The sequence below is a fragment of the Brevibacterium permense genome (assembly GCF_025506275.1).
In the GTDB taxonomy this organism is placed as follows: Bacteria; Actinomycetota; Actinomycetes; order Actinomycetales; family Brevibacteriaceae; genus Brevibacterium; species Brevibacterium permense_A.
In genome coordinates this window covers 1-57,671 of sequence record NZ_QYCP01000084.1, presented here as the reverse complement: position 1 = coordinate 57,671, position 57,671 = coordinate 1, and the positions used below count along the sequence as shown (strand labels likewise).

General features: G+C 63.7%; 46 protein-coding genes (1 of these 46 running past the window's edge). 18 read left to right on the top strand and 28 right to left on the bottom strand.

The features are described from left to right. Together D3I60_RS08055 and D3I60_RS08050 are read right to left on the bottom strand one after the other, a co-directional pair. Window positions 1–192 carry the 5' end (the start) of a hypothetical protein gene (locus D3I60_RS08055; RefSeq protein ID WP_262775619.1) on the bottom strand. Its footprint begins 1,866 nt before the window's first position, so only the first 192 of its 2,058 coding nucleotides appear in the window; its start codon is at window positions 190–192; its stop codon lies off the left edge, out of view. Window positions 193–301: 109 nt separating this feature from the next. Beyond that, on the bottom strand, window positions 302–1,237 hold the full coding sequence (locus D3I60_RS08050; RefSeq protein ID WP_346659558.1) for a patatin-like phospholipase family protein: 936 nt from the start codon (window positions 1,235–1,237) through the stop codon (window positions 302–304). A 181-nt stretch (window positions 1,238–1,418) separates the two neighbouring features. Between D3I60_RS08050 and D3I60_RS08045 the strand changes: the two genes are divergently transcribed. From D3I60_RS08045 to D3I60_RS08025, 5 genes are all read left to right on the top strand, one after another. Beyond that, window positions 1,419–2,315, top strand: a complete 897-nt coding sequence (locus D3I60_RS08045; RefSeq protein WP_262775617.1) for a universal stress protein — start codon at window positions 1,419–1,421, stop codon at window positions 2,313–2,315. A gap of 12 nt (window positions 2,316–2,327) precedes the next feature. Further along, on the top strand, window positions 2,328–3,836 hold the full coding sequence (pdxR, locus tag D3I60_RS08040; protein ID WP_262775616.1) for a MocR-like pyridoxine biosynthesis transcription factor PdxR: 1,509 nt from the start codon (window positions 2,328–2,330) through the stop codon (window positions 3,834–3,836). 158 nt (window positions 3,837–3,994) lie between these two features. Continuing rightward, window positions 3,995–5,386, top strand: a complete 1,392-nt coding sequence (locus D3I60_RS08035) for an aspartate aminotransferase family protein (protein ID WP_262775614.1) — start codon at window positions 3,995–3,997, stop codon at window positions 5,384–5,386. 10 nt (window positions 5,387–5,396) lie between these two features. After that, on the top strand, window positions 5,397–6,509 hold the full coding sequence (locus D3I60_RS08030; RefSeq protein ID WP_262775612.1) for a phosphotransacetylase: 1,113 nt from the start codon (window positions 5,397–5,399) through the stop codon (window positions 6,507–6,509). 15 nt (window positions 6,510–6,524) lie between these two features. Continuing rightward, window positions 6,525–8,093, top strand: a complete 1,569-nt coding sequence (locus D3I60_RS08025; protein ID WP_262775610.1) for an APC family permease — start codon at window positions 6,525–6,527, stop codon at window positions 8,091–8,093. A 147-nt stretch (window positions 8,094–8,240) separates the two neighbouring features. Here D3I60_RS08025 and D3I60_RS08020 read toward each other — a convergent pair whose 3' ends face one another. The 3 genes from D3I60_RS08020 to D3I60_RS08010 all read right to left on the bottom strand — a co-directional run bounded on the left by D3I60_RS08020 (window position 8,241) and on the right by D3I60_RS08010 (window position 11,793). Further along, a complete protein-coding gene (locus D3I60_RS08020; RefSeq protein ID WP_262775608.1) occupies window positions 8,241–9,959 on the bottom strand; it encodes a cobaltochelatase CobT-related protein in 1,719 nt (572 codons plus the stop codon). Further along, window positions 9,959–10,909: an AAA family ATPase gene (locus tag D3I60_RS08015; protein ID WP_262775606.1), complete on the bottom strand. Its 951-nt coding sequence runs from the start codon at window positions 10,907–10,909 to the stop codon at window positions 9,959–9,961. The genes D3I60_RS08020 and D3I60_RS08015 overlap by 1 nt, the downstream gene beginning before the upstream one ends. 65 nt (window positions 10,910–10,974) lie before the next feature. Continuing rightward, window positions 10,975–11,793: an IclR family transcriptional regulator gene (locus D3I60_RS08010; protein WP_262775605.1), complete on the bottom strand. Its 819-nt coding sequence runs from the start codon at window positions 11,791–11,793 to the stop codon at window positions 10,975–10,977. Window positions 11,794–12,031: 238 nt separating this feature from the next. Between D3I60_RS08010 and xsc the strand changes: the two genes are divergently transcribed. From xsc to D3I60_RS07970, 8 genes are all read left to right on the top strand, one after another. Then, window positions 12,032–13,852, top strand: coding sequence for a sulfoacetaldehyde acetyltransferase (gene xsc, locus D3I60_RS08005; protein WP_262775604.1), 1,821 nt, complete (start codon window positions 12,032–12,034; stop codon window positions 13,850–13,852). 155 nt (window positions 13,853–14,007) lie between these two features. Continuing rightward, entirely contained in the window at window positions 14,008–15,657 is a 1,650-nt protein-coding gene (locus D3I60_RS08000; RefSeq protein WP_262775603.1) for an amidohydrolase, read from the top strand. A 3-nt stretch (window positions 15,658–15,660) separates the two neighbouring features. After that, entirely contained in the window at window positions 15,661–16,677 is a 1,017-nt protein-coding gene (locus D3I60_RS07995; protein ID WP_262775602.1) for a CobW family GTP-binding protein, read from the top strand. A 27-nt stretch (window positions 16,678–16,704) separates the two neighbouring features. Then, the gene (locus D3I60_RS07990; RefSeq protein ID WP_262775601.1) at window positions 16,705–18,354 is read left to right on the top strand and encodes an ABC transporter substrate-binding protein; all 1,650 of its coding nucleotides are present in this window, start codon (window positions 16,705–16,707) and stop codon (window positions 18,352–18,354) included. 50 nt (window positions 18,355–18,404) lie between these two features. Then, entirely contained in the window at window positions 18,405–19,397 is a 993-nt protein-coding gene (locus tag D3I60_RS07985) for an ABC transporter permease (protein WP_262775600.1), read from the top strand. After that, complete coding sequence (locus D3I60_RS07980; protein ID WP_262775599.1) at window positions 19,394–20,302, top strand: ABC transporter permease; 909 nt, start codon at window positions 19,394–19,396, stop codon at window positions 20,300–20,302. Before D3I60_RS07985 ends, D3I60_RS07980 begins: the two co-directional genes overlap by 4 nt. Then, entirely contained in the window at window positions 20,299–21,216 is a 918-nt protein-coding gene (locus tag D3I60_RS07975) for an ATP-binding cassette domain-containing protein (RefSeq protein ID WP_262775597.1), read from the top strand. Before D3I60_RS07980 ends, D3I60_RS07975 begins: the two co-directional genes overlap by 4 nt. Window positions 21,217–21,218: 2 nt before the next feature. Beyond that, window positions 21,219–22,115, top strand: coding sequence for an ABC transporter ATP-binding protein (locus D3I60_RS07970; RefSeq protein WP_262775596.1), 897 nt, complete (start codon window positions 21,219–21,221; stop codon window positions 22,113–22,115). A gap of 4 nt (window positions 22,116–22,119) precedes the next feature. Here the strand turns inward: D3I60_RS07970 and D3I60_RS07965 are convergent, their stop codons facing one another. The 10 genes from D3I60_RS07965 to D3I60_RS07920 form a co-directional block, all read right to left on the bottom strand. Continuing rightward, entirely contained in the window at window positions 22,120–22,887 is a 768-nt protein-coding gene (locus D3I60_RS07965; protein ID WP_262775595.1) for an SDR family NAD(P)-dependent oxidoreductase, read from the bottom strand. 69 nt (window positions 22,888–22,956) lie between these two features. Continuing rightward, window positions 22,957–23,589 carry a TetR/AcrR family transcriptional regulator gene (locus tag D3I60_RS07960; protein WP_262775594.1) on the bottom strand — a complete coding sequence of 211 codons (633 nt, stop codon included), beginning with the start codon at window positions 23,587–23,589 and terminating at the stop codon, window positions 22,957–22,959. A 131-nt stretch (window positions 23,590–23,720) separates the two neighbouring features. After that, window positions 23,721–24,899 (bottom strand): lipid-transfer protein, encoded by a 1,179-nt coding sequence (locus tag D3I60_RS07955; RefSeq protein WP_262775593.1) that lies wholly within the window; start codon window positions 24,897–24,899, stop codon window positions 23,721–23,723. Further along, window positions 24,899–25,309: a MaoC/PaaZ C-terminal domain-containing protein gene (locus D3I60_RS07950; RefSeq protein WP_262775591.1), complete on the bottom strand. Its 411-nt coding sequence runs from the start codon at window positions 25,307–25,309 to the stop codon at window positions 24,899–24,901. The genes D3I60_RS07955 and D3I60_RS07950 overlap by 1 nt, the downstream gene beginning before the upstream one ends. Continuing rightward, window positions 25,309–25,776 (bottom strand): Zn-ribbon domain-containing OB-fold protein, encoded by a 468-nt coding sequence (locus D3I60_RS07945; protein WP_262775590.1) that lies wholly within the window; start codon window positions 25,774–25,776, stop codon window positions 25,309–25,311. Before D3I60_RS07945 ends, D3I60_RS07950 begins: the two co-directional genes overlap by 1 nt. Before the next feature lies 1 nt (window position 25,777). Next, complete coding sequence (locus D3I60_RS07940; protein ID WP_262775589.1) at window positions 25,778–26,326, bottom strand: MaoC family dehydratase N-terminal domain-containing protein; 549 nt, start codon at window positions 26,324–26,326, stop codon at window positions 25,778–25,780. Further along, complete coding sequence (locus D3I60_RS07935) at window positions 26,323–28,026, bottom strand: AMP-binding protein (protein ID WP_262775588.1); 1,704 nt, start codon at window positions 28,024–28,026, stop codon at window positions 26,323–26,325. Before D3I60_RS07935 ends, D3I60_RS07940 begins: the two co-directional genes overlap by 4 nt. Before the next feature lie 2 nt (window positions 28,027–28,028). Beyond that, window positions 28,029–29,114 carry an acyl-CoA dehydrogenase family protein gene (locus tag D3I60_RS07930; protein WP_262775587.1) on the bottom strand — a complete coding sequence of 362 codons (1,086 nt, stop codon included), beginning with the start codon at window positions 29,112–29,114 and terminating at the stop codon, window positions 28,029–28,031. Then, window positions 29,111–30,286 carry an acyl-CoA dehydrogenase family protein gene (locus D3I60_RS07925; protein ID WP_262775586.1) on the bottom strand — a complete coding sequence of 392 codons (1,176 nt, stop codon included), beginning with the start codon at window positions 30,284–30,286 and terminating at the stop codon, window positions 29,111–29,113. Before D3I60_RS07925 ends, D3I60_RS07930 begins: the two co-directional genes overlap by 4 nt. A 132-nt stretch (window positions 30,287–30,418) precedes the next feature. Then, window positions 30,419–31,342: an SDR family NAD(P)-dependent oxidoreductase gene (locus D3I60_RS07920; protein WP_262775584.1), complete on the bottom strand. Its 924-nt coding sequence runs from the start codon at window positions 31,340–31,342 to the stop codon at window positions 30,419–30,421. Between the two features lie 121 nt (window positions 31,343–31,463). Here D3I60_RS07920 and D3I60_RS07915 point away from each other — a divergent pair, with 121 nt between their 5' ends. Both D3I60_RS07915 and D3I60_RS07910 read left to right on the top strand, forming a co-directional pair. Beyond that, a complete protein-coding gene (locus tag D3I60_RS07915; RefSeq protein WP_262775583.1) occupies window positions 31,464–33,653 on the top strand; it encodes an acyl-CoA dehydrogenase in 2,190 nt (729 codons plus the stop codon). A gap of 97 nt (window positions 33,654–33,750) precedes the next feature. After that, on the top strand, window positions 33,751–34,689 hold the full coding sequence (locus D3I60_RS07910) for a MaoC/PaaZ C-terminal domain-containing protein (protein WP_262775582.1): 939 nt from the start codon (window positions 33,751–33,753) through the stop codon (window positions 34,687–34,689). A gap of 195 nt (window positions 34,690–34,884) precedes the next feature. On the opposite strand, the gene D3I60_RS07905 is transcribed toward D3I60_RS07910, so the two are convergent. Continuing rightward, entirely contained in the window at window positions 34,885–36,045 is a 1,161-nt protein-coding gene (locus tag D3I60_RS07905) for a steroid 3-ketoacyl-CoA thiolase (RefSeq protein ID WP_262775581.1), read from the bottom strand. Between the two features lie 186 nt (window positions 36,046–36,231). Between D3I60_RS07905 and D3I60_RS07900 the strand changes: the two genes are divergently transcribed. Continuing rightward, on the top strand, window positions 36,232–36,975 hold the full coding sequence (locus D3I60_RS07900; protein WP_262775580.1) for an SDR family NAD(P)-dependent oxidoreductase: 744 nt from the start codon (window positions 36,232–36,234) through the stop codon (window positions 36,973–36,975). 97 nt (window positions 36,976–37,072) lie between these two features. On the opposite strand, the gene D3I60_RS07895 is transcribed toward D3I60_RS07900, so the two are convergent. Then, window positions 37,073–38,551 carry an MFS transporter gene (locus D3I60_RS07895; protein WP_262775579.1) on the bottom strand — a complete coding sequence of 493 codons (1,479 nt, stop codon included), beginning with the start codon at window positions 38,549–38,551 and terminating at the stop codon, window positions 37,073–37,075. A gap of 397 nt (window positions 38,552–38,948) precedes the next feature. Next, window positions 38,949–40,964: an ABC1 kinase family protein gene (locus D3I60_RS07890; RefSeq protein ID WP_262775578.1), complete on the bottom strand. Its 2,016-nt coding sequence runs from the start codon at window positions 40,962–40,964 to the stop codon at window positions 38,949–38,951. A 437-nt stretch (window positions 40,965–41,401) separates the two neighbouring features. Here D3I60_RS07890 and D3I60_RS07885 point away from each other — a divergent pair, with 437 nt between their 5' ends. Further along, window positions 41,402–42,469, top strand: coding sequence for a hypothetical protein (locus tag D3I60_RS07885; RefSeq protein ID WP_262775577.1), 1,068 nt, complete (start codon window positions 41,402–41,404; stop codon window positions 42,467–42,469). Window positions 42,470–42,678: 209 nt separating this feature from the next. On the opposite strand, the gene dctP is transcribed toward D3I60_RS07885, so the two are convergent. The 4 genes from dctP to D3I60_RS07865 all read right to left on the bottom strand — a co-directional run bounded on the left by dctP (window position 42,679) and on the right by D3I60_RS07865 (window position 47,217). Next, a complete protein-coding gene (gene dctP / locus D3I60_RS07880) occupies window positions 42,679–43,956 on the bottom strand; it encodes a TRAP transporter substrate-binding protein DctP (RefSeq protein ID WP_262775576.1) in 1,278 nt (425 codons plus the stop codon). Between the two features lie 140 nt (window positions 43,957–44,096). Then, a complete protein-coding gene (locus tag D3I60_RS07875; RefSeq protein ID WP_262775575.1) occupies window positions 44,097–45,689 on the bottom strand; it encodes a TRAP transporter large permease in 1,593 nt (530 codons plus the stop codon). Continuing rightward, window positions 45,686–46,180 (bottom strand): TRAP transporter small permease, encoded by a 495-nt coding sequence (locus tag D3I60_RS07870; protein ID WP_262775574.1) that lies wholly within the window; start codon window positions 46,178–46,180, stop codon window positions 45,686–45,688. Before D3I60_RS07870 ends, D3I60_RS07875 begins: the two co-directional genes overlap by 4 nt. Beyond that, window positions 46,180–47,217: a LysR family transcriptional regulator gene (locus tag D3I60_RS07865; RefSeq protein WP_262775573.1), complete on the bottom strand. Its 1,038-nt coding sequence runs from the start codon at window positions 47,215–47,217 to the stop codon at window positions 46,180–46,182. Before D3I60_RS07865 ends, D3I60_RS07870 begins: the two co-directional genes overlap by 1 nt. 121 nt (window positions 47,218–47,338) lie before the next feature. Between D3I60_RS07865 and D3I60_RS07860 the strand changes: the two genes are divergently transcribed. Next, window positions 47,339–48,052, top strand: a complete 714-nt coding sequence (locus tag D3I60_RS07860) for an aspartate/glutamate racemase family protein (protein ID WP_262775572.1) — start codon at window positions 47,339–47,341, stop codon at window positions 48,050–48,052. Window positions 48,053–48,069: 17 nt separating this feature from the next. On the opposite strand, the gene D3I60_RS07855 is transcribed toward D3I60_RS07860, so the two are convergent. The 6 genes from D3I60_RS07855 to pheS form a co-directional block, all read right to left on the bottom strand. Further along, entirely contained in the window at window positions 48,070–49,419 is a 1,350-nt protein-coding gene (locus tag D3I60_RS07855) for an MFS transporter (protein ID WP_262775571.1), read from the bottom strand. Between the two features lie 148 nt (window positions 49,420–49,567). After that, window positions 49,568–50,452: an aminotransferase class IV gene (locus D3I60_RS07850; protein WP_262775569.1), complete on the bottom strand. Its 885-nt coding sequence runs from the start codon at window positions 50,450–50,452 to the stop codon at window positions 49,568–49,570. Continuing rightward, the gene (pabB, locus tag D3I60_RS07845) at window positions 50,449–52,878 is read right to left on the bottom strand and encodes an aminodeoxychorismate synthase component I (protein ID WP_262775568.1); all 2,430 of its coding nucleotides are present in this window, start codon (window positions 52,876–52,878) and stop codon (window positions 50,449–50,451) included. Before pabB ends, D3I60_RS07850 begins: the two co-directional genes overlap by 4 nt. 1 nt (window position 52,879) lies before the next feature. Then, window positions 52,880–53,761, bottom strand: coding sequence for an SDR family NAD(P)-dependent oxidoreductase (locus D3I60_RS07840; protein WP_262775567.1), 882 nt, complete (start codon window positions 53,759–53,761; stop codon window positions 52,880–52,882). Window positions 53,762–53,940: 179 nt separating this feature from the next. Then, on the bottom strand, window positions 53,941–56,526 hold the full coding sequence (pheT, locus tag D3I60_RS07835; protein ID WP_262775566.1) for a phenylalanine--tRNA ligase subunit beta: 2,586 nt from the start codon (window positions 56,524–56,526) through the stop codon (window positions 53,941–53,943). Window position 56,527: 1 nt separating this feature from the next. Continuing rightward, on the bottom strand, window positions 56,528–57,571 hold the full coding sequence (pheS, locus tag D3I60_RS07830) for a phenylalanine--tRNA ligase subunit alpha (RefSeq protein WP_262775565.1): 1,044 nt from the start codon (window positions 57,569–57,571) through the stop codon (window positions 56,528–56,530). Between the last annotated feature and the right edge of the window lie 100 nt (window positions 57,572–57,671).

Sequence of the window (57,671 nt, the reverse complement as noted above, 5' to 3'; positions counted from 1 at the left end):
CTGAGCGTAGTCGGGCTCCGGGTCACCGAATGGGTTGTACCGGGAGAAGAAGGCGAAGGAAGCTCCGGCGATGAGCGCCACGACCGCGACTGCGGCAACGCCGAGCAGGACGGGGCTGGATTTCGATTTCTTCGCAGCACCCTGTTCGGGCGGGGGCAGCTGTGATTCACGAGAATATGGGTGGTCGCTCATACTCAGAGAATCTAGCAGGAGCCCGTGACGCAACTACGTTACATGTAGTGCAAGTCTGGAATATTGTCAGATCGCAATTGTCATCGACGATTTCAAGGAGCCCACGTCATCATCGACTCGATGACACTGCACTACCTGACATACCCACGAACTCCCGGATTTCAGGCAACTCCCGGCGCGATTGCGACAACCCCATCCGATGAGCGGCAGCCAGACGCGAGAGATCGCGGGTGCTGTTGTCGACCGGCATGCGTTCGGGAGCAAACACATGCGCTTTACCTTCTTCCTCGAGAGCAAAGATCTGTTCACGCGTCTCGTTGTACCGCTTCCACCGAGTCAACAAGGCATCGGCCAGCGTCGGATACTTTCGGAAGATGCCGCGATAGACCGCAGGGAATCGCTGCGGTGCCTTCCGGTACGACCGCTCCTGGGTAAGCACGATGACGAACTTCTCGAACCCCTCGCGTTGAGCCTGGCTCAACGCGATTCCACCGTCCGCCCCCATCGCACCGTCGACGTACACGTGCCCATCAAGGTGGACGGGCGGCATGAGGCCCGGCATCGTCGACGACGCACGCACACGGATCATCAGGTCATCGATGCGCGGAGTATCCTCCTTCGACCACACCACATCATCACCGGATTCCGCGTCGAAGCCGATGATCCGCATATCCCCCTTGCTCGCCTGGAACGCTTCCCAGTCGAAGGGCAACGCCTCGTTGGGCCCGCCTGCCCGCTGATAGATGTACTCCGCATTGAACATGCCCTGCCCGCGTGCAAAATAGCGCAGTCCCCCGAATTGCTCATCGGCAGCGAACTCCACGAAAGACCGGCGAGCGCGCCATGCATCCCCGGAAAGATAGTTCACGGTGTTCGAAGCGCCGGCACTGATTCCAGCGACCCAGTCAAAAGACAGACCGGCCTTGAGCAGAGTGACGACCATGGCGCTGGTCAGCGAGGCTCGCATGCCACCACCTTCGAAGATCAGAGCAGTGTCTTCGATCCGCGTGGTCTCAGCATTCGCCACCTGTCCAGCATTCGTCATAGTCGCCATCCTAACGAAAATCGACCAGCTGATTACTCATCGGTAATCGACGGCTCGGCTGAGAAGAATTCGACGCCGGGCGTCATCCGCTCAACCCGCGTTGTCCGCCCTCGTCCGACTGTCCTATAGTCAACACGGCGGCCTCACCCGCCACGGAACGATTCGAGTCGAAGGAGACTTCATGCGCTACGTCGTCGGCATCACCATGGACAGACGCGGACGTGACGCGGTCTCCCTCGCCCTCGCCCTGGCCCAGTCGACACTGTCGTCCCACCCCGTCGAACTCGACCTCGTCCATGTCCTCCGCGGATCCCCGCCGGAGCGGACAGCGTCGAAACCTGAACGGGAGTACCAGAAATTCTGCCTCGGCGAGGCCGAACAATGGCTGGCCAAAACGCACGACCTCGTTCCGAAGTCCATCCACTCGACGACCTCGGTCCATTTCGCCGATTCCATGGCAGCGGGCCTCATCGACGTCGCCACCACGCGTCCCTGCGATCTCATCGTCGTCGGTGCGGCCAGTCACGGCCCCCTCCGGCGCTTCACTGTCGGTTCCGTGGCCAATGCGCTCCTCCACGTCTCCCCCGTTCCGGTCGCTCTGGCCCCTTCCGGCTACCTGCCTCCCAGCCGCCTCACCCGCCTCACCTGTGCCCTCGGCACTCGTCCCGGCGCCGAAGTGGCTCTCAACGTCGCCGTCCAGTCCTCGGTCCGGCACGACGTGCCGTTGAGGTTGATCTCGCTCATCGGCCTCGACTCCCACACCGGAACCGAAGAGAGCGCCGAGGCGGCCCGTACACATGCGAAGAAACTGCTCCTGCGCGCCTCCCAGTCCGTCGACGACGCCACAGAGGTCATGGTCGATGTCGCCGAGGGCCGTTCCATCGAATCAGCCATCGACAAACTCACCTGGGATGACGGCGAAATCGTTCTCATCGGCTCCAGCCGGCTAGCCAGAAGCCGATCCATCTTCCTCGGCACGACCGCGAACAAGATGCTGCGCAGCCTCCCGGTCCCGATGGTCGTCGTCCCTCGCTACCCCGCGCCCGACATCGCTCCCGACAAAGACCTCTCCGTCTGAGCTGCGACACCCATGACCTCCCACGACCACAACATCGCACCCGCACACGACTCCCCCGCCCGATCACCGATCGAGATCACTCCGAATTCGAAAGAACCGCTCTATCGGCAGCTCCGCAAGGCGCTCGAGCACCAGATCCTCTCCGGTGCGTACAGCCCTGATGTGGCGCTCCCGTCATCACGAGACCTGGCAAATGAACTCGGGCTCTCACGCAATACCGTCAACGCTGCCGTCCAGGAGCTTGTCGCCACCGGACTCATCGAAGCCCGTCCGCGCAGCGGTCACTTCGTCAACAGCCGGCTGCTCGCCGAGCGCCGCCATGAGGAGGAGGGATCGGAACCTGCCGCCGGTTCCATCGATTGGGAGCAGAAGATCAGACCTGTCCGCGACATCCACCTGCCGGAGATCACGAAGACGAAGAACTGGCAGACCTACCCGTACCCATTCGTCGCCGGACAAGTGGACCCCGACGAGTTCCCCCGACTCGCCTGGGCCAAGGCGCTGCGCACCGCCATGGAACCCGTGCATCTTCAGTACTCTGTCCGCGACGCCATCGACGAAGATGATCCGCTGCTGGTCAAGTTGCTGTGCCAGCGCGTTCTGCCGAGCCGCGGAATCCATGTCGATGCCGAGAACGTCCTCATCACAGCGGGTTCCCAACAGGGGCTCGACCTCCTGGCACAGCTGCTCGTCGGCCCGGATACCACCGTCGGCGTCGAAGATCCCGGATACGTCGACGCCAAACATGCCTTCGCCCGCGTCGGCGGTCAGCTGTTCCCCTTGAAAGTCGACAATCGGGGCATGATCCCACCGTCCGACCGGCTTGACCTCGTCTACGTCACCCCCAGCCATCACAGCCCCACCAACGTCACGCTCGATTCGTCCCGTCGAACTCAGCTCCTGACCCACATGCGTGACACGGACTCACTCATCATCGAAGACGACTACGATTCGGAATTCCGCTACCGAGGCAAACCCACTCCCGCGCTCAAAGCCCTGCCGGGCTCCGAGCATGTGATATATCTGGGCTCATTCTCCAAATTCCTCGCCCCAGGCCTGCGACTGGGCTACATCGTTGCGGAACCCGAACTCATCAGACGCATGCGCCGACACCGGCGCTATTCCATCCGCCACGTCCCGGGACACACCCAACGCGCCATGGCGCTGCTCATCGAATCCGGCCAATACCACCGCACGATTTCGCGACGCCGCACCCAGCTGCGTAAGAAATGGGAGACGCTCGCTGCTGCGCTCGACGCACACCTTCCCTGGTCCGTTCCCTTCCCTGCCGGCGGGGTCAGTGTCTGGATCCAAGCGCCCGCGCATCTCGACGCGAGCATCCTCGCTGACGAATGCCAGCGTCGAGGCGTCGTGATCGAACGCGGCGATCCGTTCTTCCTCTCCCCCGATGCCCACCGCAACAACTTCCGACTCGGCTTCGCGGCCATCGACCTCGAATCCATCGAACCCGGTGTGCGGATCCTCGCCGAGGCGATCGACGCCGTCATCGGGGACCGCTGAACCGCCACTGACATCTGGCACCAAAGAAGTCATATCGGACTGGGTCTTCATTGGGAACCAGATAGTCGCGAGAGTGATGTCAGGCGCTCCAACGACGGAGTTGCCGGAGTCGGGACGCCTCGACGTACCGACCCAGACAGTTCGAATGGAGGGTTCGCGTGACGATCTCGGATTATGCAAATCGTGCCCAGCAGCATCTTTTTCCCCACTTCACCACCGGCAAAGTGTGGAATGACGACGATCTTCCGATCATCGTCGAAGGGCACGGAAGTTACCTCATCGACGAACGAGGCGACCGGTACCTCGACGGTCTGGCCGGCCTGTTCTGTGCGAACATCGGCCACGGGCGACAGGATATTCCCCGGGCCGCCTATGAGCAGATGAGCAAGCTCGCGTACTGGACGAACTGGGGTTCGGCCCATCCCGCAGCCGTGGATGCGGCGACCCGCATCGCCGGCCACGCCCCCGGCGACCTCGACACCGTCTTCTTCGTCAATTCGGGTTCCGAGGCCGTTGAGTCCGCCGTGAAGTTCGCACGCCAGTACCACCGTTCCCAGGGACAGCCCGAACGCACGAAGATCATCGCCCGGGACATGGCCTACCACGGCACCACCCTCGGCGCCCTCGCCGTCACGGGCATCCCCGCCTACAAGGAGCCTTTCGGCGAGCTCATGCCCGGAGTCTTCCACGTGCCGAACACGCTCGGCGAAGAGGTCCCTGCCGGGGGCACCGCCGCCGACCTGCCCTCGATCCAGGCCATCAGAGAACTCATCGAACGGGAAGGCGGAGACACCTTCGCCGCGCTCTTCGCGGAGCCCGTCCAGAACTCGCGCGGAGCACTCGTACCGCCGGAGGGCTACTGGCAGGAGCTGCGGAAGATCTGCGACGAACACGGAATCCTCCTCGTCGCCGACGAAGTGATCACCGGATTCGGTCGGCTGGGCGAATGGTTCGGTTCGATCAAATTCGACGTCGTGCCCGACCTCATCACCTTCGCCAAGGGTTCGACCTCGGGCTACATGCCCCTCGGCGGAGTCATCATCCGCAAGCCGCTTGCAGAGGCCCTTCTCGACTCGCCCGATGCCGGGACTTTCACCCACGGAGCCACCTGGGGTGGTCATCCGGTGGCCACCGCGGTCGCCACCGCCAACCTCATCGCGCTGGAAGAGGAGAATGTCCCCGGCAACGTCCGCAGCCTCGCACCCTACTTCCAGAACGGCCTCGATCGGATCACCGACTCCTATCGCTGCATCAAGGAATACCGTGGCACCGGGTTCTTCTACGCCATCGAGATGATGGCCGACCGAGACACCGGTGCCGAACTCACCCCCGATGCGTCGAAGAAGGTGCTCACCGAGGTCATCCCGAAGGCGATGAAGGAAGTCGGGCTCATCACCCGCCCCGACAACCGCGGTGCGACGATGCTCGTCCTCTCTCCGCCTCTCGTCGCCGACCAGGCCGTTCTCGATGATCTGCTCGACAAGGTCGACCACGTCATGGGATCTGTCGACAAGCACCTCGGCGTCTCCACGCTGTCGGCTGCGGTCTGAGGATCGACCGATGTTGAAGACGCCGGCAGCTCACGACCGCACTGCGGCCGAGACCACCGTCGAAGCCGAGCTCGAGTCCATCTCGATCGACTCGATGCTCCTCGATCGGGTGCTCGACCTGTGCGGAGAGGGACCACGGCCGAGGATCGTCCTCGCCGAGTCTCACGACGAACGCGTCCTTCGCGCTGCCGGCGCCCTCGCCGAGGCGGGCGTCCAACCCGTCCTGATCGGCGACGCCCATGAGGTTCGCCACCGTGCGAAGCGACTGGGCATCGCCGCCGCCGACGGATGGTCCGTCGAAGACCCGGCGAACCTCGCGGCCGGTCCAGCCGGCGAACGAATCCGATCCAGTGCGCAGAGGAAGCATCCTGAACTGGCCGCGCAATGGCTGACCGACCCTGTCTTCCTCGCCGCTGCAGCCGTCAAAGAAGGATTGGCTGAAGCCGCCGTCGCCGGCGCGGATCGGCCCACTGCCGATGTCATCCGGGCGGGATTGGCCGTCGTCGGTCTCGCTCCGGATGCGCCCCTGCTCAGCTCCTCGTTCCTCATGCGCCTGCGCGACGGACGTTACCTGGGATTCGGCGATTGCGCGGTCGTCCCGGTCCCCGATGACCATCAGCTCTCAGCGATCGCTGTCGCCACTGCACACACGTTCACAGCGATCACCGGCCTGGCGCCCTCCGTGGCGATGCTGTCGTTCTCAACAGCGGGATCGGCTCAGCACTCAGACATCGATCGGGTCAGAGCAGCGACCGAGCACATCCGCCGCAGCCACCCCGGCCTCGATGTCGACGGTGAACTCCAGTTCGACGCAGCCATCGTCGAATCCGTGGCGAAGTCGAAATGCCCCGAATCCGCGGTCGCCGGCCACGCGAATGTGCTCGTCTTCCCGAACCTCGCCGCGGGCAACATCGGATACAAGATCGCCGAACGCCTCGGCGGAGCACACGCCTACGGCCCGCTGCTCCAAGGACTCGCGGCCCCGATCAACGACCTCTCCCGCGGGGCGAGCGTTTCCGACATCATCAACGTCGGACTCATCACGTGCCTGCAGGCACTCACTCCTGCGGCGAGCGCCCAACAGCGAACCACATCCACTGCCCATACCTTCACAACGAAGTGACGAAAGTAAGGTGCCATGTCGAAGTCAATAGAGAACCCAACCGAGAACGTCGCCGCCGCGCCACCTGGAGCACACGGTGAACAGCCGGAGAGGATGGCCAAGACGCTCAAGCCCCGGTGGGTCTTCGCCATCGCTCTGGGATCTGCGGTCGGGTGGGGTGCGTTCATCCTTCCCACCGACTGGCTGGCGATGGGCGGCCCCTTAGGCACCCTCGTCGGCTTCGCCCTCGGCGCCGGCCTCATGCTCATCATCGCCGTCAGCTACGGGTTCCTCATCCGCACCTTCCCCGTATCCGGAGGTGAGCTCGCCTACGCACTCATCGGCTACGGACGCGTCCATGCCTTCTTCGCCGGCTGGTTCCTCACACTCGGCTATGTCTGCATCGTCGCACTCAACGCCTCCGCCCTGGCCCTGCTGTTCCGGAAGATCATGCCCTCGGTGATGGAGCAGGGGTATCTGTACACCGTCGCCGGCTGGGATGTCTATCTGCCGGAGATCGGCGTCTCGATCACTGCGCTCGTCGTCTTCGCCATCCTCAATATCCGCGGCACCGCACTGTCGGGTCGGGTCCAATACTGGGCCTGTGTGCTCATGATCATCGCAGTCTCTGCGATCATCATCTCCGTCATCGCGAGCCCAACGACCCATCTCTCGAATATGTCGCCGGCACTGCCCGATGGCGTCAGTCCGGTCGCCGCGATCATCGCCATCGTCGCCATCGCCCCGTGGGCATTCATCGGCTTCGACAATGTTCCCCAGGCCGCTGAGGAGTTCGACTTCTCTCCGGCCAAGGCGCTGCGCCTCATCGTGCTCGCCATCGTCACAGCTGCCGCCCTCTACATGGCGATGATCGTCTCGGTCTCCATGGCCGAACCGTGGCAGGCACTGGCAACTTCCGGTTCCGCCTGGGGAACGGCCGATGCCGTCACCGGCGTCATCGGCGGCTCGGGTCTGCTTCTGCTCGCCATCGCTATCACCATGGGTGTGAGCACCGGCCTCAACGGCTTCTACGTCTCGGCCAGTCGCGTGCTCATGGCCATGGGCCGAGCACAGATGATCCCGCCGATCTTCGCCCGCCTGCATGCGAAGCACAAGACCCCGCACATCGGGATCATCGCCGTCCTCATCGTCTGCCTCATCAGCCCTTGGTTCGGCAGGGCGGCTCTGACCTGGGTCGTCGACATGTCCTCGATCGGTGTGACCATCGCCTACCTCTACACCTGCCTGTGCGCCTTCCGGATCTTCCGTCCCACCCGTGAGGCTCAGGACCCAGAGGCTCTCCCGGGAATGTACTCGACGACGAAGAAGGTCCTGTCCGGTGTCGGAGCGATCATTGCGATCATCTTCATGCTGCTCCTGCTCATCCCGGGCTCGCCCGGAGCGCTGGGACCGCAGTCGCTCATCGCCCTGGCCGTCTGGATCGTCATCGGTGTCGTGTTCTTCCTCTCCCGCATCCGGCACAACAGGAAGCTCACCGACCTGCAGGTCGATCGTCTCGTCCTCGGCGACGAACGACCCGCCGTCACTCGGTTCAGCGAACGCGCTCAGCTGCGCCGCGAAGGAGGACTGGCCACGGACGGCTGAGACGATTCCGGGCTGGCCCGGACAGCACAGCGGTCGGCCCGCTGCCAGGACTCACCGGCAGCGGGCCGACTGCTGTCATCGGGTTCGACCGCCGAGGTGGGTGTCCAGATGAAGAACCTCGTTGTCCTCGTCCGGCTCGCGGTGGGCTCAGCGAGAGAGGACGGTGCGGAGTCCGTCGACGACCGACCGCACAGACTCCCGGTCGCCCAGGGACTCGGCGTCGAGTTCGACGCTTGCAGGGTAGATGAGGCCGGGGTCAGCGCCGATGCCGACGCCGAGCATCCCGATTCCACCGGTCCGTCGCAGGTCGGCCACCGTGGTCTCGAGATCTCGGGCCAGGTAGTCCTCATCGTTGGCTGCGGCTGTCGCAGAATCAGCCGGGAGCCCATCGCTGATGACGACCACGGCCGCCTTCGCCGCCTGCTGGCGGTACAGCCGGCCGACCGCCCAGCGCAGGGCCTCGGCATCAATGCCCTCCCGGAACAGTGAGGTCTTGAGCAGACCGCCGAGGTGATTGCGAGTCCGCCGCCACGAGGATGCCCCGGACTTGATCACGAGGTGATGGACTTCGTTGAGCCGTCCCGGCCGCTCGGGCGAGCCGGCCTTCTTCCACTCGCTTCGCACCCGTCCGCCGTTCCACGCGCTGGTGGTGAACCCGAGGATCTCCGTGGTCACATCCAACCGGTCGAGGGCGGTGACGAGCACGTCGAGGAGAGCACCGAGACCGAGCGCATGAGGTTTCATCGACCCCGAAAGGTCGAGCAGGAAGGTCACGGCGCAATCCGTCTCGGCACGCTGCGACCGTCCACGGAAGACGCGCGGATCGCCAGGAGAGGTGATCAACCGTGTCAGCCGGGACGGATCGAGGATCCCATCCTCGGAGTCGACGAGTTCATGAGCGTCCTTCGCCGCCTCGACGACACCGTGCAGACGGGAGACGACGGGCGCCAACGGCACCGACCGACGTGCCGTTTCCGCGGCGATGGCGGTTCGGCCGTTTCGCAGACTCTCCGTCCGGACCACCTCGGAGATGGTCGATTCCCGGTCGAATCGCGTCGTCCACACTCGGTAGCCGCGGGCGAGGTGGAGCTGCCCACCGGATTCCTCCGGGGCGGGAGCGAACAGGTCCTCGGCGATGTCGAAGACCAGCGGCAGGGTCGGTGCAGCGCGACGCTCGCGGGCTCCGGACCTCTTGCCTTCTCGCTCTTCGACGGCGGCGATCCGGCCGGCGATCGTGTGCGCCAGTTCGCGGGCCACCTCGGCGAAGGTCTGCTGATCGTGTCGGGCATTGCGCAGCGGGATGAAGAAGGGCCCGAGTTCGGATGAGAGTTCGAACCGGGATTCCTCGAGCAGGTCGGAGTCCTCCCGACCGATCGGCTCTCCGGTCAGGACCGACCGAGTGACGAGGATGACCGTGTACAGCAGCATGCCCAGGTGGGTCTCGTGCAGGCGGCTGCGCAGGTACTCGCTGCGCCAGTGCGCGTATCTCTGGGACAGGTTGGCTCGAACTCCTGCCTGCCGGGCCAAGGACTCGCACCGGAACTGTTCGAGGATCTCGACGATGAGGCGCTCTTCGCGGGTCTGCGGCAGCGCCTGACGATGAAGCTCGGGATCGCTCCACTTCCGGCGCATGGCCATGGCGTCTATGGCTCCGCGCAGAGAGCTCAGGTCGGATCGGGAGGGATCGGGGTAGAGATGGGGCGCGTTCATCGGCAGCAGACCGTTCGCATCGGCCGGCCGGTGCGCCCACAGGTCGACCCCGGCATCCTGACTCAATGCCCGGAACACGGCAGCCAGGCGGCGCTCGAGGACGATTTCCTCCCGGTCTGAGCGCTGAGTCGATGGCTGCGGGCCGTGCACGGTCATCAGCTTGCCCTCGCCGCTTGGTCGAGGTCGAGCTCACCGCCGAAGCAGCGCTGGTAGTACTCCGCGACGAGCGGATGTTCGGTGGCGTCGCAGCGGTTGAGGAACGAGAACCTGAAGGCCAATTCGACGTCGCCGAAGATCACCGAGTTCTCGGCCCAGGAGATGACCGTACGCGGGGACATGAGCGCGGAGACATCGCCCGCGGCGAATCCGCAGCGCGTCAGCTGGGCGACCTCGATCATCGTCGCCACTGTCTCCTCCCCCAGGCGGGTGGCCGCCTCGGGCACCTGCCCGGTGACGACGAGGAGCTCTTCGGCCGGGTCGAGGTAGTCGAGTGAGGCGATGATGTTCCACCGATCGAGCTGGGCCTGGTTGAGCCGGTTGACTCCGTGGTAGAGACCGTTGACGTTGCCCAGGCCGACCGTGTTCGCCGTGGCGAAGAGTCGGAAGTGCGGGTGGGGGCGGATCACCCGGTTCTGCTCGGTGAGGGTGAACAGGCCATCGCGTTCGAGCAGACGCTGGATGATGAACATGACCTCCGGGCGGCCGGCATCGTATTCGTCGAAGACCAAAGCCATCGGCCTCGTCAGTGCGTAAGGGATCACGCCTTCTTCGAAAGCGGTGCGGGGCTGGCCGTCCTCGATGACGACCTGGTCCTTGCCGACGAGATCGGACCGGGAGATCTGTCCGTCCAGATTGACGCGCATGAGCGGCCAGTTGAGGCGGGCGGCGATCTGTTCGATGTGCGTGGACTTCCCCGTCCCGTGAAGTCCCTGCACGAGCACACGGGATCCGTGGGAGAACCCGGCGAGCACGGCCCGGGTCACCTCAGGGTCGAAGCGGTAGTTCTCATCGATGCTTGGGACCAGATCACTGTCCTCCTCGAGCATCGGCACGGGCATGTCGGCATCGATGCCGAACAGTTCTCGCAATGTTGAAACGTCGGCCATGAGCGGCGTCCTTTCCTGGTCGTGGTTCAGCCTCGACGTGGCGGCCGGTCCGCCCCGGTCGCTGTTCAGGCGGAGTTGTCCTCGGCACGGTCGATCTCGTCGAGAACGGCCATGCGCTGGGCGGCTTCCTGGACCACCGGCAGCAGTTCGACGAGGTCGTCGATCGACTTCCGGATCACGGGAGCCTGGACCGCCAAGGCCTGATTCGATCGACCGATATCGGTGGGGATGAGCACCGCGAGGCAGACGAGGCCCTCGAGGTACTCCTGTCGATCGAGGGCATAGCCGCAGCTTCGGGCCGAATCGAGTTCGGCCTCGAGCTCTGCCGGGTCGGTGAGAGTGTACGGCGTGAACTCTCTCAAGAGTGAACTGCTCAGCAGCCTGCGGCGCGGCGTCTCCCCGTACTGAGAAGCGATCATCTTCCCGCTGGCCGAGGCGTGGATCGGCACGCGGCTGCCGGCTTCGAGATGCACCCGCAGCGGGTGTGAGGTCTCGACGCGATCGAGGTAGATGACCTCATCACCGGAGACTGCGGTGAGGTTGCAGCTCTCACCGATCTCCTCGGACAGCCGTGACAGGATCATCCGCCGTGCCCCCTGCCTCGAGTCATTGAGGAGCACGTCCTCGGCCATGCGGCGCAGGCGCGTTCCCGTGCCGTAATGGCGGCCGTCGCTGTGGCGAATGAGCAGTCCCGCGCCTTCGAGCTGCTGCAGCATCCGATGGAGCGTGGGTTTGGGCAGACCGGTCTGGACGACGAGGGATTGGAGGGTGAAGATCTGGTCGCGGGTGGAGATGAACTCCAACAGCGACACCATCCTCAGCGCGGGTGTCTCACCGGCCAGGGAGGCCCGTTCGTCGAATTGCGGCTCCGTCAGGTCATCCATTCCCACTACCTCCCCGGCCCCCTTCGGCCTTGTTCCACAGTCGCTCCCGCTCCTCAGCCACAGCGCCTCCGAGATTGATTCGTCTCGAAATATCGTACCAAACGAATTCTTTTTCGGAACTCTATTGACACCAATGAAGCCCGGACCATAGATTCGATGTGTTCCGCTTTTCGAAGTGAAATGAACACAAAACCGAGACCACAGAGCAGTGGTCCTTTGACGAACAGGAGACGTTGAGATGACGGAACTGGCCGATCGAACCGACGAAGCCACGCTGAGCGATGCAGTGAAAACCCAGAAGATCACCTCCTCCGAGGCCTTCGTCGAGACGATGGTGAACTACGGAGTCACCGATATCTTCGGAATCATGGGCTCGGCATTCATGGATGCGATGGACATCTTCGCCCCCGCGGGCATCGATTTCATCCCCGTGGTCCATGAACAGGGAGCTGCGCACATGGCCGACGGCTACGCCCGCGCATCGGGTCGCTTCGGCGTCGTCACCGGCCAGAACGGTCCGGGCATCTCGAACTGCGTGACAGCGATCGCCGCTGCCTTCTGGGCACATTCGCCGGTCGTCATCGTCACCCCGGAAGCGGGCACGAACTCGATCGGTCTCGGAGGATTCCAAGAAGCGAATCAGCTGCCGATGTTCCAGGAATTCACGAAGTACCAGGGACATGTCAGCAATCCGTCCCGCATGTCCGAATTCACCGCCCGCTGCTTCGACCGTGCGAGGTCGGAGATGGGTCCCACTCAGCTCAACATCCCCCGCGACTACTTCTACGGAGAATGCTCACCCGAAATCCCGACACCGCAGAAGATCGATCGCGGCGCCGGCGGTACCGAAAGCTTGGAGGAAGCGGCGAACCTGCTCGCCTCGGCGAAGAACCCCGTCATCGTCTCCGGCGGCGGTGTCGTCATGGCCGATGGCGTCGATGAGTGCATCGCGCTGGCCGAGCGCCTCGGGTCGCCGGTGGTCAACAGCTACCAGCACAACGACTCCTTCCCTGCCAGCCACCCGCTGTGGGCGGGCCCCCTGGGCTATCAGGGTTCGAAGGCCGGGATGACGCTGATCAATCAGGCCGATGTGGTGCTGGCCCTGGGCACCCGCTTGGGACCGTTCGGCACACTGCCGCAGTACGAATTCGACTACTGGCCCACCAACGCGAAGATCATCCAGGTCGATGCCGACCAGAAGATGCTCGGCCTGGTCAAGAAGATCGACGTCGGCATCTGCGGTGACGCCAAGGCCGTCGCCGAGGATCTCCTCGCCCGTCTCAACGACCGCGCGGTCGCCTGCGACGCCACGAAGGACCAGCGTGCCGAACTCATCAAAGCAGAGAAGGATGCGTGGGAGGCCGAGCTCGATTCCTGGACCCATGAGAAGGACGAGTTCTCCCTCGACGCCATCGACGAGGCGGAGAAGGAAGACGGCAACTGGCTGCACCCGCGCCAGGTGCTGCGCGAGCTCGAGAAGGCGATGCCCGCCGACGTCATGGTCTCCACCGACATCGGCAACATCAACTCGGTCGCTCACAGCTACCTGCGCTTCGAACGTCCCCGCAGCTTCTTCGCTCCGATGAGCTTCGGCAACTGCGGCTATGCGCTGCCGACGATCATCGGCGCCAAGCGCGCAGCCCCTGAACGTCCGGCTATCGCCTACGCCGGTGATGGCGCCTGGGCGATGAGCATGGTCGAGGTGCTCACCGCCGTCCGCCACGACATTCCGGTCACCGCGGTCGTCTTCCGCAACCGGCAGTGGGGTGCGGAGAAGAAGAACCAGGTGGAGTTCTACGGTCACCGCTTCATCGCCGGTGAGCTCGACAACGGTGAGAGCTTCGCAGCCATGGCCGAATCGATGGGAGCCGACGGCATCGTCGTCGACGACCTCGACGAGGTCGGCCCGGCCCTGCAGAAGGCCGTGGACGCGCAGATGAACGAGGGCAGGACAACGGTCATCGAGGTCATGTGCACGAAGGAGCTCGGCGATCCCTTCCGCCGCGATGCACTGCGCAAGCCGGTTCGGACTCTGGACAAGTACAAGGACTACGTGTGAGTCCTCGATACTGGTGAGCGCCGGTCGCCGGAGATGGTGGTCGGGCCCGACCCGACCACCGTCTCCGGCGCTTCCGGTGCCGCCCATCACGCACGACACAATCGAACAGCGGCCCGTCGACGACGACACTGCCGCAGAAAGCTGGCGCTCACACGATGAACTCGCCCGAACAGATCATCTACCCAGCCCGTACCGTGCGGACCCTTGATCCCGCACGACCCACCGCCGAGGCCGTCATGGTCCGCGGATCGCGCATCCGAGCCGTCGGTTCCCTTGACGAGCTCAAAGCCTACGGTGCCTCCCGCATCGACGACCGCTACGCCGATGCCGTGATCTTCCCCGGAATGGTCGAAGCCCACGCACACGCCGGCAGCGGAGGGATGTGGGAGAACACCTATGTCGGCTTCTATCCGCGCAAGGATCCCGACGGCACGATCTGGCCGGGCTGCACGAACATCGACGAGGTGCTCGAACGTCTGCGGGACGCCGACGCCCGCCTCGGCGACGGTGAGCTCCTCGTCGCCTGGGGGCTCGACCCGATCTTCTTTCCCGGCGAGCGTCTCGACAAACGCCACCTCGACTCGGTGTCGACGACTCGGCCGATCTTCGTCAGCCACCAGAGCGGGCACCTGGCCACCGTGAATTCGGCGATGTTGGCCTTTGAGGGCATCGACCGCGACTGCCCGGTCGAAGGCGTCGTCCGCGGCCCCGACGGCGAACCCAACGGCGAACTGCGGGAACCTCCGGCGATCGCGCTGATCTCCAGTGCCTCATCCCTCCTCGGCGGTCCGTTCGATCCGGCTGCCCTGCGCGGTTTCGCCGCCGACGCCCGCAACCACGGGGTGACCACCTCGGCAGATCTCGGCAATCCCTACATCATGACCGATGCGCTCAGCGAGCACCGCCGAATCATCGACGACGAGGACTTCCCGCTCCGGCTCTCGCTGTTCCACCTCGGCGGAGGCATGGGTGCCGGCGGCGATCCGGACACGACGTCGCGGACTCTGGCGGATCTGGCCGAGACCGGCAGCGAGAAGATGCACCTCGGCGGGGTCAAACTCTTCCTCGACGGGTCCATCCAGGGCTTCACCGCCCGGCTTCGGGCCCCCGGCTATCTGTCAGAGGACGGCAACGGCATCTGGCTGTCCTCACCGGAGGAGTTCTATCGGGCCTTCCGCGCCTACCATTCGGCCGGATCAGTCATCCATGTCCACTGCAACGGCGACGAAGCCACTGAGCTCTTCCTCGACACCGTCGAGCGGGTGCTGGCTGAGGTTCCGCGCTGGGACCACCGGCACACGGTCACTCACAGTCAGCTGACCACTCCGGCGCAGTACCGGAGGATGAAGGCTCTGGGCGTTTGTGCGAACATCTTCTCAAACCACATCTGGTATTGGGGCGACCAGCATCGGGACCTCATCCTCGGGCCCGATCGCGCCGAACGCATGAACGCCGCCGCCACCGCCCTGCGCATCGGGGTGCCGATCTCGCTGCACTGCGACACTCCCGTCACTCCTCTCGATGCGCTGGCCACGGCCTCCTATGCGGCCGAACGGGCCACACCGAGCGGCCGCGTGCTCGGAGTCCACGAGAGGATCAGCGTGCCCCAGGCTCTCGACGCGGTCACCCTGGGAGCGGCCTTTATGCTCAAGCTCGACAACCTCGTCGGGTCGTTGGAGGCGGGCAAGTTCGCGGACTTCGCGATCCTCGATCGGGATCCCTACGACTGCGAGCCGGCCGAACTGCGCGAGGTCATCGTCCACGGGACCGTCGTCGCCGGTCGGCACTTCCGGGCGGCTGGCTGAGCGATGATCGAGCTGACTGTGATCGGCGGCTACCTCGGGGCGGGCAAGACCACGCTGCTCAACGAGATCCTCGATCGGACCGACGGTGAGCGCGTCGCGGTCATCGTCAATGACTTCGGCACGGTCAACATCGATGCGGAGATCATCGCCAACGATGACGGTCGGACGTGGGAGATCGCCAATGGGTGCATCTGCTGCGACCTCTCGGATGGGATGGCCGCCGCCATCGAAAGCATCCGGACCGCTTCTCCCCCGGTCACCCGCGGCTTCGTCGAGGTGAGCGGGGTCGGCCAGCCCGAAGTCGTCGCCCGCTGGGGCGATCATCCCGGGTTCGTCCGAGGTGGAGCCCTCGTCTGCGCCGATGCCACCTCCATCCGCCGGAACGTCAACCGGAAGTGGGTGGGAGAGACGGTGCTGTCGCAGCTGCGCGGCGCCGACCGGATTCTGTTGACGAAGACGGATCTGGTCGATGGCCAGCAGCAGAGAGATGTCGTCGACTGGTTGAAGGCGGATCCGGGCATCACCGCTGAGATCGTCGCCCGGGACGACGTCGTGGCCGGTGGTCGGTCGCAGCGATCGGCGACGGCGCCCGGTGCTGATGGCGCAGTCGCCGAGGCCCTGCCACCGGTCGACGACGGGGACGGGTCCCGCTCCGCCGCTCGAACTCACAGTTCGTGGTCGATCACGGCCGCCTCGGCGATCGCCCCGGAGGTGCTGTGCGGTCTCATCCTCGACCTGCCGGATTCCGTCGTCCGCGCCAAGGGGATCCTGCCCGACAAGCGGAGGCCCGGCCGCCGGTTCCTCGTCCAGTATGACGGTACGAGGTGCGAGACCAGCGACATCACACCGGAGTTCGCGGGCTCGGACGGCGGCACGGTCGATGACGACCTGAGTTCACGAGAGTCCGCGGCCCCAGACGCCTCGGGCCGTCTCGTCATCATCGCGGCCGGCGATCATGTCGGCCCTCCCGAGGCCTTGACCGCCCTGGCTCAGGCACTTCACGGGTGGGTCGGCGACTAGCCGGCCCTGAACATCAGAGAGGGAACAATGAAGTTCACCCGAAGAAAGAACGACGCGGATCGTCCGCGGCCACTCAAGCGGAAGACCGCCTGCCTGCTCACCCCGGCCATCGCGATCACGGCGGCGCTGGGGCTGGTGCTCGGCGGATGCGCGGCACCGTCCGCGCTGGTCGGCAGCAGCGAAGACACACTGATCTTCGGCACTGGTTCGGTCCCTCGCGTCCTCAATCCCGCGGTCCAGTCGGGTCTCGCCACGGCGACGCCCGGCGCACAGCTCTTCGCCAGCCCGGTGCGCCTCAACAGCGATATGGAACCCGAACCCTACCTTGCGCAGTCGTGGGACGAGTCGAAAGACGGGAAGACAGTGACCCTCCATCTGGTCGAAGATGCGACGTTCCATGACGGCCGGCCCATCACTTCAGAGGACGTGGCGTTCTCACTCGGGGTCGTCAAGCGGGAGCATCCCTTCGGGGCCAATCTCTTCGGCCCTGTCACCAGTGTCGACACCCCCGATGATCAGACTGTGGTGATCAATATGTCCCGCAGGCATCCGGCGCTGATGACCGCGATGAGTCCGCCGTTCCTTCCCGTTATGCCGAAGCATGTCTATGGCACCGACGACACTGTCGTCGACCATCCCCAGAATGCGCACGACGTCGTCGGTTCGGGGCCATACCAGCTGCGCAGCAATCTCGAAGGGAAGCGGATCGTGCTCGACAAGGTCGATGACTTCTTCGTGCCCAACGAGGAGGCACCGCAGCAGGTGCTCATCGAGATCATCTCGGATGAGAACACCTTGGCGCTGGCAACGGAGAAGGGCGAGATCGACATGATGCTCTCGAACACTCCCTCGATCCTCTCGCGCATGGAGGCCGTCGACGGAGTCACGGTTGCCGATGAGGGTTACGAAGGACTGGGCGCCCTCACCTGGTTGGGGTTCAACGTCAAAAGCAAGAACGTCTCGGACAAGCAGGTGCGCCAGGCGATCGCCTATGCGATCGACCGCGACTACCTTGTCAGCAAACTCCATCGAGGCCAGATCGAAGCAGCCACGAGTCCGATCGCCAACGGCAGCCCCTACTTCGACGATTCGCTGCCGAGCTACGACCGTGACCTCGACAAGGCCGCTGATCTGCTCGACGATGCCGGGTACCCGGTCGACGAGAACGGCAATCGCTTCACCGTCCAACTCGACTACGATCCGCTCAGCGCCGAGATGTCCTCGAGCATCGCCGAGACCATCAAAGCCAACCTCAAAGACGTCGGCATCACCGTGAAGATCCGCAGCTCCGCCGACGAGCCGACCTGGGGCAATAGGGTGGCGAACTACGACTACGACATGACTCTGGACAACGTCTGGAACTGGGGAGACCCGGCAGTCGGAGTCGAACGCACCTACCTGTGCGACAACATCAAGAAGGGCGTGCTCTGGGCGAATATGTCCCAATACTGCAATGAGGACGTCGACCGGCTCTTCAAGAAGGCCGCGGCCGCGCCGGATGAGGAGACGCGCAGGGCCGATTATGCGAAGGTCCAGAAGATCCTCACCGATGAGCTTCCCGTACTGCCGCTGGAGAACCAGCAGTACCGCAACATCTATTCGGACTCCGTGCACAATGCTCCCAATGGCCCGTTCGGCGTCATGTCGCCGCTGCTGGACATTTCGATGGAAGGTTGACCATGTCTCTGACAGCTCCACCGAAGATCAGACTCAAAGGGCGCAGAACTATGGCCCTGTCGAGAACCCGCTCGATCGCCTCACGCATCGGGCAGGCCGTGCTCCTCCTTCTCGCCGTCATCATCTTCAACTTCGTCCTCATCCACCTCGCCCCCGGAGATCCTGCCACCGTCATCGCCGGCGAATCCGGAGGCACCACGCCCGAGCAGCTCGAAACGATCAGAGAAGCGTATGGGCTCAACGATCCGATCCTCGTCCAGCTCTGGCACTATCTCGTCAAAATCGCGCACTTCGACCTCGGATACTCGTTCTACTTCGGTCAGGATGTCACGGCACTCATCGGCGAACGCCTGTATCCGACCGTGCTACTTGCTGGCACTGGAATGACTGCTGGTCTCATCATCGGGACGCTGCTCGGCGTCGTCGCCGCGATCAAACCGCAGGGAATCCTCAGCTACTTCGTCACCGTCATTGCGCTTGTCGGCTTTGCCGCACCGGTGTTCTGGACTTCCGTGCTGCTGCTGCTGGCATTGTCGATCGCCCTGCCGATCTTCCCGGTGCAGGGGATGAACTCGATCATCGTCTCACCGCATGCGCTTCCGCAGATGTGGGACACGACGATGCACCTCATCCTGCCCGCCACGGCGCTGGCGCTCATCTATGTGGCGCTCTACAGCCGCACGGCGCGCACGAGCATGCTCGAGGTCCTCGACTCCGACTACATCCGCACGGCGTGGGCGAAGGGGTTGGGCGGCAAGGTCGTCATCTTCAAACATGCCCTGCGCAATGCAGTGCTTCCGGTTGTCACGCTCCTGGGACTCCACGTCGGTGCCCTGCTGTCGAGCGTGGTGCTCATCGAAGTCGTGTTCAACTGGCCGGGCCTCGGCTCGCTGCTGCTCGAGTCGATCCTCCGCCGCGACACTCCCGTGATCCTGGGAATCCTGCTGGCCAGTTCCATCCTCGTCATCATCGCCAATCTGGTCACCGACGTGGCCTACCGCATCATCGATCCCAGGATCGCCGTTTCAGGAGGGCCACAATGACCGACATCATGTCACTGCCGGGCACTGGTCAGGAACAGCCGGAGCAGCCGCCGGAGGCTGTGAAGCGAAATCGGCCGACGACGGCATGGACTCTGTTCCGACGCAACCGTGTCGCCCTCATCGGCCTCTCACTGCTTGCGCTGATTCTGCTCGCCATTACTTTCGGCCCGATGATCTATCCGAACAATCCCTTCGAGATCGTCGGCATTCCGATGGAGGCACCCGGAGAGTCCGATGTGCTGCTCGGCACCGATGCCCTCGGACGCGATCTGTTCGCTGAGCTGCTCTACGGCGGTCGCGCGACAATACTCGTCGGCGTGGTCGCTGCGATCCTGTCGACGGCGATCGGAATCATCCTCGGCGGGTTCGCCGGCTATCACCGAGGATGGGCCGACTCAGTGGCAGTGCGCATCACCGAGTTCTTCCAAGTGCTGCCTCCTCTGCTGCTGGCCATGGTGCTCGTGACACTGTTCACCCCGAGCCTGCTGACGATCACGATCGCCATCGGCGTCGTCAGCTGGCCGGCGACGATGCGCATCACTCGCGCCGAGTTCCTGCGCATCCGCGAACTCGACTACGTCAGGAACGACCGCGCCGCCGGAGCCGGTGACTTCTGGATCATCATGAAGACGATCCTGCCCAATGCACTGCCCCCGATCGTCGTCATGTCGACCTTGGTCATCGGTCAGGCGATGCTCTTCGAAGCCGGACTGAGCTTCCTCGGTCTCGGTGACCCGAACACGATGAGCTGGGGTCTCATCCTCGGCAACAACCGCGAGCAGATGCTCACCGCCTGGTGGCCGGTGGCCTTCCCCGGTCTGGCCATCTTCCTCGCCGTCCTCAGCGTCAGTCTCTCCGGCGACGGGCTCAATGACGCACTCAACCCCAAAGGTCGTGAACGATGAGTACTGCAGCGATCACTTCGCCTGGCGAGGCCTCTCCGACACCGACCGTCTCCGGACACGGGGGGTCTCCGATCCTGTCGGTGAAGAACCTCTCGGTGAAATTCCAGGACAACATCGCCGTCGACGATGTCTCCTTCGACGTCAGCGCCGGTGAGGTCCTGGCCATCGTCGGCGAATCCGGTTCAGGCAAATCAGTGACCTCTCTGGCCATCATGCGACTCGTGGAGCTCTCTTCATCGGGAAAGGTCACCGACGGTCAGATGCGATTCAGCCGGGCCGACGGAGACATCATCGACCTGCGCACCGCCTCCGAATCGACGATGCGCACCATCCGAGGCAACGACATCTCAATGATCTTCCAGGAGCCGTTGACCTCGCTCAATCCCGTGTACTCGGTGGGTAACCAGCTCGCCGAGGTGCTGCGAGTTCACAAAGGCATGTCACGCAGGGAGGCGAAGAGGGGCGTCATCGAACTCATGGAACGGGTGCGCATTCCCGAGCCGAAACGGCGCGCGCGCCAATACCCCCACCAGATGTCAGGTGGCATGCGCCAGCGTGTCGTCATCGCCATGGCCCTGGCGTGCCAGCCGAAGGTTCTCATCGCCGATGAGCCGACCACCGCATTGGATGTGACGATCCAGGCTCAGATCCTCGCTCTGCTGCGTGAGCTGAAGAACGACCTCGATGCCGGGATCATCTTCATCACCCACGATATGGGTGTGGTCGCCGAGATCGCCGACCGGGTCCTGGTCATGCGGAAGTCCCACGCCATCGAAACCGGCAGCGTTGAGAACATCTTCCACAGTCCTCAGCATCCGTACACGAAGAAGCTCTTGAGCGCTGTTCCGAAATTGGGATCGATGAACGGCACCGACTCCCCCGCACTGTTCCACCTCGATAAGGAAGAGGTCTGACGATGACGAGGATCCTCGATGTCGAAAATCTGGTCAAGAGTTTCTCACTCTCCGGCGGAATGCGCGTCCATGCTGTCGAAGACGTCAGCTTTCACGTCAACAGGGCCGAGACCTTCGCGCTCGTGGGTGAGAGCGGCTGCGGCAAGACCACATTGGCGAACCTGGCCATGCGACTGCAGAAGCCCGACAGTGGAACGATCAAGCTGCTCGACACCGATATCACCCACCTGGGGACGAAGGAGCTCCGGCCGCACCGCCGCCATCTGCAGATGATCTTCCAAGACCCCTTCGCCAGTCTCAATCCGCGCAAGACCGTGGGCAAGATCGTCGGCGATCCGCTGCGCCTGAATCGGGCTGCGTCGAACAGCCCTGACGATGACCGTGTCGCCGAGCTGTTCGAACTCGTCGGGCTCAGTGCCGACGACATGCGGAAATACCCGCACCAGTTCTCCGGGGGACAGCGGCAGCGCATCTGCATCGCTCGCGCGCTCACGCTCAACCCCAGTCTCATCGTGGCGGATGAAGCCGTGTCAGCGTTGGATGTCTCTGTCCGTGCCACAGTGCTCAACCTCATGATCGAGTTGCAGCAGGAGTTCGAACTGTCCTATCTCTTCGTCAGCCACGACCTGGCCGTCGTCGAACGCATCGCCCACCGCGTTGCCGTCATGTATCTGGGGCAGATCGTCGAAATGGGACCTCGCCGGCAGGTGTTCGAGAACCCGCAGCACTCCTACACTCAGCGCCTCATGGATGCCGCACCGATCGCCGATCCCGGTCAACGGCGCGAACGGGCTCTTATCGCCGGAGAGATCCCAAGCCCGGTCTGGCCCGAGGACCAGGGCCCGGAGAAGGTGACGTTGAATGATCTCGGGGGCGGTCACCTGGTGGCAGCGGAGTGAGGCCTCACTGCTTGCCGAGGATGCAGTCTCCCCCATCAACGTTGAGCAGTGTGCCGGTGATATAGGAGGACTCGGGCGAGCACAGCCAGACTGCTGCCGCGGCCTGCTCCTCAGGGCTCGAGACTCGCTTCATGGGGATCCCCTCGGTCACCGAGCGGAACTCCTCCGGAGAGTTCTCGGACCAGGAGCGCAGCGCCGGCGTCATCGTCGCCGAAGGCAGGAAGGCATTCACCCGGATCCCCTTGTCCGCATACTCCAATGCCGCCGTCTGCGTCATTCCGTTGACTGCCCATTTCGAGGCGTTGTAGGGCGAGAGACCGGGGCTTCCGTTCTTGCCCGACACCGAGGAGGTATTGACGATGGCACCTGACCCCTGCTTCTCCATCTGGATGAGCTCGTACTTCATGAAGCTCATGAGACCGAAGACGTTGACGTCGAAGAGACGCTGCCAGGACTCGCGCTTCTGCTCAGTGAACGGCTGCGCCGCTGTGCCGAGGCCGGCGTGGTTGTGAGCGAAGTCGAGGCTGCCCCACCGGCTGACGACCTCGTCGACGACGGCGGCGGCATCGTCTTCCGACGACGCATCGACGATCCGGCCCTCGGCGGTGCCGCCCTCGGCACGGATGGCCTCACAGGTCTCCTCCACAGCATCCTCGGCGATATCGGTCACAAGGACCTTCGCTCCTGCGCGCGCGAATGCGATCGCACTGGCTCGCCCGATGCCGCTTCCGGCGGCAGTGACGAACCCATTCATATTGCTCAGATCAGGCATAACATTCCACTCTCCGGCGCCCATGGCACCTGATGATAGATGCGGTGCGCCGCGGACTCGCCCGCTGGATCAGGATGCGGCGCGGTTGGACCGCACTTTGATGAGCTGAGTGATCGACAGACGCAGGACCTCCTCGAATTCGCTGCGTCGAAGACGATCGTTAAGGACGGCCGACAGAGCAGCAGTCCACGAGAGCATGATCGCGTAGATCATCCGATGATCGGTGGTCACGGGGTCGACGATCCCGAGGACCTTGAGCACGGCCGTCTCCAGGAGCTTGTCCGACTGCGCCACGGCGATTCCGCTGCTCGCCTGCGAGGCCATCGTCGCATTGATCATCGCCTTGGCCAGGTTCGGCCGCGACAGCAGAGAATTGCTGGCCGAGGAGATCAGGTCGAGGACACGCCCGGCCGCATCGGCGTCGTTGAGCGAGAAAGCTTCGTCGGAGCTGTTCGTCCGCACGTCGAGGGTCGTGAGCTCATCCTCGAGGATCGCTGTGTACAGATGCGATTTCGAGGGGAAATAGCGGTAGAGGGTGTTGAGCGCGACGCCGGCCTGTTTGGCCACCTCCTGCATCTGCACCGAGTCTTCGCCATGGTCGATCGTCAGAATCCGTGCAACTCTGATGATGTTCTGATACCGCTGCCGGCTCCCGGCATTGGTCGGACGTGCCGCCGGTCGCTCAACATTCAGTCGTGGCAACAGTCTTCCTCCGCACTTCTCGTCATCTCATGCCCGTATCCGCTTCGGGATCCCGCTTCTCCAGGATAGCCTCTCAACGGCTCGGGCGAGCCCAGGGTCCGGGCCTCCGACCACGGCCCTGACCGCAGATCTCACCGCTCTCGGCCGAGGACCAGAGCACTTGTCGGTACCCCGGTGCCCGCGCTGACCAACGCATGGTCGACGTCAGCGGCCTGGTTGGCGGCTGTTCCGCGGATCTGGCGCACTCCCTCGGCGATGCCGTTCATCCCATGGATATAGGCCTCGCCCAACTGCCCTCCGTGGGTATTCAGCGGAGTCGACGAATCCATCTCGCCGAAACCGTCGCCCAGAAGATCGGGTGCCTCACCGGGACCGCAGAAGCCGAACTCCTCGAGCTGAGCCAGCACGAACGGGGTGAAATGGTCGTAGAGGATGGCCGCATCCATGTCTTTCGGGCTCAGTCCTGTAGCCGTCCACAGCTGATCGGCGACCAGGCCCATCTCCGGCAGGGGTCGATCCCTGTCCTGCCGATAGAAGCTGGTCATGTTGTGCTGGTCGTAGCTGACGCCCTGCGCCGAGGCGCGGATGACTGCCGCGGGCTGTGCGAGGTCCTTCGCCCGTTCCCGGGAGGTGACGACGAAGGCCTGCCCGCCGTCCGATTCCTGGCAGCAGTCGAGGAGGTGAAGCGGCTTGGCGATCCACCGCGAAGCCTGATGGTCAGCCATGGTGATCGGCTGCTCGTAGAACCATGCCTTCGGATTCGTCGCCGCATGTTTGCGATCGAGGACCGAGACCCTGCCGAAGTCCTCGCTCGTGGCCCCATAGTTGTGCATGTACCGCTGGGCGAACATCGCGATCCACGAGGCAGGGGTCATCAGACCGTGCGGCAGATACCAGGCATAGTTCGCCGCGCGAGCGTCGACGCCCCACGAACTGACGTCCAGAGCGGCTCCGAATCGAGCACCGGAGCGTTCGTTGAAGGCCCGGTAGCAGACGACGGTCTCGGCCGCTCCCGTGGCCACTGCCATGGCCGCGTGCATGATCGTGGCGCAGGCGGCTCCGCCGCCGTAGTCGACGAGACCGAAATAGCTGACGTTCTCGCAGCCGAGTCCTCGAGCGACCTCGATCGAGGGAGAGGTGTCCATCGAGTAGGAAACGAACCCGTCGACTTCGTGGGGAGCGATTCCCGCATCATCGAGGGCAGCCTTCGAGGCTTCGAGTGCCAGCTGCAGCTCTGTGCGACCGGATGCCTTCGAGAACTCGGTGGCTCCGATTCCGGCGATCGCGGCAGTATCGTGGTGACTTCTCATCAGCGTTTCCTTCCCTGCAGCGCAACGCGAACGTGGCCACTGGCATGTGTTCCGATCCCATTCGTGCCCGTGACCTCGATCAGGGCGCTGGCACTCTCCTCGTCGAATTCGCTGACGGTGCCCGTGACTGAGAAGGTGTCGCCGGGAAAGTTCGGGGCGCCGAGGCGGATGCTCACGTCGGTGAGCTCGGCCTGGGGCCCGGCCCAGTCGGTGACGAAGCGACCGATGAGGCCGTTCGTCGTCAGGATATTCATGAAGATGTCCTGAGTGCCCGCGGCTTCGGCCGCAGCGGTGTCGTGGTGGACCAGTGACCAGTCACGGGTGGCGATCGCTCCTCCGGCGACGAGTGTCGCGGTCACCGGAATGGTCATCTCGGGCAGTGTCTGACCCGGTTCGCATTCTGTGGGCATCACGCCTCCTTCTCATCATCGTCGGTGCTGTCGGTCGTCTCAGTCGAAGAGCGGACACAGGTCTCGGCTCCCGGCGCGAATCCGGCGGGGAGCGCCAGGTCCGGGTCGTAGAAGTGCGGCCGGACTTCGACCTTCATGCCGATGGAGACGTCGGCCTCGTCGATCTCAAGATTCATCACGATGCGCACGCCTTCGGCGAATTCGACGAGTCCGACGATGTAGCCTGCCTCGAATGGGGGCACCACCGGATGGTGCAGGACCGTGTAGGTCACGAGCTCGCCGGTGTCCGACAGGTCCGAGACATCCCAGTCGAAGGACTGGCAGCGCGGGCAGCAGGGCACGGGCGGGTGCCGGAATTCGGCACAGTCGCCGCATTGCTGGGCGACGAGGCGCCCTTCTTTGAGCGCGTCGAAATAGAACGCATTGTCCAGGTTGAGCGCGGGACGAGGGCGCAGTGCTTCGGTCATCTCAATCCTCCTTCTTCTGTCCGGCGGCGTACCACAGTGTCCGGAATCGCATGGTTCCGACTTGGTCGCCCTCCTCGTCGCGGAAGACGAAGAGCGTGGTGATGAACATTCCCGGTCCCAGACCGGTCTGCTTGAGTTCCGAGAGCTCTTCGACGGTTTCCGTGCTGCTGATGAGGTCTCCGGGCACGATCGGGCGGTCATAGTGCTGTTCGCTGTTGACGGCGACGACGCTGGGGAAGCCGCAGTCGCGAAGGATGTCATAGGCGGCATCGACGGGACTGGCGGTGGCTTCCTCGCCGAGGCAGTTCATCGTCCACACCTGCAGCGACGTCGCCGGCGCGATGACGCTGTCATGCCCGTGCTGCTTGGCCGCTGCTTCATCGGTATAGACGGGGTTGCGATCGCCCAGCACGTCGAGCAGTGTGTTGATCGTCGCCGTCGACACTCGGTCGCGAGCGCGATAGTGCCGGGCGCGACCTGCGGCGATGAGCTCCGCAATCCTGCGAGATGCCCCTTCGGGATCGATCTTCGGTTCGGTGGTGACAGTCATCGGTTGAGCAGTTCCTTTCGTCCGGAGTCCTCGAACCGTCTCAGGAGTTCCTCCACATGTGCGGGTTCGAGTCGGTGGTATTCGTTGCCCTTTCCGGGGCGGTAGTAGACCGGGTCGTCGGTGTGCCAGGCGTCCTTGCGCAGCTCTTTCTTGTTGATCTTCGCTGTGGCGGTCACCGGCAGTGTGTCGACGATGCGGATGTAGCGCGGAGCCCATTTGGTCCCCAGGTCAGCCTGGGCGTCGAGGAATTCACCGAAGCCCACCGGATCGAAGGTCCGACCATCGACCATCTGCAGCGCCAGCATCACCTGATCCCCGCTGATCTCGTCGGGAACGGGATAGATCGCCGCCAGCTGGGCGTCGGGATAACGGCCGATGATCCTCTCGATCGGGGCACCGGAGAAGTTCTCCCCATCGACACGCAGGCGATCCCCGCTGCGACCGGCGAAGTAGAAGTAGCCCGCCTCGTCCCGGTAGCCGAGGTCGCCGGAGAGGAAGTTGTTCCCACGCAGCCGCTCTGATTCGGCCTCCGGGTCCTTGTAGTAGCCTTCGAAGGTCCCGCGTGCCCCGAGGGCGGCCAGCTCGCCGATGGCCTCATCGGCATTGAGCAGCTCGCCGTGCTCGCCGAAGCGGGCACGAGGGCGTTCGCTCATGTCGACCGGGTCGATGACCGCGGCGGTGTAAGCCGTCCCTGCGGGAGGCAGTCCCAGTGCATCCTCAGGAGTGTCGGCCGAGCGCACGAAGTTCAGTCCGCCTTCGGAGGAGCCATAGGATTCGAAGGGTTCGATGCCGAACCGGCGTGCGAATTCCTTCCGGTCGCGCACAGGCGCCTCGGTGCCGAAAGCCGACTTGAGCTTCACCAGCTTCTCTTCCTCCCGCTCGGGCTGGGCGAGGATATAGGACAGGACGCGGCCGACATAGTTGAAGTACGTGACCTCGTATTTGAGGAGGTCGTCGAGGAAGCGACTGGCCGAGAAGCGGCGAGCCAGGACGAACGTTCCGCCCTGGTACAGCGGTGTGGCCCAGCAGCCGAGGATCGAGTTCGAATGGAACAGCGGCATCGAGTTGTAGGACACGTCTTGAGGGCCGAGACCTCCCGAACCGTATGTCGCGGCGGCGGTGAATCGGCCCGTCGAGCACATCGCGGCCTTGGGGCGCCCCGTGGATCCGGACGTGAACTGCATGGTCAGAATCGTCTTCGGATCGGCCGCCGCCGGGGACTGAGGCGGTCGGGTGTCGTCGACTCCGTCCATTGTCTGTGTGTGTTGCTCGGCGTCGATATCGATGACCTCGACCCCGGGCAGCGCCGCGGAGTCGATGAGTCCCCGAGTCATGGAATCGACGATGAGGATCTGGCAGTCCGTGGCCAGCACATCGTCGACGAGTTCCTGACCGCGTCGGGTCGGATTCATACACACCAGCGCCGCTCCGGACAGCGCACATCCGCCCCACCAGAACAGGAACTCGGGCCGATTCTCCAGGAGGATCCCCAGATGCGGCGGCTGGGCGGGGTCGAGATGCTGGGCCAGGAAATGGCTGCGACGAATCGCTGCCCGGGCGAAGTCGTCCCATGTGTAGTCGTCGTCCTCGAAGCGGATGCCGATGTGGTCATCGCCGAGGCGGGCGACCACCAGAGCCGCCGCCGTCGTCGGCAGGGCGTTTCCTGCTTCGAGGTCCTGGTTCTGACTCGTCGTGGTCATGATCATTCCTCTCGTGCGTGGTCGACGATGTCGCTGCCGAGTTCTTCGAGGAGGGCGTCCGCAGCTCCGAGGACGATCCCGATCTCGCGGACGAGGACGAAGAACCGATGGATGTGGTTATCGAGGTCGGCACCCATTCCGCCATGCAGGTGCTGAGTGGCGTGGACCACGCGACTGCCGCCGGTCGCTGTCCACCACGCGGCCTCGAGTCCGGCTCGGGCGGCGCCGGCATCGCCAGCGTCATACAGACTGGCGGCGTTCAACGTCGTCAGCCGCATGCATTCGGTATCGATATGGGCGTCGGCAGCACGGTGGAGCACACCTTGCTTCGATGACAGCGGTTTGCCGAACTGCACACGCTCCGATGTGTACTTCGCAGTTCGTGCCACGGCTTCCCGGCAGGCTCCGACGGCGACCGCCGACAGCGCGGTTCGCCAGCGTCCTTCGAGTTCATCGCGGCCGACGCCGTCGAGCCGCTGACAGTCTTCGATCGAGATGTCGATCGTCACTGCGACACCGTTGTCATAGGAGAAGCCCATCGGCGCGGTGCTGATGCCGGGGGTTTCCTTGGCCACGAACCAGAGTCGGTCGTCATCGTCGGCGATGAGCAGGTGGCTGGCGGCGGCGCCGGTGGGCACGATGCCCACGCGACCCTGGAGCCGGTCACCGGTGCGGGCCACCGAGTGCAGTCGGCTGGGCAGAGCGGGGACGGCCGTCATCGTTCCGGCGGCCATCGCCTCGACCGATTCGCTGAGTCCCGCTTCGGAGAGGATGAGGGCGGTGACGACGGAGCCGGCCAGAGGGATGCGGGCCAGCCGCGCCCCGACCTCGATCAGGCACAGGCTCAGCCCGATCATACCGAGACCGTCGTCGCCGTCGATGAGGGCACCGATGACACCGGCTTCGGCCAGGGAAGCGTAGAGGGCTTCATCCCAGCTGCCTACCTCAGCATCCAATGCGGCTACCCGCTCGTCGCCGGATTGCTTATCGATGATGGCAGTGACCAGTTCGACCAGTTCGGCCTGCAGATCGGTGGGGTGGAACGTCATCTCGCCCGTGCCGTCGGCTGCTGTCTGCGTTTCCCTCATCGTTCACCTCGTTTCATTCCCAGTGTCGTCCAGGCGACGATTTCGCGCTGGATCTCCGCCACACCGCCGCCGAAGGTATTGATCTGTGCGCCGAGGTTCATCACCGCGGGGCGGCCGTCCTCGATGCCGGTGGGGACCTCGTGGATGTGCAGCGCGTCCTCACCGAGGACCTCGAGCATGATTCGATAGATCTCTATTGCCGCCTCGGTCGCATAGATCTTCGCTGCCGAGGCTTGGCCCGGGTCGACGGCCTCAGTGGCGGTGGCTTCGACGAGTCTCCAGTTCATCAGGTTCATCGCCGAGTTCAGCGCAGTCGCTCTGGCGAGCGCCGAGGCCACCCAGGGAAGGTCCGCATAGGGCTGACCTGCCGGCGTCGTCTTCTGAGCGGCCCAGGTGATGACATCTTCAAGCATGCCGTCGCAGATGCCGGAGTAGGCGGCCAATCCCACGCGTTCGTGATTGAGCTGAGTGGTGATCATCCGCCAGCCGGCATCGATCTCGCCGACGACATTGCTCACCGGCACGCGGACGTCGTCATAGTAGGTAGCCGAGGTCTCGACCTGGCCGAGTGCCTCGATCGGAGTCACAGAGAAGCCTTCTGCCGTGGTCGGTACGAGGATGAGGGAGATGCCCTTGTGCTTGGGCGCTTCCTGATTCGTCCGCGCCGCCAGCCAGATCCAGTCGGCTCCGGGTCCCCCGGAGGTGAAGATCTTGCTGCCGTTGATGACGAATTCGTCGCCTTCGCGCACTGCCGCCGTGCGCAGGGAAGCCAGGTCCGTGCCGGCTTCGGGTTCGGTGTAGCCGATCGAGAAGACGAGCTCGCCGGCGGCGATCTTCGGTAAGAAATAGTCCTTCTGTTCCTGGCTGCCATGGCTCATGATCGTCGGAGCCACTGTCGTGAGGGTGACCATCGGCAACGGAGCCTGGGCCCGGTAGGCCTCGGAGTAGAGGATGAATTGGGCCCGGTGACCTCGGTCCTGCCCGCCGAATTCCTCCGGCCAGCCGATGCCGAACCAGCCGTCGGCTCCGATCCGCCTCATCACCTCATCGCGCACCGGTCCCCCGGCTTCTCCCTCTGTGTGGAGCCCGGCTCGCACCTCGTCGGTGAGGAGCCGGTCGAAGTAGTCACGCAGCTCCCGTCTGAGCTGGAGATCCTCGTCACTGAGCTTCACGTGCATATCCGCACCCGTTCTTCCCTGTCGCTGTATCTGTCATCGCGGCCGAATGGGCGTTGCGGTCACGAAATCGTGCGCCGCTGCCGCTCTGGCACCGCAGAATAGGAGAATCGATTCTCCTCTGAATGGTCAGGCGATGTTCTCGATCCCGGTTTCGTCGAGCTCGGCCAGGTGGTACGCAGCGAAGCCGTTGCCCGGCGCTTTCGCTCGGAAATGCGCACCGATCTGCTCGGCCAACTCGGATTCGTCGAATACGCCGGTGCGAGCGACGAACTTCTCTTCGACTTCTGCGGGCTTGAGCAGGGCGACGAAGTCTCCGTAGACGATGAACACCTCACTGCTCACGGTTTCCGCCGCCGGGCCCGAGAGGTAGCCGACGAGCCGCGCCACCCTCTCGGGCGCGAGGATGTCGAGTCGCTGAGAGTCGGAATCGGCCGCGAAGACCGCTTCGGTCATCCCGGTCCTGGCCCGCGGCATGATCGCATTGGCTGTGACCCCATAGCGGCCGAGGCCCTGCGCAGTCGACAGCGTGAGACCGATGATCCCGGCTTTGGCAGCCGAGTAGTTCGGCTGGCCGGCAGCTCCCATGAGTGCGGCTTCGGAAGCAGTGTTGACGATGCGCCCGAACACCGGCCCACCGGCTGCCTTGCTGGCGGCTCTGAAGTGCACACCGGCGGCGTGACAGAGCGCGGCGTGGCCCTTGAGGTGGACGTCGATGACCTTGTCCCACTTGTCCTCGGTGAGGTTGAAGATCATCGTGTCGCGCACGATTCCCGCGTTGTTGACGACGATGTCGAGCCCTCCGAACGTGTCGACGGCGGCTTCGACGAGTTCACCGCCGGTCTTCCACTCGCTGATATCGGATTCGACCGCCAGCGCTCCGGACCCCAATGCGCGAACCTCGTCGGCGACAGCGGTCGCGCCTTCGCCGAGGTCATTGACGACGATATCGGCTCCGAGCTCGGCCAGGCGCAGGGCCTCTGCCCGACCGAGGCCGGACCCGGCGCCTGTGACGATCGCGGTCCGCCCGCTCAGATCTGTGACTGGATTCATCAGTGACTCTCCTTCGGTTCGCGATCGGCTGATTCGCGATAAGCTCTCGTATGCCTTGCCAAAGACTATAATTGATTCTAGTTTTGGATTGCAAGCAATTCGGCTACTCGATCGGAGCACCATGAAGGAATCGATCGCCATCGGCGACGAACTGACCGAACTGGCAGAGGTTCTCGACGACTTCTGCACAGACCGCGTCTCCCCCGACCAAATCCACGCGTACATCGACGCCGAAGATCCGGGACTCCCCGAATTCTTCTCCGATCTCGTAGGCATCGGCGTGCTCGATCTGCACCTCGACGAGCAGCAGGGCGGCGCAGGCGTCGGTTTCATGGGCCTGGCCACCGCGGCCGAGGCGATGGGCCGCGGACTGGTGCCCGGCCCGGCACTGCCGGCGATGATCACCTCGGCCGTGCTGAGACATGCGGGCTCCGTCTCGCCTGCCGAAGATGCCGCCGAAGGGCACTGCACCGCACTGGGAGCAATCGGGCTCGACCCCGGTGAGCTGCTCTTCGACCCCACGACTGTCACGGTCAGCGGAACGAGCGCACCGATCCCTTCGGCCGCCACGGCCGAGCACGTCGTCCTGCCTGTCAGCGACGGCGAGGTTCGCAGGTGGGTGCTGCTGCGCACCTCGGCGGCCCAGGTCCTCCCCTGCCCGTCTCACGACGTCACCCGGCCGTTGGCACGGCTGCGCATTGAGCAGGCTGCACCTGTGGAGATCCTCGACATCGATCCAGAGCTGCCCAGCCTCATCGCTGCGGCGGCCTTCGCCGCGGAGGGTTCGGGCATCGCCCAATGGTGCACCGACACCGCTGTCGAGTACGCCCGAGTCCGCGAACAGTTCGGGGCCGTGATCGGCAGCTTCCAAGCTGTCAAGCACCGGATCGCGGGCATGCACGTCGCGGCAGCACAGGTGCGCGCTCTGGCCTGGGACGCCGCACGCTGCCTCGATTCGGACGTCAGCACAGAGGAACGCCGTCTGGTCATCTCAGCGGCTGCCGGAACGGGGGTCGACCTCGTTCTCGGCACAGCCAAGGACCTCGTCAACACGTTGGGTGGAATCGGTTTCACTTGGGAGCACATGGCCGGTTTTGCTCTGCGTCGAGCTCAGTCCAGTAGAGTCCTGCTCGGCCCTGGGGACCGCTGGCGAATGGATGTCGCGCGGGCCGCGCAGAATGGTGCGCGTCGCGGCCCCGCGCTGACTTACCCGGAGGGGTCCGAAACGGTCCGTCAGGAGATCGGAGACGAACTCGACGCGATCCCCGGCGGCTCCGAGGCCGCAGTGAGTCTGGCGGACTTGGGATACACCTCACCGGCGCTGCCCCGTCCCTGGGGTCGAGGCGCCGACGCTCTCACCCAGCTCATCATCGACGAAGAGCTCTCCGCCCGGGGCCTCACTCCCCATGACATGGTCATCGGCAACTGGGTCGTGCCCAGCCTCATCGCACACGGCACTGCGGAGCAGAAAGAAAGGTTCATCGCACCCTCACTGCGTGGCGACATCCGCTGGTGCCAGCTCTTCAGCGAACCCGGTGCAGGGTCCGATCTGGCCGGGCTGACCACCTCGGCCAGGAAGGTCGACGGCGGCTGGGTGATCAACGGACAGAAAGTGTGGACCTCAGGTGCGCGTGAGTCAGACTGGGGGATTCTTCTGGCGCGCACGGACCCCACGGCACGCAAGCACCGCGGAATCGGATACTTCCTGCTCGATATGACCACGCCCGGAATCACTGTGCGCCCCCTGCGCGAGCTGACCGGGGAGGCGCTGTTCAACGAAGTGTTCCTCGATGAGGTGTTCATCCCCGAGGAGCTCATGGTCGGGGCACCGACCGATGGTTGGAAGGTGGCCGTGGGCACTCTGGCCAACGAGCGTGTGGCGATGACCGGGCATTCGATGTTCGGCGGCGGGGACGAGGCGCTCGTATCGCTGTTGCGCGGACAGGCGGCGGACGACCCGCTGAGGCTGCGGATGGTCGGCGATCTGCTCTCCGTGTCGCTGTCGGGCTCGCTCATGGGGGTCAGGTCGATGCTCAAGGCGATGGAGAACGAGACGGATTCTGCGGAGTCTTCCCTGGCCAAGCTCGTGTCCACCCGCAATATCCAGGACACGTGGGAAGCCGTGGTCGAATGGTCGGGGACGGACGGCATCGACGGCATCGACATGGCCCGAGCCGAGGATGTCGCCACCCGCAGCACAGTGCCCACCTACATGTTCCTCAGTACGAGGTCGCTGACGATCGCGGGCGGCACCACCGACATTCAGCTCAACATCGTGGCCGAACGCATCCTCGGGCTCCCCCGCAGCTGAGACTGAGACCACGTTCGCCCCCATCTTGATCGCCCGAAAGGGCCCTATCCCTCTCCTGCCGCCACTCGAGGCGGCATGCACGACGAAAGGACTACCTGTGCCCATCGACATCGACACCGCGCTTGCCGCGGATCCCCAGATCAGTGAGATCTCCTGGACGACGACCGATGTCCTGCTCTACCACCTCAGCCTCGGTGCTGGTTCGCAGGCCGACGTTCCGGAGCTGACACTGACCTTCGAGCGCGATCTGGAGGTGCTGCCGACGTTCGGCCTGGTTGCGGGCAAAGGGCCCTCGACTGCGGCGCCGGGCACCTCGGAAGAGATCACGGACTCACCTTCCGATGCGGAAGGTTGCGACGACGCGAAAGCAGACGCCGCAGCTGCCGACCCGACCCGGATGCGGCTGCCCGGCATCGACGTCGATCTGCGCGCCGTCCTCCACGCAGGACAGTCACTCACCGCCCACCGGCCCCTGCCGGCCTCCGGCACGGCCGTTCTCCGACGCTCCGTCGCTCGGGTGCACGACCTCGGCAAGGCTGCACTCATCGTCCTCGAGACGACTGCCACCGACGCCGACGGGTCGCTGTGGACCGAGCACTCGCAGATCTATGTGCGCGGCGAAGGGGGATTCGGCGGAGAGCCGGCGCCCGCGTCACAGCCGGTTCCAGAACGCGCTCCCGATTCCAGCGTGCGAATCGCCACACGCCCGGATCAGGCTCTCCTCTACCGTCTCAACGGTGATCTGAACCCCTTGCACATCGACCCGGAGTTCGCGCGCTCCGCCGGCCTTCCCAGTCCGATTCTCCACGGTCTTGCGACTTACGGAATCGTCGCCAAGGCGCTGACGGACCTCGCTGCCGACGGCCGCCCCGAACTCGTCACCGAGGTCAGCGCGCGCTTCAGTGGGATGGTCACGCCCGGTGACGTGCTGATCCTCGACGTCTGGGAGACGGGCTCTCGGCAGCGCGCGTATCGGGCATGCGTGGATGGCAGCGGACAGACGGTGCTCGACGAGGGAGTTCTCGCCCTGCGCTGAAGTGCACAGACGAAGGCAGGGCGGGCAGTGATCCACTGCCCGCCCCGCGTCGCTTCCTGGCCCCGGCTGCTTCGCTTCGCTGCCTCACTGCCTCGCTCGCTGCTGCAGCGATGTCTGCCTGCGGAGTTGCGCGTGTCTGCGGAGTTGACCGTCCACAGCGCATCCTGCGCGCCCCGGATGCGCTCGGTCGATGTCTCAGATCCGTTCGATGATCGTCGCTGGGGCCAAGGCCCCTCCGGCACACATGGTCACCAACGCAGTCGAGCCGTCGAGCCGTTCGAGATCGTCGATGGCCTGGACGAGCAGGCGGATGCCCGACGATCCCACCGGGTGGCCGAGTGCGATGGCCCCGCCGTGCGGATTGACACGTTCCATGTCGAAGCCGGTGACCGAAGCCCACGACAGCACGACGGAAGCGAAGGCCTCGTTGATCTCGACGACGTCGATGTCGCTGAGGCTCATCCCTGATTTCTGCAGCACCGCGGTCGTGGCATCGACCGGTCCGTCGAGATGAAAGTAGGGTTCGGCACCGACCATGACGGAGGTGTGGATGCGGGCTCGGGGCTTCAGCCCCTGACGCTGGGCTTCGTCTTCGCTCATGATGAGAGCGCCAGAGGCACCGTCGCTGATCTGTGAGCTCGTTCCCGCGGTGTGGATGCCTTCTTCGATGACGGGGTTGAGACCGGCCAGGGTCTCAGGAGTGGTCGGGCGCAGTCCCTGATCGCGTGTGACCGTGCGCATCTGTCCGGTCGGCTTGCCGGCAGAGTCCAGCACGGGCGCCTCGACAGGGATGACCTGGTCGTCGAAGACACCGCTGTCCCAGGCCCGGATCGCCTTCTTCTGCGAGTCCGCGGCGAAGGCGTCGATGTCGGCTCGTGAGATGCCGCGCCTCTGCGCGATCCGCTCAGCGGCGAGGAACTGGTCGGGCAGGTCGACGTCGAAGCCGTCCGGATACGGGTTGCCCGCATCGCCGCCGGCCGCGCCGAGGAAGACTCGGCTCATGCTCTCGACGCCGCAGGCGATTCCGGTCGAGACCGCGCCCGAGGCGATGAGGGCGTTGATCATATGCACAGCCTGCAGCGAGGACCCGCAGGCGCAGTCGACCGTTGTCGCCGCTGTCTGATACGGCAGACCTCGGTCGAGCCACGAAGTGCGTGTGATGTTGTTCGACTGCTCTCCGGCCTGGGTCACACAACCGCCGATGACCTGTTCGATAGCGGTCGGATCGATTCCCGTGCGCTCGAGGAGTCCCGCCTGCACCTGTCCGAGGAGTCTCGCGGGATGGGTGCCGGCGAGATCGCCGAACCGCTTTCCATAGGGCGATCTGATTCCATCGACGATGACGGCTGCGGCCATGAGGTTCTCCGATTCTGATCTGTACTAGAGTCATCAACTAAACTAGAATTCATTCTACACCACGTCAAGGTCAGCTCAGGATGCTGTTGGAATGTTGACAGTCTGAGGTTAGGTGCTCTTGCGTGATCGCCTGATAGACCAGACACACGGGTAAGAGCCGAACGGGCCCGAACAGAGAGGCTGAAAATGAAACTGGAAAACCAAGCATTCATCGTCACCGGCGGCGCGTCGGGCATCGGGTTGGGCATCACGCGCCGCCTGATCGCCGAAGGCGGACAGGTCGTGGCAGTGGACATCAATGCTGAGGCAGGCAACCGCGTCGTCGAGGAGTTCGGCGACAGGGTCCGATTCGTCCAGGGCGATGTCTCCGCCGCACAGGTCGCCACGGCCACCGTTGCCGAGGCCGTTAGCGCTTTCGGTGGTCTCAACGGGCTGGTCAACAATGCTCATGCCTCACGCCAGAAGCCGTTCCTCGAACTTGAGGAATCGGATTGGGCCCTGTCGTTCTCCACCGGGTTCCAGGCCACGCTGAACTTCATGCGGGCGGCCCATGACGAGCTTGCCAAGACCAAGGGTTCAGTGGTGAATTTCGGCTCCGGAGCCGCGATGAGCGGGCAGGTGGGCCAAGCCTCGTATGCTGCGGCCAAGGAGGCGATCCGCGGGGTCAGTCGTGTCCTCGCCAATGAGTGGGCTCCGGAAGGGATCCGCGTCAACATCGTCTCCCCATTGGCGCTGACTCCTGGAGTTCAGGCGTGGAGCGAGGAGCAGCCCGAGCAGTACGAGCAGACCGTGGCGACGATCCCGCTGGCTCGCTTCGGAGATCCGGAGACCGATGTCGCGCCGGTCGTCGCCTTCCTCCTGTCTTCGGACGCGCAGTACATGACCGGCCAGACGCTCATGGCCGACGGCGGGATCCGCAAGCTGTACTGAGGCGAACGTGCTGATGCGCGCACGCAGGTGCGCCGCGAGTCAGTCACGCTGCGGGCCCGAAGCGATTCGCTCCGGGCCCGCAGCGTGACTGACTCGCTCAGCGGTCGAGGCTCTGCTTCTGCGTCGCATACTTCTCCAGTACCGGCCGCGGACGGCTGCGGCTTCCCACGGCCAGTGACAATGCCGCCGAGAGCACCGAGGCGCCGGCGATGACCAGCGCCGCTGCCCAGAGGCCCGGGTTCGACACGAAGCCCTGCCCGGCGATCGCGATGGCGCCGATGGACATGACGACACCGAGGACCGAGGTGCCCACGGACTGGAAGGTGTTTCGGATAACCTGCGCCATGGCTGCGGCGATGCTGACCACCGAGACGTCGACGGTCTCGACGATCATCGCGGGAATGCCCGAGAACAGGCACGAGCTGCCGACGGTGAACACGAGGATCGCGGTGAGGACGACGAGTGTGTTCGACGGGAAGACCGCAATGAGCAGGACGCCGATGATGGCGAGCCCGGAGCCCGTGACCAGTGTCGTCCTCGCCCCGTAATTCGTGGTCATCCTGCCGATGGCCCCGGCGAGGAGGAATGCCACCCCCGAGAATGCCGCGGTCCAGAGCCCGAAGGACATGGGGCTCAGCCCTATGCCCACGCCGATGCTGGTCCCGTCGACAGCACTCGGCTGCCGCGAGATCGTCGCCGAGAGTACGGTGAACATCCCCAGCGGCCCGAACCCGAGGACGACGGAGAGGATCATCGCAGCACGCACCTTCGAATCGCGCAGGAGGCGGATCTCGAACAGCGGGTGGGCGATCGTGGACTCGTGACGAACGAAAATCGCCAGCACGATGAGACCGGCCAGGCCGAACCCGAGCACCTGCCAGTCGGCCCACCCGCGGTCGGCGGAAGCCGTGACGGCATAGAGGGCAGAACCGATCCCGAGACCGAAGAGGACAGCGCCGAGGACGTCGATGCGACGCGTCTCTGCCAGATCCGACACTCGGTCGCGCGGCACGACTGCCGCGACGAATGCCGCCACGGCCAGAGCCGACACGGTCGTCACGACGTAGATCGAATGCCATGAGAAGACCGAGATCAGCGCACCGGCGATGAGAATCCCGAACGCTCCGGCGATGATCGCCGAAGATGACACCAGGGTCACCGCGGTCCCGGTGCGATCTTTCGGATAGCGGGCGGAGATGATGCCCATTGCGAGCGGCAGAACGCATCCGGTGACGCCCTGGAAGACGCGCCCGACGACGAGCACCCAGAACACGGGAGCGACTGCCGACAGCAGCGATCCGACGGCACCCAGAGCCAGAGCGCCGATGAGGATCTTGCGGCGACCGTACTGATCACCGAGGCGCGCTCCGATGCCTGCGAAGATCGCGGCGGCCAGCGTATAGGCGGTCACGATCCAGGTGAGCGTGGACAACGGGACGTCGAAGAATCCCTCCGGTGCGTAGACGAGCTGAATGGACATGGTGGTCTCAAGAATCGCGACCACTTCGGCAGCGATGAGAGCACAGGTGATGAGCCAGAACTTCGTGACTCTGCCATTGTGGGACGGAACTGACATGCGGAACCCTTTCGTCCAGATTTCCCCGCAGCAGGCACTGCGCCCACTTCGCCCACTTCTTCGTGGGGAAATCTTGTCTGCAGATTGGCGTTGCGTGCTGTGAACTATAATCAATTATAGAATTGATTACAATAGGTTTTTGCCAGAATGCCGCGGAAGAAGTCAACGGGGATCGCTATTGGCAGCGACGAACGTGCGCATGCCACGTCCAGGAACACTGTCCTCCTCAATCAACACAGCACGGTGACTGGCGCTCACGCCGATTGGAGTATCCTTCGATGCATTTCGCATAAGGGCAAGGCGATTGCTGGTCGACCAGTTCGCAGAGTTCGACAGAACGCTGCCGTGCGTAAATTGAGCGCGGAAAACCTCATCGTCTGCTAGCTCCGCAATGAAGCTAGCCGAGTCCTTCCCACATCATCCGCTGCCGCAATGCGGGCGCGAGCACGAGCGCAGCGAGCACACTCCCCGCGAGCAGCACCCAGGCTCCGAAATACGTGAACAACTTGAGTTCGGGTGCCAAAGCCGGCCCGAAGTCCGCGGCCATGAGGATCACTCCACCGAGGATGAGCGCGGTCGAGACGATCACCTGGATGAACTGTTCGACGGTGGAGACCAGCAGATTCTTGATGGTGGCAATGTTGAGCCCGCTCGTTCCGACGTCGAGCGTGCCGTCTTGCAGGTGGCCGGCGATGCGGGAGATCTGTCCGGGCAGCTCGGCGATCTGCGGTGCGGTTGCCGCTGCGTAGAGCGTCATCTCGTGTCGGTCGACTCCCAGTCCCCCGACCTCTCGCAGCAGTGTCTTGCCGTTCTGAGTCACCAGCGCCAGCAGGTTGAGTTCGGGCACCAGCCGGGTGATCGATCCCTCGAGGGTGCTGATGGCACGGAACGCCGTGGCCACCGAGGCCGGCATCGGGAATCCGAAGTCGACGACGAAGTCAATGAGCTCGCCGAACAGCGCCGCCGAGGTCGAGCCAGGGGCGCCGTCACCGTATTTGAGCATGATCTGCCCGATCTCTCGCTGCAGCTCCCGCAGGTTCACCTCGCTCGGTGTCCCAAGCAGCTCGAGGATGGCCGCAGTCGCTGCCTGCGAGTTCTGCGAGTCGAAGGCCATGAGCAGCAGGGCGATGGCTCGGCGGTCGCGTTTGTCGATGCGGCCGACCGCACCGAAGTCGACGAGTCCGGCACGTCCTGCGCTGGAGACGACGATGTTTCCGGGGTGGAGGTCGGCGTGGAAGAGGCCCTTTCCGAGCACCTGGCGGACGACCATCAGGAAGAGGTCCTGGGCGATCTCTCTGCGCGCGATTACGGAGAGATGGTCGACCACCTCGGCGCCGTGGGACAGAGGGGAACCTTCGACGAGGTCCATGACGATGACGAACTGGCCGGAGAGTTCCTTATACACGTGAGGGATATGGACGACCGAGTCGGTCTGCGTCGTCGACCGGCCGGTCTCATCGGCGAGACGAAGCGCTTCGATGTGGGCGAGCTCCCCACGGTAGTCGAGCTCGCCTTGCAGTGAATCGACGAAGTTGCGGGCGAGCTTCGCGATGCCGATCTTCTTCGCCCAATCGGTGGTGCGATCGAGACGGTCGGCCAGGGTGAGGACGATATCGCAGTCTGCCCGGACCTGTTTGCGGATCTTCGGTCGCTGCACCTTGACCGCGACGACGCGACCTTCCCAGGTCACGGCGCGGTGGACCTGGGCGACGGACGCGCCGGCGAAGGGTCTCTCATCGAACTCGGCGAACACCTCGGCGACGGGACGGCCCCATTCGGCCTCGAGCTGGTCCTTCACCTCGGCGAAGGGAACGGGCTTCACCCCGGCCTGGAGCGTGGAGAATTCCTCGACGAATTCGTGCGGGATCATGTCACCGCGGGTGGCGATGAACTGGCCGAGCTTGATGAACGTGACCCCCGAGGCGGCCAGGGCGTCTCGGGTGGTGGCAGCGATCTCTCGGAGGGAGACACGCAGGGTGGGGATTCTGGGTCGAAGGTAGCGGGAGAGGCCGAATTTGATGAGGATCTTCTGGATCTGGGCCAGGCGGTTGACTCGGCGGTACCAGGTGGGGATCTTCGGCGCGTTGCGGATGAGTGAGCTCAGGGTGCCCGAGGGCATGATGAGTTCGATCGCGAGGAGGACGAACATCTGGATGACGATGAACCAGGCGAAGAGCAGCAGGAAGACCATGATGGCGGGGAAGCTCATCGACAGGTTCGGGTACTGGTCGGACTCGGAGATGCCGAGGAGTTTGTAGGCTTGGAGGGTGATGGGCCAGATCGAGAGGCCCATGATGAGGGAGACGATGGTATTGCGGGCGGCTCCGGTGCCGGTGAGCATCATCCGCCGGACGAGGAATCCGACGATGAGCGCGCTGAGGACGCCCAGTCCGATGGTGTAGAGGATCGTCACCCGTCAGCCCTTCCGTCGTGTGTGACCCGTGCCCTTATCGGACACGGTTGGCCAGGTTCGGTGCGCTGTGGCTCGGCGCCGTCACCAGCCTAGTCGATCGAGAGGTTGGTGCAATTGACAGGTTGCGGCGAATCACGGGCAATTTCCTGCGCCCGAGCTACCAGCTCGCTTTGAGCCAAAGCTACAAATGGTCCGCTATTGAAAGCGCAATCACTCCATCCCAGTCCTGATGGGTGTCCAACAGCTTGAGCCGAACCATCGAAATGCATAGGCAACAGCTGAACGTTCCACTCCGCAGACACCTTCAACCTCAGAATTACATAAGACTTTTACTCCAAGGTAACGCGGACAAACAAGACGGACTCAAGTACACTAAGAAGGTACGCTTGATGTATTGGATGAATATTCAGCAAAGATAACACACAAGGAGAGAAGAATTGGAGACACTACTTCCCATACTTGAGGGAGTTAGCACGTTCCTCTTGGGCCTCAGCATTCTACTAGTCTCCCTGAACTTCATACTCGCAATTATTGAAATAGCAACCATTTGCACAATACACGCACCAAAAAGGCAAACATTTGCCGACATTAGAGTAAAAGAAGAACAGTTCCAAACTATCATCGCGCCAGCAATGGGCGCCCTAATTTCCGGCCTACTGGTGAGCATATCAGCATCGTTTCTCTACTCAAATCTCGTCAATGAAAGCAAGGATTGGTATCGGTACGCAGGAATTGGAGTCTTCTTCATAGCTGCACTATCTCTCGTATTCACCATAAATTTGGCGCTTAGGGGCGGTGCACAGGCAGCGGAGCTGGCACGAAATCCCTTTACCATACGGGCCGCGGCAGAGGAATTCACAGATGATCCTCGCCATTGCCCCGTTGATCCTGACACGCTCTCAGAAAACTTAAAAAACTGGACAAAACACCGCTCGGCACACTCGCTCAACGTAGACCGCGATATCGAGTTATCGGACCTTGATGAAAAGTTAGATTTGTCGGCTAGATTGCGCAAATTTTCAGCATTGCCGAGTTCGTTCATCATATATCTGATGTCTATCCGTCGTGTGCCATTCCGCTTCGTCTGGCCTCTATTTGGACCCGTATTATTCCTGCTTTCCGTCCTCGCTGTACTCCTCACAGACCAAGAATTCGAGGGCTCCACCCCTCTTCAGTGGTGGAAACCGTTATTAATTGCACTTTTAATTGGGGTGGTTTCTGTTCTCTTTTACGGAACCACACGAGGTAATAGGGCGCGGTTGTGGCACCGGGTCAATCAAATCGGACAAATTCGAGCTGAAGCAGCAGTTTCAGCGGCCAAAAGCAAACAGGACGCAATCAAGGTCGAAGACGAGCGACTGAAGCGCGTCTTGCTCATGGCCGACAAATTCCTCGAATCTCCACGGGAAACCGCAGCAGATAAAGCTTCACGCGACACCGAAACAGAAAACGCTCCACGGGCTATAACGATCGGACGATTCTACATCGAAATTCGTCGAAAATGACTAGGATAGCTAAGAATCAAAAGATGACTCACCAACAAGCTATTAAACGGTCACTCCAGACGATTATCGAGCCCATTAGCGATGCTGAAAAGTAGTGGCTGAATATAAGTGCTGGCGCGGACCTTCGTGTACTGGCCAAATACCATGTTCGCGGGATTCGTTCGCGATCTAGTCACCAAAGTCCAGTTACTCTCACCGGCAAATTTCCCTCACTCCGGCCGATGCTCGGCCATGACCTTCTCAAACAGCTCGTCGCCGAGCTTGTCGTACGAGGCGTCCTCCGGGTACCACTCGTCGAGTGAGGCGAAGTCGCCCTTGTCGTCATAGCCGAGTTCGGACACGGACTTCGCCCAATCAGTTCCAGCCGAGCCCAACGTCTTCGGCGCATCGGTGACGCCAGCCTTTTCGGCAGTCTTGTCCGACAGGGTCTTCGCGTACTTCGCCATCTGCTTCTGCACGTCATCATCAAACGACTTGACTGAGCCGTCGTTGTCCTTCGCCTGCTCAACGGCCTGCGCCTTCGCTCCGATAACGACCTCCATCATTGTGGAGAACGTCGTCGACATCGAGTCGAAGATGACCTGCTGATAGGCAACCGGCAGCTCCGAATACTTCTTGCCCGCCGTGATCGCACCAGCTGACCGAGCAATGCCCGCATCCGAGGCCACACCGATATTCGGGGCGACCTCGAAGGTGCCAGCCTCCACGTTCGGTGCCAGCTGACCAAGGTCGCAGTCAACGGTTCCGCGCTGCAGCGCCTCATAGGTCTCCGGGAACGACAGCGACACCGGGGTCGCACCCAGATCAGTCACCTGCTTGCCGGCCGCTGCCGAACCAACACGCACCTGCTTGCCCTTCCAGTCATCGAGCGAGGTCATCGGCTTCGAGCACATCGTCGAATACCCACCGGCGGCGAGCATCGGAATGAGCGGGACGAGGTTCTTCTTCTCGAATTCTTCAAGCACCTCGGGCGTCTCCCACGCCGCCTGCACACCGGCCGCGTTCGCCGCCAAGTCACTGGCCACGGGCGAGGACGGCAGCGTCGACATGGCCGTGCCGATCGCGTCGAAGGCAGGGTACTCGGCCGGGGTGTACGACGGCAGAGTGAAGGCGAGGTCGACGCGACCATCGGCCAGGGAATCATCGACGTCGGCATAGCTGGCGATCGCCTGACCCCACACGATATCGACCTTGATTTTGCCGCCGGAGCGTTCCTCGATGGCCTTTTTCACGTCGAGTCCGTTGGGCGCAAGGATCGACTTCTCTGACATCGCCGACGGCTGGAACTTGATCGTCACCGGGTCGAGGTCGGCCAGAGCCTCATCGATCTCGACCTGCGAGGCGTCATAAGCGAAGCCCTCTCCCGCGGAGTCGCCCGAACCCGAGTCGTCGCCGCCGACGGACCCGGCGCATCCGGCCAACAGGGCCAGCGATGCGACCGCCGCAATGGCCTGAGCGGGGCGAGCTGCCGAGCGGAAGCGCTTCATGGGACTCCTTTGAACGAAGGCTGAGAATTCCCTCCAATCATATGCCTGAATGAGGTCACCCTAACCATGAGTCCGCTCACACCCTGCGGCAGCCACCCAGACGACACAGGGCACAGGTGGGCGGGCCGCCTCGGCGAGGGTTATCCGGACATTCCCCCGCTGGTGCGACTGATGAGGTCGGGCAGCCATTCGGTCATTCCGGGCACGACGACCATGAGGATGAGGAAGATGACGCCGACGGGCAGGAACCACAGCAGGGAGACGAAGATATCGCGCAGCGTGACCGTGACACCGAGGTTGACCTCGGGGTTCTTCGCGATCGAGTGGACGATATAGGGGATGATGCCGACCGGCGGGGTGACCATGGCGAACTCGCCGAGGAGGACGACGAAGACTCCGAACCACAGCGGGCTCACGCCCATCGCCTCGAGGGTGGGCAGGAGGATCGGAATGGTCAGCAGCATCATCGACAGGGTGTCGAAGAACATGCCCATGATGATGTAGAGGACGATGAGGACGAGCAGGAATCCGATCCGCGAGAGCCCGAGATCCGTGATGAAGCCGGTGAGGATGGGGGCGAGTCCTGTAATGGCGAGCAGGCTGGTGAGCATGGTCGCGCCGATCATGATGAAGAAAATCGCCGAGGTGGCCGCCACCGTATCCATAGCCGATCCCGTGACCTTCCGCCACGGCCCGTCGCCGCGCTTCTCCCACAGGCACAACAGCAGTGAGCAGAGTGCGGCGGCGGCTCCAGCCTCGGTGGGGGTGAAGATGCCGGAGAACATGCCGCCGAAGAGCACGACGAGGATGACGGCGAAACCCCAGATGCCGGTCAGGGAGATGAAGCGGTCGCGCCAAGTAGTCGTGGGGCGGGTGGTGCCTGTGGTGTTCGTTGGATTCTGGGCGCTCTGGCCGCGGCCGACGAGTTTCGGGGCGATGACGCCGATGGCGAAGATGAAGACGGCGAAGCACACGGCGAGCAGGATTCCGGGGACGGCTCCGGCCATGAGTGCGGGGCCGACGGGCACGGAGGCGATGCCGGCGTAGACGACCATGAGGATCGAGGGTGGGATGAGGTTGCCGGTCATGCCGGAGACCATGATCGTGCCGACGGCCATCCGGCGGTCGTAGCCGGCCTTGAGCATCTCGGGGATGCCGGCGCGGCCCAGGGCGTAGGTCATTCCGATGGTCGACCCGGTCACTGCAGACAGGCCTGCCCCGGCGAAGGTGGTGCCGATGCCGATGCCTCCGGGCAGCCAGGAGAACCAGTGGTCGGCGACACGGTAGACCTTGCCGGAGAGTCCGGATTGGGTGAGCAGCATTCCCATGAAGATGAACATGGGGAGCACGCTCATCGACCAGTCGGAGACGGCGCTGAATGGTGCGATGGAGAGGATGTTCATCGTCGCCGGGATGCCGGACACGGCATAGACGCCGATGATCGACGGCACGGACAACGCGATGGCGACCGGCACAGAGAGGAAGAGGAGGACAAGCATCATACCGATGCACCAGGCTCCGCCGATGGCGGCGGAGGGACTGGTGAAGAGGCCGATCAGGCAGACGGCGACGAGTCCGAACCCGATACTCAGTGCCAGTGCGCCGGGGCGCTCGCGGCGGGAGCCCGTAGGGAAAAGTGCGGTGGTGTTCGGGGGTTGGGTGCCGGTGATATTCGCGCTGTTTGAGTCTTCTGGCGGCAGAGGTGTGCCGGTGAGGTCGGTGTTCGCGTTCACTGCTCCTCCCCTGCGTCTGCGCGGCGGCGGAGAATCGCGACGACGTCGAGGATGTAGAGCACAGCGAGGAGGACGAACACGACCGGCACGAGGTAGTACACGGGCCAGGTGATGACGTCGGAGACATCGGCGGTCGATCCGATGGCCGTGTTTTCCACTGCCTTCCTCAGTCCGAACCAGGCGAAGGCGATCGACACGAGTGCGCCGAGGAGGCACGCGAAGACCGTGAACACCGCAGCGGTGGCCGGCTTGGCCCTCTCGATGGCCATGGTGACGGTGATGTGTTCCTTCTGCAGCTGGGCGGCGGGAATGCCGAGGAGCGCGACGATGGGCAGGTACCAGTATTCGACGATCTCGTTGGTGCCGTAGATCGGATCATGGAAGATCGACCGTGCCAGGGCGTGGGTGACGATGTGGAGCATCATCACGATGATTGCCGCGGCCGTGGTGACCGTCAGCCACCTATCGAGGACTTTGGTGAACGTGCTCATCAGGAGTCACTGTAACGGCCGGTCGCGGTGCCGGCGGCGTTTGCACCGTTAGCGGCTTCTGCTGCATCCGCGCCGGTTGGCGCGTCTGTCCCACCGACGGCAATATCGGCGGCCCGCAGCGCATCGATCAGGTCGACCACCTCGGAGGCGTCTGCCAGACCGTCGGGGATCAGCGCGGAGACTCGACGGGCGCCGGCTTCTTCCAGGGCGATGGGGTCGATGCCCGCGATTTGGGAGTAGCGGCGGGCGCTGCGGGGCAGCAGCGCGACACCGAGTCCGTTGGCCACGAGTGATTGGATGGCTCCGGGGTTGTCCGTGATGTGGCGGGTCCGAGGTTCGAATCCAGCGGTGCGGCAGAGGCGTTCGGCGGTGGACCGGCAGCGCACGCAGCCCATGATCCACGGGAGTTCGGCAACATCGTTGAGGTGTTGGATCTGCCCGGCACGGTTCCACCGTTCGGGGACGAGCAGGTCGAGGTGGTCGGCACCGAGGTCGACGGTCATATGACCAGGCATCTCGGGCGGGACTTCGTCTTCGTGATGGAAGAGGAAGGCGATATCGATGGCACCGTCATCGAGCAGGCTCAGCGCTTCGGGCGGTTCGGCCTCGGAGACCTCGTACGAGTGGTGAAGCGGTGAGTCCGTACTTGTGCCGGCGTTCGCCTCGAGCCGACCGAGTGCTGCGGCCAGTGGGCCGATGACGAAGCTGGGGAAACCGGCAAGGCGAACATTGCGTCCGCCGAGGCCGAAGGCTTTCGCCAGATCGCTGCGCAATCCCGTCACCGAGGCGGCCACCTCGTTGGCTCGGATGCGAGCGAGTTGGCCGGCGGTGGTGAGCCGAATGCCACGTGGAGTGCGGTCGAAGAGGGTGACGCCAAGGTCTTTCTCGAGGGCGTTCATGTGCTGGGACAGTGCCGGTTGGGACCAGCCGAGGACGCGTGCGGCGGCGCCGATGCTGCCGGATTCGGCAATGGCGCCGAAGATGAGGAGGCGTTTGGGCTCGCCGAGGTCGAGAGCTTGCTCAAAGACTGTAGCCATAAGTCCAGCTTATGCCAGAGCAGTGGGAACTGGGTCTACCGGGAGTCCCAGGTTCGCACGAGACTGGTCACAGGAGACGACTTTGATTCGTCGGGTCATCGTTGAGTTGAGGAGTGGGAGTATGCGCAGGATCGGTTTGCTGGGTGGAATGAGCTGGCATTCGAGCATCGAGTACTACACGAAGATCAATGATGCCGTGGCGAAGCAGCTCGGCGGTCATCACTCGGCGCAGATCCTCCTCGACTCGTGCGACTTCGCAGATATTCGGGCCTTGCAGGAGGCCAACGACTGGGCGGGCAATGATGCGTCGCTCACCTCGACGGCACAGCGTTTGGTCGATGGCGGAGCCGAGGCCGTCGCGATCGCCACAAACCTCATGCACAAGTGTGCACCGGCGATTGAAGCGCAGGTCGATGCGCCTCTCATCCACATGGTCGATTCGATCGCGACAATGGCGAAGCGCCGGGGCTATTCAACGCTGGCTGTCCTCGGCACACGATGGACGATGCTCGAGGACTTCTACACGGGCCGACTCGAGGAGCAGGGCATCAAGACGCTGGTGCCGGATGAGGCAACGTGTCTCGAGGTGGACCAGATCATCTGGGATGAACTCACCCGGGGCAAGTTCACGGATATGTCGCGCGCTCGGTATGTCGAGATCATGAATGATCTCAAAGCCCGTGGCGCCGAGGCAGTGACACTGTCATGCACGGAGATCGGCCTGCTGGTTCCGCCGGAGGCCGCTCCCCTGCCGGCCATCGACTCTGTCGATGCCCATGTCGCCGCAATCGTCGAGTGGATGATGGCAGAGGAGCCTGCGCTGGCAGCAATCTGAGCGACTGCTTCCGGCCCTCAGCGGTTGCGTCCTTTCGCGTAGGTCGCGTCTTCGGTGATGTCACTGCGCGACCGGTCCTTGAGGAACTTCAGCGCAACCAACGTGATGACCGCAGAGATCAGGATGTAAACGGACACTGCATACCCGGTTCCGAACTGGTGGATCAGCCACGTCGCAATCAGAGCCGCAGGACCACCGGCGATGATCGACGAGAGCTGATAGCCGAGGCCGGCACCTGTATACCGAAGATTGGTCGGGAAGGATTCGGCGATGATCGATGCCTGCGGCCCGTACTGCATGGCGTGAGGCACGAGGCCGAGACACAGGGCGACGAAAGCCAACCAGGTGATGCCGCTGTCGAGCAGTGCGAAGTAGATGAAGCCCCACACACCCATAATCGCAGCACCCCAAGCGTAGATCTTCTTGCGCCCGATCGTATCGGAGTAGAGACCGAACAAGGGGACCAGAATGAACTCCACTCCCGCGGCAACCAGAGTTCCGATGAGCACGAAGTTGTACGAGTAATCGTGCCCATTTGAGCCGCTGGTCATGTACGAGAGTACAAAGGCCGTGACCACATAGAACGGCATCTGCTCCGACATCCTCAGAAGTGCCGAAAGGATGATCTCTTTCGGGAACCGGCGGATGACCTGCATGAGCGGCGCAGTCGTCGTGGTTTTCTCCGCAACTACCTTCGAGAACTGCGGGGTCTCCATGATCTTCAGCCGGATGTAGAGGCCGATGGCCACCAGCACCAGGCTCAGAAGGAACGGGATGCGGAAGCCCCAGGTGATGAATGCGTCCTTGCCCATGATTCCGTTGAACAAAGACATCAGTCCGGTCGAAAGGATCAGCCCGATGGCGACTCCGAGTTGCGGCCAGCTTCCCATCAGGCCACGCCGCTTCTGGTCGCCCCATTCCATCGACAACAGAACCGAACCGCTCCACTCGCCGCCGACAGCGATTCCTTGGCAGACGCGGAGGAGGATAAGGATGATCGGTGCCGCATCTCCCCAGGTTGCCGAACCGGGCAGGAGGCCGATGAGAGCGGTGGAGATTCCCATGATCAGCAGGGTGACGATGAGCATGACCTTGCGACCGATACGGTCACCCCAATGCCCGAAGATCGCCGCGCCGACTGGGCGGGCTAAGAAGCCGACGAAGTAGGTGGCAAAGGCGGCGAGGGTGCCGATATAGGGAGAAACGTCAGGGAAGAAGAGATGCGGAAACACCAACGCCGCGGCGGTTCCGTAGAGAAAGTAGTCGTACCACTCGATCGTGGTGCCGATAGTACTAGCAATGGCTGCGCGTCTGACCTGGACATGGTGTTCGTGATCAGAAGGTGCAGGATTCTTGAGTTGGGACATGACAGCACACTTAGTCGCGAGATCTTCATTGACAATTCGACGTTACGACTGCCGGAAACCGTTTAACCCTTGGCTCAGAGAACTCCCAGTAATTGAAACCGAATCTCCACTTTCGAAACGACGGATAGCACCGTCCACAATCACTTCACTATAGGTGCTGTGATTTTACTCTGCCCCATTCGAATTCGCTCACGGGAACTCGCGCAGCTTCTATCCGGTCTCTCAAATGTTCGAAGCGTTCAACAGGATCATCTGCTCGGTCGGATGAGCCCGTCCGTGGCCCGCGCGTCCGACCGGACGGCTCACGCCCACCACCGCCCTGAGCATTGACGAACCAATTCACTCTCCGAATCCCGTGCAAAGCATTGACCAACCACACCTCGTGACTGATGAGTCCTTCTGGCCGCACGCGTCGGTGCTCGACCGGGACCGACCGTGTTCGGGCCTCCTCGACGATCACCGCAGAAGTCACGCTAGGCAACGCACCCAGTTCGGGGTCCGGAATGCACAATGTATCCCCGTCCCACCACAACAGGCTCGTCGTCGCACCCTCAATGACATAGCCGTCTTCGCTGAGTAGGAGCACTTCGTCGCAGTCGTACTCTTCCCGCGCCTGCTTTAGCAGCCGCTCCAGCAATGCGATATCTGGGCCCTTACGCCTAGGCGTATTTCGCGGATCGGAATACCGAGGAATGAGAACCCGTAGTTCACGAGTCCGCGGCGGTGCAGGCCGCAAACGGAACGCCAGCATTCGAGAGCCACCCGGTACCGTTTCAAGAACGTCCACTCGCGGGAACCACTCCCCCGTCTTCGGGATCTTCTCGACGACCGACGCCCAGAATTCGTCAGTGACCAGATCACCAACGCCCACCTGCCCAGAGGCATCGGCGAATCGCGCCTGATGGCGGTCGAACGTCCTCACCCGCCCGCCTACGACCAACCACGAATCCGCCGCCAGCAACGTCCACATGCCGACGTCCTCCATCGGCTCCTCGAACCGAGACTCCTGCGAGTTCCATAGCCAGACGGTCATCGATCTGCTCCACTTGCCGGCGCGTTCATGTCTATATTGGCAGGACCAGCCACCTCGTCGGGGATCACGGTATCGATAACGTCTCCATTTTCGCTACTGACGCATCGCCCGTCAGCTGAGGCTGTCCCACCAGGGAAATCGGCTCCATCCAGCAGCCGCAGCAGCGGTGCCGCTTTCACCACCGTCTCCGCGTACTCCTCCGCGGAGTCCGACAACGCGACGATCGCCCCACCGACCCCGTACCGCAGCGTCTCGCCCTGGACGACGAGCGTGCGGATGACGACGCTGAGATCGACGGCACCGCCGAGCGAGAAGTACCCGACCGCGCCGCTGTACACCCCACGAGCGCCCGCCTCGAGCTCATCGATGATCGCCATCGTCCGCAGCTTCGGCGCCCCAGTCATCGACCCCGGAGGGAATGCCGCCCGCACACACGACACCGGGCTGGCGTCCTCGGCCAAGCGTGAGCTCACCGTCGACACCATCTGATGCACCGTCGCATAGGACTCGATCCCGAACAGTGTGTCCACCTGCACCGACCCCAGCCCGGCCGTGCGCCCGAGGTCGTGCCGGACGAGATCGACGATCATGAGATTTTCCGACCGATCCTTCACCGAGGCGGCCAGCTCAGCCTTGATCGCCTCGTCCTCGTCCGGGTTCGCTCCCCTGGGCCGAGTGCCCTTGATCGGCTTCGACTCCACCAGTCCGTCGGAGCCGATCCGCAGAAACCGCTCTGGCGAGGTACTGAGGATCGCCGCCGCGCGGGTGCGGATGAATGCTCCGAACGGTGTCGGATTGTCCCTCCGTAGACGCAGATACATCGCCAGTGCGTCCTCGTGTGGGTCGGCCGTGGCCTCGAGCATGTTCGTCAGGCACACTTCGTAGGTCTCGCCGTCGGTGATCTCCCGCTGTATCCGATCGATGAGGTCGACGTAGTCGTGCTGGCTGTGGCGTGCCACGAGGGTTGGATTGCGACGTTCCGCCGGGTTTGAGGTGTCTGCCATCACCGAGGTGGCGCTCGGCTGAACAGGCTCACCGGCGTTGTGAGCGGGGAACGCTGCGATCAGTGTGCGAATGTCGTCGAACCATTGTTGCGTCGCAACAATGCCCGCAGGATCATCAGGTTCGCGCAGTGCGAGGAGGTGGATGCGGTCGGTGTCGTGGTCGATGACGAGTGCACGGTCGAGGAACATCATCACGGCGTCGGGCAGATCGGACTGATGCTGGTTCGGCGAACCGACCTCCGCTTTGAGCTCATAGCCGAGGTAGCCGACCCACCCGGGCCGGAACTGAAACGGCAGGTCGGGCCCGTCGGCGTTTGTGGCGGGCAGTTCCGCGTCTGTGCCAGGTGATTTTGCCTCGCTGGGTGCCAGCTCGACATCGACGCTGGAGAGTTCAGCATCGAGCCAGTCGAAGAATCCGGAGGCTGCAAGAGACGGCGTTGCTCCGTCATTGTTCGTGCGCACGTGGACTGTTCCGTCCGGCACCGAGGCTGTCGCGACTTTTGCCAGCGGACCCGTCGGTGCACCCATGATCGAAAACCGTGAGAAGACGTTGCCGGGCAGGTTGCCGTCAAGCCAAATCGACTCGCGCCGACCGCCGAAGAGCTCAGCGAACAGGCGGGCGTCGGTAACTGTCTGCGGCAGCTCGTCGGTGTCGAGGACGTATCGACGCGGTTCATCAGAACGGTCGTCGGCGACCCGAGCCTGCTGACGATCCGAGAACGTCCCCGCGGGGACGCGAAAGGGCGAAGGCCGCGGATCGGATGCCTTACTCGTCCCCGCGGGGACGTTTGCTCTCGTACGTCCTGCGCACGACTCCACGGTCAAGTCGGCGAAGTTCTGCAGCAGCGTCCGTGCCTTCTCGGAGGCAATCGACTCAGGGTGGAACTGGACTCCCCACTGAGGCCTCGTCCGATGTTGCAACGCCATGACGACGCCGTCTTCGGACCATGCCGTCGTTTCGAGAGACTCGGACAGTTCCGAGACTGCGAGCGAGTGATACCGCACCGCCGAGAACGGCGACGGAAGGCCCGCAAAGAGCCCGGTGCCGGAATGACTGATCGGAGACTCCCGACCGTGCCGGGGTTCTGGCGCCTGCGCCACAACTCCCCCGTGAACGTGCGCAATCCCCTGATGCCCGAGGCACACCCCGAGCACCGGAATCGGGGAATGTTCGATCACCTCGGCGCAGATGCCGAAGTCGGCCGGCCGCTCCGGAGTTCCCGGTCCTGGTGAGATGACGACGTTGTCGAATTCGTCGAGCACGCTCAGCTCGAACTCGGCCCAATCGTTGGGCACGAGCGTCGGCGCGCACCCATTCACCTCGGCGAGGAGGTGGAACAGGTTGAGCGTGAACGAGTCGGCGTTGTCGATGAGCAGAGTTCGCAGCGGCCCCGTCGCCGCCGACGCTCCGTCTGGAACCATCTCAGCCGAGCACAATCCGGCGGGTCGAATCCGACAATCCCGAGGCCGCCTCGGCGAGCAGTGACTCTTCGGAGTCAGCACCCGCACGGACATACCGGCCAGTGAATGCATCAAGGCTTCCCGACGCTAGTGCCAAGGCCAGGTCCGTGACCTGCGCGGGCGAGGTCCAGTCATCGCCCTGACGGAAATCGTGGACGGGCATCGACTTCGTCATGGCCGTCTCGACGACACCGGGTGCCATCTCGAAGATGCGCAGTCCCTTGTCGTGACCGAAGTGCACGACCGAATCGGCCAGACGGAACAGTGACGCCTTCGACGCCGAATACACGGCATACGCCGGTGTTCCCTTCGCTCCCGACCCCGAGTTGAGGTCGATGATGCGGCTCGGTCGACCGGTCGCCTCGGCGCCGGCCATGAGCACCGGCGCGAAGACATTGATCATCAGCGCAACCCCGGTGACGTTCGCGTCGACGACGGCCTTGAGGCTCTCCGGGTCGGCGTCCCACAACGGGCCCTCGGTCGACTCGATGCGACCCGCATTGTTGATGAGCAACTGCAGGCGCTTGCCCGTCGATTTCTCGAGTCCGGCGACAGAGTCACGCAGCTGGCGCACCGCAGTGATGTCATCGGTGCGCAGTCCGACTCCGGTCGCCGTTCCCCCGGTCACCTCAGCGATCACATCGGCCGCAGCTTCCGCCTTCTCCGCCGACGTTGCCGTCACGATCACGTCATAACCGGCCTTCGCAAACGCCTCCGACAGGTGGCGTCCGATTCCGCGGGCACCGCCAGTGATGAGCGCAATCGTCTCGGACGGGACCGCGGTCGCCTCAGGGGTTCCGTCGGTGGTCGGCATGTTCGTTCCGTAGGGCAGCTTCTCGGACATGGTCGGGACTCCTCAGCGATGGTCGGGTACGAGTGGTCAGGTGGCGTGGTGCGCAGCACAGATCCTCACGCCCACGTGTTCGGATGTTCTTGTGCGCTCTACCGTGATGCTTCGAGCGGACAGGGCAGAGCCCGGTCGAACCACTCTAGCGGTCGACCGGGCTCTGAGACGCACTGTTCTCAGCTACGGACTTCGGCGCCGTGACGCTCAGCGGCCAATGCGGTCGCCGCCTCACGCATCGCCGAGGCCTCATCGGCCTTGAGCGTACGATCCGGGGCACGGAACGTCAGGCGGAACGCCAGCGACTTCTTGCCCTCGGGCAGCTGGTCGCCGGTGTAGAGGTCGAAAGTCTCGAGCAGTTCGAGCTCCTCCCCTGCACCCTCGCGCAGCGTCGCGGCCAGAGTCTGCGTCGGCAGGTCCGCATCGACGATGAGAGCCACATCCTGACGGGAGACCGGGTACGTCGACAGCGCACCGTCCCAGGCCCGCAGATCGTCCTGCGCAAGCAGAGCGTCGAGATCGATCTCGAACCCGACCGTCCGTGCCGGCAGGCCGAGGTTCTCGCACACCTTCGGGTGCAGTTCACCGGCATGGCCGAGAGTCTGCCCGTCGGCAAGAACGAACTTCGCAGCCCGTCCCGGATGCCACGGGGCAATCTGATCGGCCTCCACAGTGACTTCGAGTCCGTTCGTCTCAGCGATCCGGCGAACGGTGTCGATGACGTCGGCGGCTTCGGCCTTGCGCCCCTTGCCCCAGACACCGGGCATCTCGGCATTGCCGGAGATGATGCCAGCGTAGTGGTAGGGCTGATGCGGGACCGAGGCGTAGATCGCCTCGAGCTCGTCATCGCTCGGGTGGTATCCGGGCAGGTGACGCGGTCCGGGACCCTCAGGCAGGCCCGCCGAGGTGGACACGAGCCCCGTCTCGAACAGCGCCACGTCCTTGGAACCGCGACCCTGGTTGCGGACGACCAAGTCGACAAGAGTCGAGAGCAGGTTGGTGCGCATGAGCGGCAGGTCTTCGGACATCGGATTGGCCAGACGCACATGCTTGCGCCGCACGTCGTCGGCATCCAGCCGCAGCTGGTCGTCGCGTTTGTCGTTCGTGAACGGGTACGACAGCACCTCGGTGAACCCGTCGGCGGCCAGCAGGTTCGAGATCCGCCTGCGGGTCTTCTGCGCCACCGTCAGTCCCTTTCCGGCCCTGGCAGCAGGCTGGATGGATGGGATGCGGTCGTAGCCGCCGGTGCGGGCGACTTCCTCGATGAGGTCGACAGCGTCGGTGATGTCCGTGCGCCAACTGGGCACGGTCACGGCCAGACGGTCCTTGCCGATGACCTCGATGGTCGCGCCGATGCCTTCGAGCAGTCCGGTCACCTCGGCGGTTGTGTACTCGACTCCGACGAGCGAGGCAACGCGCTCGACCGGGAGTTCGATGACAGTCGGCTCCGGAGCCTGGCCGACTTGCGTGGTCGCAGGGCTGAGCGTGCCGCCGGCGAGCTCGACGAGCAGGTCCGCGCAGCGACGGGCCGCCACAGGGGCCAATTTCGGGTCGACTCCGCGTTCGAAGCGACGCGAGGCCTCCGAGGACAGCTTGTGACGACGTGAGGTGCGGGCGATGGAGATCGGGTCGAAGTGAGCGGCCTCGATGACGACGTCGGTCGTTCCCGAGTGAACCTCGACGTCGGCGCCGCCCATGACGCCGGCCAGGCCGATGATCTTCCCACCCTTGCCACTGGGTCCATCCCCGCGGTCGGTGATGAGCAGGTCCTCGGCATCGAGCGTGCGCTCGACGTCGTCAAGCGTTGTGAACTTCTCCCCCGCACTCGCACGGCGGACGACGATCTCCGAACCGAGCAGCGCGGTGTCATAGGCGTGCAGCGGCTGACCGAGTTCGAGCATGACGTAGTTCGTCACGTCCACGGTCAGGCTGATCGGGCGCATACCCGCCTGCTGCAGGCGACGCTGCATCCAGAACGGAGTTTTCGCCTGAGGGTCCAGCCCGGTCACCTGAAGTGCGGTGAACTGATCGCAGCCGGCAACCTCGTTGATGGGGTTCGAATCCTCGAGCGACACCGGGAAGCCATCGTCGGTGGCCGCATTGGTGGGAGCCACCTCGGCGGATCCGATATCGGTGAACTTCTGCCCCTTCATCTGCGCGTATTCGCGGGCGATGCCACGCATCGACAGCTGGTAGCCGCGGTCGGGAGTGACGTTCACGTCGAGGGTGACCTGGTCGAGGCCGAGCAGCGCGATCGCATCATCGCCGGGCTCACCGGTCAGCCCGAGATCGGTCAGCACGATGATGCCGTCGTGATCCTCGCCGAGGCCGAGTTCCTTGGCCGAGCAGATCATGCCATCGGACTTGTGACCGTAGGTCTTGCGTGCCGCGATGGCGAAGTCGCCGGGCAGGACCGCTCCGGGCAGGCAGGCGACGATGAGGTCACCGGGCACGAAGTTGTGGGCACCGCAGATGATGCCGCGGCTGGGCACCTCGGGACCGGGCTGCGGGTCCTTCGGATCATCCAGGGCTTCGTTGTGTTCGGGGCCGACGTCGACGCGGCACCAGTTGACGGTCTTGCCGTTCGAGTGCTCTTCCTTGACGAGTTCGAGCACGCGACCGACGACGAGTGGGCCGGTGATCTCGGGTCCGAAGAAGTCCTCTTCCTCGAGACCGACGGCTGCGAATTCGGCAGCGAGGGCATGGGGATCGGTCTCGGCTGGGAGATCGACATAGTCGGCCAGCCAGTTCAGTGGGACGCGCATATCAAGCCTTCATTCCGAAACGGGCCGAGAAGCGCACATCGCCTTCGACCATGTCATGCATATCGTTGATTCCCTCGCGCAGCATCAGTGTGCGTTCGATGCCCATGCCGAAGGCGAATCCCTGGTAGACATCGGGGTCGATGCCGGCGGCGCGCAGCACATTGGGGTGGACCATTCCGCAGCCGCCCCATTCGATCCAGCCGGGACCGCCGACCTTGTTGGGGAACCAGAAGTCCATCTCCGCGCTCGGTTCGGTGAACGGGAAGAAGCTCGGACGCAGGCGGGTCTTCGACTCGGGGCCGAACATCTCGCGGGCGAATCCGTCGAGGGTACCCTGCAGGTTGGCCATGGTCAGGCCCTTGTCGATGGCGATGCCTTCGATCTGGTGGAAGACCGGAGTGTGCGTGGCGTCGAGCTCATCGGTGCGGAAGGTCTTGCCCGGGCACACGACGTAGAGCGGCACACCGCGCTGCAGCAGGGAACGCGACTGCACCGGTGAGGTGTGGGTGCGCAGGACGAGGCCGGCCTCGGGTGGGTCGACGAAGAACGTGTCCTGCATCTGGCGGGCCGGATGGTCGGGCCCGAAGTTGAGCGCATCGAAGTTCAGCCACTCGGATTCGATCTCCGGTCCTTCGGCGACCTCCCAGCCGAGGCCGACGAAGTAGTCCGCGGCCTGTTCCTGGATGAGGCTCAGCGGGTGGCGAGCGCCGAGGCGGCGACGATCGGTGGGCAGGGTGACGTCGATGGCCTCTTCGATGAGCACGGCTGCATCACGTTCGGCTTCGAGTTCGGCCAGGCGTGCGTCGTGGGCCTGCTTGACCGCTCCCCTGGACTTACCGACGATCTTGCCGGCGGCGGCCTTATCGGCCTTATCGAGCGAGCCGATGGCTCGGTTGGCGAGCGCCAGCGGGGCTTTGTCGCCGGTGTGGTCGATCTTCGCCTGCTTGAGCTCGTCGAGAGTCGTCGCATCCGTGAAAGCCTTGAGCGCCGCGTCAACGGCCTGCTTCACGGCCGACTCGTCCAAGGGGTCGAGTTGGTCTGTCATCAATGTCCTTTTGTCCGTGTCGATGGGACGTCACTTCTCTTCGTCAGCAAGTCTATCGTCTCCCCCGGCAGGGCCCTGGTCGGGTCCGCTGGGTGGGTGG

Excerpts from the sequence above, each read along its gene's own strand:
- D3I60_RS08050 (WP_346659558.1), bottom strand. The coding sequence starts at position 1,237 with ATGACGAATGCTGGACAGGTGGCGAATGCTGAGACCACGCGGATCGAA.
- D3I60_RS08045 (WP_262775617.1), top strand. The coding sequence starts at position 1,419 with ATGCGCTACGTCGTCGGCATCACCATGGACAGACGCGGACGTGACGCG.
- pdxR (WP_262775616.1), top strand. The coding sequence starts at position 2,328 with ATGACCTCCCACGACCACAACATCGCACCCGCACACGACTCCCCCGCC.
- D3I60_RS08030 (WP_262775612.1), top strand. The coding sequence starts at position 5,397 with ATGTTGAAGACGCCGGCAGCTCACGACCGCACTGCGGCCGAGACCACC.
- D3I60_RS08025 (WP_262775610.1), top strand. The coding sequence starts at position 6,525 with ATGTCGAAGTCAATAGAGAACCCAACCGAGAACGTCGCCGCCGCGCCA.
- D3I60_RS08020 (WP_262775608.1), bottom strand. The coding sequence starts at position 9,959 with ATGACCGTGCACGGCCCGCAGCCATCGACTCAGCGCTCAGACCGGGAG.
- D3I60_RS08015 (WP_262775606.1), bottom strand. The coding sequence starts at position 10,909 with ATGGCCGACGTTTCAACATTGCGAGAACTGTTCGGCATCGATGCCGAC.
- D3I60_RS08010 (WP_262775605.1), bottom strand. The coding sequence starts at position 11,793 with ATGGATGACCTGACGGAGCCGCAATTCGACGAACGGGCCTCCCTGGCC.
- xsc (WP_262775604.1), top strand. The coding sequence starts at position 12,032 with ATGACGGAACTGGCCGATCGAACCGACGAAGCCACGCTGAGCGATGCA.
- D3I60_RS08000 (WP_262775603.1), top strand. The coding sequence starts at position 14,008 with ATGAACTCGCCCGAACAGATCATCTACCCAGCCCGTACCGTGCGGACC.
- D3I60_RS07995 (WP_262775602.1), top strand. The coding sequence starts at position 15,661 with ATGATCGAGCTGACTGTGATCGGCGGCTACCTCGGGGCGGGCAAGACC.
- D3I60_RS07990 (WP_262775601.1), top strand. The coding sequence starts at position 16,705 with ATGAAGTTCACCCGAAGAAAGAACGACGCGGATCGTCCGCGGCCACTC.
- D3I60_RS07985 (WP_262775600.1), top strand. The coding sequence starts at position 18,405 with ATGGCCCTGTCGAGAACCCGCTCGATCGCCTCACGCATCGGGCAGGCC.
- D3I60_RS07980 (WP_262775599.1), top strand. The coding sequence starts at position 19,394 with ATGACCGACATCATGTCACTGCCGGGCACTGGTCAGGAACAGCCGGAG.
- D3I60_RS07975 (WP_262775597.1), top strand. The coding sequence starts at position 20,299 with ATGAGTACTGCAGCGATCACTTCGCCTGGCGAGGCCTCTCCGACACCG.
- D3I60_RS07970 (WP_262775596.1), top strand. The coding sequence starts at position 21,219 with ATGACGAGGATCCTCGATGTCGAAAATCTGGTCAAGAGTTTCTCACTC.
- D3I60_RS07965 (WP_262775595.1), bottom strand. The coding sequence starts at position 22,887 with ATGCCTGATCTGAGCAATATGAATGGGTTCGTCACTGCCGCCGGAAGC.
- D3I60_RS07955 (WP_262775593.1), bottom strand. The coding sequence starts at position 24,899 with ATGAGAAGTCACCACGATACTGCCGCGATCGCCGGAATCGGAGCCACC.
- D3I60_RS07950 (WP_262775591.1), bottom strand. The coding sequence starts at position 25,309 with ATGCCCACAGAATGCGAACCGGGTCAGACACTGCCCGAGATGACCATT.
- D3I60_RS07945 (WP_262775590.1), bottom strand. The coding sequence starts at position 25,776 with ATGACCGAAGCACTGCGCCCTCGTCCCGCGCTCAACCTGGACAATGCG.
- D3I60_RS07940 (WP_262775589.1), bottom strand. The coding sequence starts at position 26,326 with ATGACTGTCACCACCGAACCGAAGATCGATCCCGAAGGGGCATCTCGC.
- D3I60_RS07935 (WP_262775588.1), bottom strand. The coding sequence starts at position 28,026 with ATGACCACGACGAGTCAGAACCAGGACCTCGAAGCAGGAAACGCCCTG.
- D3I60_RS07930 (WP_262775587.1), bottom strand. The coding sequence starts at position 29,114 with ATGAGGGAAACGCAGACAGCAGCCGACGGCACGGGCGAGATGACGTTC.
- D3I60_RS07920 (WP_262775584.1), bottom strand. The coding sequence starts at position 31,342 with ATGAATCCAGTCACAGATCTGAGCGGGCGGACCGCGATCGTCACAGGC.
- D3I60_RS07915 (WP_262775583.1), top strand. The coding sequence starts at position 31,464 with ATGAAGGAATCGATCGCCATCGGCGACGAACTGACCGAACTGGCAGAG.
- D3I60_RS07905 (WP_262775581.1), bottom strand. The coding sequence starts at position 36,045 with ATGGCCGCAGCCGTCATCGTCGATGGAATCAGATCGCCCTATGGAAAG.
- D3I60_RS07900 (WP_262775580.1), top strand. The coding sequence starts at position 36,232 with ATGAAACTGGAAAACCAAGCATTCATCGTCACCGGCGGCGCGTCGGGC.
- D3I60_RS07895 (WP_262775579.1), bottom strand. The coding sequence starts at position 38,551 with ATGTCAGTTCCGTCCCACAATGGCAGAGTCACGAAGTTCTGGCTCATC.
- dctP (WP_262775576.1), bottom strand. The coding sequence starts at position 43,956 with ATGAAGCGCTTCCGCTCGGCAGCTCGCCCCGCTCAGGCCATTGCGGCG.
- D3I60_RS07870 (WP_262775574.1), bottom strand. The coding sequence starts at position 46,180 with ATGAGCACGTTCACCAAAGTCCTCGATAGGTGGCTGACGGTCACCACG.
- D3I60_RS07865 (WP_262775573.1), bottom strand. The coding sequence starts at position 47,217 with ATGGCTACAGTCTTTGAGCAAGCTCTCGACCTCGGCGAGCCCAAACGC.
- D3I60_RS07860 (WP_262775572.1), top strand. The coding sequence starts at position 47,339 with ATGCGCAGGATCGGTTTGCTGGGTGGAATGAGCTGGCATTCGAGCATC.
- D3I60_RS07855 (WP_262775571.1), bottom strand. The coding sequence starts at position 49,419 with ATGTCCCAACTCAAGAATCCTGCACCTTCTGATCACGAACACCATGTC.
- D3I60_RS07850 (WP_262775569.1), bottom strand. The coding sequence starts at position 50,452 with ATGACCGTCTGGCTATGGAACTCGCAGGAGTCTCGGTTCGAGGAGCCG.
- pabB (WP_262775568.1), bottom strand. The coding sequence starts at position 52,878 with ATGGTTCCAGACGGAGCGTCGGCGGCGACGGGGCCGCTGCGAACTCTG.
- D3I60_RS07840 (WP_262775567.1), bottom strand. The coding sequence starts at position 53,761 with ATGTCCGAGAAGCTGCCCTACGGAACGAACATGCCGACCACCGACGGA.
- pheT (WP_262775566.1), bottom strand. The coding sequence starts at position 56,526 with ATGCGCGTCCCACTGAACTGGCTGGCCGACTATGTCGATCTCCCAGCC.
- pheS (WP_262775565.1), bottom strand. The coding sequence starts at position 57,571 with ATGACAGACCAACTCGACCCCTTGGACGAGTCGGCCGTGAAGCAGGCC.